The organism is Frigoribacterium sp. PhB116, assembly GCF_004364285.1.
Classification (GTDB): Bacteria; Actinomycetota; Actinomycetes; order Actinomycetales; family Microbacteriaceae; genus Frigoribacterium.
Genome location: NZ_SOBE01000003.1, coordinates 1 through 57,671 on the forward strand (window position 1 = coordinate 1; position 57,671 = coordinate 57,671).

Annotated in this window: 38 protein-coding genes; 11 read left to right on the top strand and 27 right to left on the bottom strand. The window is 74.9% G+C overall.

Features of this window, described 5'->3' with window-relative positions:
- Positions 1 to 259: 259 nt before the first annotated feature.
- The 5 genes from EDF20_RS11400 to EDF20_RS11420 form a co-directional block, all read right to left on the bottom strand.
- Positions 260 to 1,279, bottom strand: coding sequence for a putative sulfate exporter family transporter (locus EDF20_RS11400; protein WP_133738753.1), 1,020 nt, complete (start codon positions 1,277 to 1,279; stop codon positions 260 to 262).
- Positions 1,280 to 1,288: 9 nt separating this feature from the next.
- Positions 1,289 to 2,059 (bottom strand): fumarylacetoacetate hydrolase family protein, encoded by a 771-nt coding sequence (locus EDF20_RS11405; protein WP_123548570.1) that lies wholly within the window; start codon positions 2,057 to 2,059, stop codon positions 1,289 to 1,291.
- On the bottom strand, positions 2,056 to 3,213 hold the full coding sequence (locus EDF20_RS11410) for a branched-chain amino acid aminotransferase (RefSeq protein ID WP_133738754.1): 1,158 nt from the start codon (positions 3,211 to 3,213) through the stop codon (positions 2,056 to 2,058). Before EDF20_RS11410 ends, EDF20_RS11405 begins: the two co-directional genes overlap by 4 nt.
- Positions 3,210 to 4,292, bottom strand: a complete 1,083-nt coding sequence (locus tag EDF20_RS11415; protein WP_133738755.1) for a 3-isopropylmalate dehydrogenase — start codon at positions 4,290 to 4,292, stop codon at positions 3,210 to 3,212. Before EDF20_RS11415 ends, EDF20_RS11410 begins: the two co-directional genes overlap by 4 nt.
- A 120-nt stretch (positions 4,293 to 4,412) precedes the next feature.
- Entirely contained in the window at positions 4,413 to 5,978 is a 1,566-nt protein-coding gene (locus EDF20_RS11420) for an MFS transporter (RefSeq protein ID WP_133738756.1), read from the bottom strand.
- Positions 5,979 to 6,066: 88 nt separating this feature from the next.
- Between EDF20_RS11420 and EDF20_RS11425 the strand changes: the two genes are divergently transcribed.
- Positions 6,067 to 6,651, top strand: coding sequence for a TetR/AcrR family transcriptional regulator (locus EDF20_RS11425; RefSeq protein ID WP_133738757.1), 585 nt, complete (start codon positions 6,067 to 6,069; stop codon positions 6,649 to 6,651).
- Positions 6,652 to 6,685: 34 nt separating this feature from the next.
- Here the strand turns inward: EDF20_RS11425 and EDF20_RS11430 are convergent, their stop codons facing one another.
- The 4 genes from EDF20_RS11430 to EDF20_RS11445 form a co-directional block, all read right to left on the bottom strand.
- Entirely contained in the window at positions 6,686 to 7,780 is a 1,095-nt protein-coding gene (locus tag EDF20_RS11430) for a beta-propeller fold lactonase family protein (RefSeq protein WP_133738758.1), read from the bottom strand.
- On the bottom strand, positions 7,777 to 8,142 hold the full coding sequence (locus EDF20_RS11435) for a chorismate mutase (protein ID WP_133738759.1): 366 nt from the start codon (positions 8,140 to 8,142) through the stop codon (positions 7,777 to 7,779). The genes EDF20_RS11430 and EDF20_RS11435 overlap by 4 nt, the downstream gene beginning before the upstream one ends.
- Positions 8,143 to 8,308: 166 nt before the next feature.
- Complete coding sequence (locus EDF20_RS11440; protein WP_123548563.1) at positions 8,309 to 8,728, bottom strand: organic hydroperoxide resistance protein; 420 nt, start codon at positions 8,726 to 8,728, stop codon at positions 8,309 to 8,311.
- Positions 8,729 to 8,753: 25 nt separating this feature from the next.
- Positions 8,754 to 9,386 carry a GNAT family protein gene (locus EDF20_RS11445; RefSeq protein WP_133738760.1) on the bottom strand — a complete coding sequence of 211 codons (633 nt, stop codon included), beginning with the start codon at positions 9,384 to 9,386 and terminating at the stop codon, positions 8,754 to 8,756.
- A 36-nt stretch (positions 9,387 to 9,422) separates the two neighbouring features.
- Here EDF20_RS11445 and EDF20_RS11450 point away from each other — a divergent pair, with 36 nt between their 5' ends.
- Positions 9,423 to 10,031: a maleylpyruvate isomerase family mycothiol-dependent enzyme gene (locus EDF20_RS11450; protein ID WP_158614699.1), complete on the top strand. Its 609-nt coding sequence runs from the start codon at positions 9,423 to 9,425 to the stop codon at positions 10,029 to 10,031.
- Between the two features lie 174 nt (positions 10,032 to 10,205).
- Here the strand turns inward: EDF20_RS11450 and EDF20_RS11455 are convergent, their stop codons facing one another.
- Positions 10,206 to 11,492: an adenylosuccinate synthase gene (locus EDF20_RS11455; RefSeq protein WP_133738762.1), complete on the bottom strand. Its 1,287-nt coding sequence runs from the start codon at positions 11,490 to 11,492 to the stop codon at positions 10,206 to 10,208.
- Positions 11,493 to 11,638: 146 nt separating this feature from the next.
- On the opposite strand from EDF20_RS11455, the gene EDF20_RS11460 reads away from it, so the two are divergent.
- A complete protein-coding gene (locus tag EDF20_RS11460) occupies positions 11,639 to 13,111 on the top strand; it encodes an FGGY family carbohydrate kinase (protein ID WP_133738763.1) in 1,473 nt (490 codons plus the stop codon).
- A 216-nt stretch (positions 13,112 to 13,327) separates the two neighbouring features.
- Complete coding sequence (locus EDF20_RS11465) at positions 13,328 to 14,044, top strand: metal-dependent transcriptional regulator (protein ID WP_123548559.1); 717 nt, start codon at positions 13,328 to 13,330, stop codon at positions 14,042 to 14,044.
- 26 nt (positions 14,045 to 14,070) lie between these two features.
- Here EDF20_RS11465 and EDF20_RS11470 read toward each other — a convergent pair whose 3' ends face one another.
- The 6 genes from EDF20_RS11470 to EDF20_RS11495 all read right to left on the bottom strand — a co-directional run bounded on the left by EDF20_RS11470 (position 14,071) and on the right by EDF20_RS11495 (position 20,473).
- Positions 14,071 to 15,192 carry an ROK family transcriptional regulator gene (locus EDF20_RS11470; protein ID WP_243833468.1) on the bottom strand — a complete coding sequence of 374 codons (1,122 nt, stop codon included), beginning with the start codon at positions 15,190 to 15,192 and terminating at the stop codon, positions 14,071 to 14,073.
- A gap of 201 nt (positions 15,193 to 15,393) precedes the next feature.
- Positions 15,394 to 16,479, bottom strand: coding sequence for a Gfo/Idh/MocA family oxidoreductase (locus EDF20_RS11475; RefSeq protein WP_133738904.1), 1,086 nt, complete (start codon positions 16,477 to 16,479; stop codon positions 15,394 to 15,396).
- A 95-nt stretch (positions 16,480 to 16,574) separates the two neighbouring features.
- Entirely contained in the window at positions 16,575 to 17,267 is a 693-nt protein-coding gene (locus EDF20_RS11480) for a ThuA domain-containing protein (RefSeq protein ID WP_133738764.1), read from the bottom strand.
- Positions 17,264 to 18,454: a Gfo/Idh/MocA family oxidoreductase gene (locus tag EDF20_RS11485; protein WP_133738765.1), complete on the bottom strand. Its 1,191-nt coding sequence runs from the start codon at positions 18,452 to 18,454 to the stop codon at positions 17,264 to 17,266. The genes EDF20_RS11480 and EDF20_RS11485 overlap by 4 nt, the downstream gene beginning before the upstream one ends.
- Entirely contained in the window at positions 18,451 to 19,224 is a 774-nt protein-coding gene (locus tag EDF20_RS11490) for a ThuA domain-containing protein (protein ID WP_123548557.1), read from the bottom strand. Before EDF20_RS11490 ends, EDF20_RS11485 begins: the two co-directional genes overlap by 4 nt.
- Positions 19,225 to 19,288: 64 nt before the next feature.
- Positions 19,289 to 20,473, bottom strand: coding sequence for a Gfo/Idh/MocA family oxidoreductase (locus EDF20_RS11495; protein WP_243833469.1), 1,185 nt, complete (start codon positions 20,471 to 20,473; stop codon positions 19,289 to 19,291).
- Between the two features lie 212 nt (positions 20,474 to 20,685).
- Here EDF20_RS11495 and xylA point away from each other — a divergent pair, with 212 nt between their 5' ends.
- Entirely contained in the window at positions 20,686 to 21,879 is a 1,194-nt protein-coding gene (gene xylA, locus EDF20_RS11500) for a xylose isomerase (protein ID WP_133738766.1), read from the top strand.
- Positions 21,880 to 21,971: 92 nt separating this feature from the next.
- Here the strand turns inward: xylA and EDF20_RS11505 are convergent, their stop codons facing one another.
- On the bottom strand, positions 21,972 to 22,913 hold the full coding sequence (locus EDF20_RS11505) for a transposase (protein ID WP_133738767.1): 942 nt from the start codon (positions 22,911 to 22,913) through the stop codon (positions 21,972 to 21,974).
- Positions 22,914 to 22,997: 84 nt separating this feature from the next.
- Between EDF20_RS11505 and EDF20_RS11510 the strand changes: the two genes are divergently transcribed.
- Genes EDF20_RS11510 through EDF20_RS11520 form a run of 3 tightly spaced genes read left to right on the top strand, consistent with a single transcriptional unit; the run spans position 22,998 to position 26,418 of the window.
- Positions 22,998 to 23,657 (top strand): TetR/AcrR family transcriptional regulator, encoded by a 660-nt coding sequence (locus EDF20_RS11510; protein WP_233569187.1) that lies wholly within the window; start codon positions 22,998 to 23,000, stop codon positions 23,655 to 23,657.
- Positions 23,654 to 24,328 carry a hypothetical protein gene (locus EDF20_RS11515; RefSeq protein ID WP_133738768.1) on the top strand — a complete coding sequence of 225 codons (675 nt, stop codon included), beginning with the start codon at positions 23,654 to 23,656 and terminating at the stop codon, positions 24,326 to 24,328. Before EDF20_RS11510 ends, EDF20_RS11515 begins: the two co-directional genes overlap by 4 nt.
- A gap of 2 nt (positions 24,329 to 24,330) precedes the next feature.
- On the top strand, positions 24,331 to 26,418 hold the full coding sequence (locus EDF20_RS11520) for a YhgE/Pip domain-containing protein (RefSeq protein ID WP_133738769.1): 2,088 nt from the start codon (positions 24,331 to 24,333) through the stop codon (positions 26,416 to 26,418).
- Positions 26,419 to 26,568: 150 nt separating this feature from the next.
- On the opposite strand, the gene EDF20_RS11525 is transcribed toward EDF20_RS11520, so the two are convergent.
- From EDF20_RS11525 to EDF20_RS11540, 4 genes are read right to left on the bottom strand one after another with little or no spacing between them, the layout of a single operon-like run.
- Positions 26,569 to 26,994 (bottom strand): DUF3151 domain-containing protein, encoded by a 426-nt coding sequence (locus EDF20_RS11525; protein ID WP_123548550.1) that lies wholly within the window; start codon positions 26,992 to 26,994, stop codon positions 26,569 to 26,571.
- Positions 26,995 to 27,013: 19 nt separating this feature from the next.
- Positions 27,014 to 29,740 (bottom strand): LuxR C-terminal-related transcriptional regulator, encoded by a 2,727-nt coding sequence (locus EDF20_RS11530; protein WP_166644812.1) that lies wholly within the window; start codon positions 29,738 to 29,740, stop codon positions 27,014 to 27,016.
- A complete protein-coding gene (locus EDF20_RS11535; RefSeq protein ID WP_233569186.1) occupies positions 29,737 to 30,234 on the bottom strand; it encodes an FxLYD domain-containing protein in 498 nt (165 codons plus the stop codon). The genes EDF20_RS11530 and EDF20_RS11535 overlap by 4 nt, the downstream gene beginning before the upstream one ends.
- Positions 30,231 to 45,620 (bottom strand): DUF11 domain-containing protein, encoded by a 15,390-nt coding sequence (locus EDF20_RS11540; protein ID WP_133738771.1) that lies wholly within the window; start codon positions 45,618 to 45,620, stop codon positions 30,231 to 30,233. Before EDF20_RS11540 ends, EDF20_RS11535 begins: the two co-directional genes overlap by 4 nt.
- Positions 45,621 to 45,963: 343 nt before the next feature.
- Between EDF20_RS11540 and EDF20_RS11545 the strand changes: the two genes are divergently transcribed.
- The 3 genes from EDF20_RS11545 (at position 45,964) to EDF20_RS11555 (ending at position 49,311) form a co-directional block, all read left to right on the top strand.
- Positions 45,964 to 47,169, top strand: coding sequence for a glycosyltransferase (locus EDF20_RS11545; RefSeq protein ID WP_208292635.1), 1,206 nt, complete (start codon positions 45,964 to 45,966; stop codon positions 47,167 to 47,169).
- 79 nt (positions 47,170 to 47,248) lie between these two features.
- Positions 47,249 to 48,733: a polysaccharide biosynthesis tyrosine autokinase gene (locus tag EDF20_RS11550; RefSeq protein ID WP_133738772.1), complete on the top strand. Its 1,485-nt coding sequence runs from the start codon at positions 47,249 to 47,251 to the stop codon at positions 48,731 to 48,733.
- A complete protein-coding gene (locus EDF20_RS11555; protein WP_133738773.1) occupies positions 48,730 to 49,311 on the top strand; it encodes a low molecular weight phosphatase family protein in 582 nt (193 codons plus the stop codon). Before EDF20_RS11550 ends, EDF20_RS11555 begins: the two co-directional genes overlap by 4 nt.
- Before the next feature lie 70 nt (positions 49,312 to 49,381).
- On the opposite strand, the gene EDF20_RS11560 is transcribed toward EDF20_RS11555, so the two are convergent.
- The 6 genes from EDF20_RS11560 to EDF20_RS11585 form a co-directional block, all read right to left on the bottom strand.
- A complete protein-coding gene (locus tag EDF20_RS11560) occupies positions 49,382 to 50,542 on the bottom strand; it encodes a glycosyltransferase (protein ID WP_133738774.1) in 1,161 nt (386 codons plus the stop codon).
- Complete coding sequence (locus EDF20_RS11565) at positions 50,539 to 51,861, bottom strand: hypothetical protein (protein ID WP_133738775.1); 1,323 nt, start codon at positions 51,859 to 51,861, stop codon at positions 50,539 to 50,541. The genes EDF20_RS11560 and EDF20_RS11565 overlap by 4 nt, the downstream gene beginning before the upstream one ends.
- Positions 51,858 to 53,123 carry a hypothetical protein gene (locus EDF20_RS11570; RefSeq protein ID WP_123548543.1) on the bottom strand — a complete coding sequence of 422 codons (1,266 nt, stop codon included), beginning with the start codon at positions 53,121 to 53,123 and terminating at the stop codon, positions 51,858 to 51,860. Before EDF20_RS11570 ends, EDF20_RS11565 begins: the two co-directional genes overlap by 4 nt.
- A complete protein-coding gene (locus EDF20_RS11575) occupies positions 53,120 to 54,199 on the bottom strand; it encodes a glycosyltransferase (RefSeq protein ID WP_133738776.1) in 1,080 nt (359 codons plus the stop codon). The genes EDF20_RS11570 and EDF20_RS11575 overlap by 4 nt, the downstream gene beginning before the upstream one ends.
- The gene (locus tag EDF20_RS11580) at positions 54,196 to 55,299 is read right to left on the bottom strand and encodes a glycosyltransferase (RefSeq protein ID WP_133738777.1); all 1,104 of its coding nucleotides are present in this window, start codon (positions 55,297 to 55,299) and stop codon (positions 54,196 to 54,198) included. Before EDF20_RS11580 ends, EDF20_RS11575 begins: the two co-directional genes overlap by 4 nt.
- 119 nt (positions 55,300 to 55,418) lie before the next feature.
- The gene (locus EDF20_RS11585; protein WP_133738778.1) at positions 55,419 to 57,596 is read right to left on the bottom strand and encodes an acyltransferase family protein; all 2,178 of its coding nucleotides are present in this window, start codon (positions 57,594 to 57,596) and stop codon (positions 55,419 to 55,421) included.
- Positions 57,597 to 57,671: the final 75 nt, after the last annotated feature.

The window sequence follows — 57,671 nt, forward strand, 5'->3', positions numbered from 1 at the left end:
CGCTCCGCCGCACCTCCGTGGTGACAAGAGGAAACATTACAGGCACACCAGGCACATCGTCCAAACCCTGCCGCATCCCGGGCGTGTCGCAACGTTGATCCCCGGAAAATCAAGGGTCGAGGCCGCGTTCGGCCGTCTGGGCCCGGCACAGGGCGTCCCAGGCCGTGGTGAGGATCGCGATCGACCGCCCGGATCGACCCGATCGCTCGGCCGCGCCGAGAGACGAGGGGACTGGGACGAGGGGCGAGGGGCGAGGTCGTCAGCCGAGCGGCAACGCGAGGACGACGAGCAGCGAGACCCCGGCGACGAAGACCCAGGAGCCGAGCCCGACGAGGACGGCGCGACCACCGGTGCGGGCGAGACGCTCGAGCCGGACGCTCGACCCGAGCCCGACGAGTGCCAGGCCGAGCAGGACGGTCTGGACGGTGTCGGCTCCGGTGACTACCGCCTCCGGCAGGTCGACCAGGGTGCGCAGCACGACCGCGGCGAGGAAGCCGACCACGAACAGGGGCACCAGGGGCGGCCGGGTGCCGGCGTCGCCTCCCCCGCGGCGGACCACCGCAGACGTGATCGCGACCACGGGGGCGAGCATCACCACCCGTGTGAGCTTGACCACCACGGCGATCGCGAGTGCCGAGGCACCGGCGGTCTGGGCGGTCGCGACCACCTGGCCCACGTCGTGGACGCTGGCGCCGGTCCATGCGCCGAACTGCACCGGCGTCAGTCCGAGCGCCGACCCGAGCGCGGGGAGGACGGCGATCGCCGCGGTGCCGCACAGGGTGACGAGGGCCACGGGGGTAGCGGCGTCCTTGCCGCGGTCGCGGGTCACCGCCGACATCGCGCCGATCGCCGACGCCCCGCAGATCGAGAAGCCGGCCGCGAGCAGGAGGGGCTGGTCGCCGGGGAGTCTCGCCCACCTCCCGAGCTGCCAGGTCACCAGGAACGTCGCGACCAGGATCCCGACGACGCTGAGCACCGTCGCCCAGCCGAGCCCGGCCACGTCGACCAGGCTGAGCTTGAGCCCGAGCAGCACGACCCCGATGCGGAGCAGCCGCTTGGCCGAGAGCGTCAGCCCGGGTGCGAGCACCCCGTCGAGCGTCGGCCGGAACGCGGGGACCTGGCCGAGGACGATGCCGAGGACGACGCAGCCGGTGAGGATCGGGACCGCCGGCAGCACCAGGTGCACGAGCCAGGCGACCCCGAGCACCGCGGCCGCGAGACCGATCCCGGGGAGGACCCGTCGCCGCGGAGGCGCGGCGGACGGTGCCGGGGTCGTCACCGACGGCGCCTAGACGCGGTTCTTGGCGGGGTTGATCAGCGAGCCGATGCCCGAGATCGCGACCTCGACGGTCTCGCCCGCGGTGAACGGGCCGATCCCGGCGGGAGTGCCGGTGAGGATCACGTCGCCGGGCAGGAGCGTGAACACGTCGGTCACGTACTCGATCAGCTCGGGGATCTTGTGGATCATCTGCATCGTCGACTCGCGCTGCTTGACCTCGCCGTCGACGCGGGTCTCGATGGTCGCGTCGCTCCAGTCGAACTCGTTCTCGATGTACGGGCCGAGCGGCAGGAACGTGTCGTAGCCCTTCGCCCGCGTCCACTGGCCGTCGGCCGACTGGACGTCGCGGGCGGTGACGTCGTTCGCGATCGTGTAGCCGAAGACCACGTCCTGGTAGTCCTCGGCCTTGACGCGCTTGGCGATCGAGCCGATCACGATGGCGAGCTCGCCCTCGAAGTCGACCTGACCGATGTCCGGCGGCAGCTGGATCGAGTCGCCGAAGCCGATGACCGTCGTGTTCGGCTTCAGGAACAGCAGGGGCGCCTCCGGCGGGGTCTGCCCCAGCTCGTCGGCGTGGTCGTGGTAGTTCAGGCCGACGCCCACGACCTTCGAGCGCGGGATCACCGGCGCGAGCAGCTTGGCCGAGCGGAGCGAGACGCGCTCGCCCGTGGTCTCGTAGCCGCTGTACATCGGGTCGCCCGCGAGCACGATCAGCTCGCGCTCGTCGACGATGCCGTAGCGAGGGTCTTCTCCGGGGGTCGCGAACCGTGCGATCTTCATGCGTCGAGCCTCGTCATCCATCCGTGGACGTCGTCGCGACGCCCGTACTGGATGTCGGTGAGCTCTTCGCGCAGCGACATCGTGAGGGGTCCGCCCTCGGCGGCGGGCGAGCCGACGTGGAAGCCCTCGCCCTTGAGCTCGGCGATCGGGACGACCACGGCGGCGGTGCCGCAGGCGAAGACCTCGACGATGTCGCCGTTCTCGACCCCGTCACGCCACTCGTCGAGCGACACCCGGCGGCGCTCGACGCGGTGGCCGCGCGCCTCGGCGAGCTCGAGGATCGAGTCGCGGGTGATGCCCTCGAGGATCGAGTCGCTGTCGGGGGTGACCAGGGTGCCGTCCGCGTAGACGAGCACGACGTTCATGCCGCCGAGCTCTTCGATGTAGGTGCTCTCGGACGAGTCGAGGAACAGCACCTGCTGGCAGCCGTTCTCGTAGGCCTCCTGCTGCGGCAGCAGCGACGAGGCGTAGTTGCCGCCCGTCTTGGCGGCCCCCGTGCCGCCCTTGCCCGCGCGGGCGTAGTTCGTGGTGAGCCAGATCGAGACCGGGGCCACGCCTCCGGTGAAGTAGGCGCCGGCCGGGCTAGCGATGACGTGGTAGTCGACCTGCTGGGCCGCCCGCACGCCGAGGAAGCTCTCGCTCGCGATCATGAACGGCCGCAGGTAGAGGCTCGTCTCGGGCGCGCTCGGCACCCACGAGCTGTCGACCTGCACCAGCTGCTTGACGCTCTCGACGAAGTCGTCGGTCGAGAGCTCGGGCAGCGCGAGACGCCGGGCCGAACGCTGGAGGCGCCTGCCGTTGGCGTCGGGGCGGAAGGACCAGATCGATCCGTCCGCGTGGCGGTAGGCCTTCATGCCCTCGAAGATCTCTTGTGCGTAGTGCAGCACCGACGCCGCCGGGTCGAGCTGGAGCGGCCCGTACGGGTGCACGCGGGCGGCGTGCCAGCCCTCGTCGAGGGTCCAGCGGATCGAGACCATGTGGTCGGTGAAGTGCTTGCCGAAGCCCGGGTCGCTGAGGATCACCTCGCGCTCGGCGCTGTCGCGGACCGACTCGGACGGGGTCAGCTCGAAGCTGAGGCCGAACTCGGCGGTCGTCGCGGTGTCGTCGACGGTCGTGGTGGTGTCGGCCGTCGTGGTGTCGTCGGTCTGGCTCATGATGCGGCCTCCTGGCTGGTGAGGGCGGCGACGCGGTCGGCGATCGCCGTGCCGATCTCGGACGTGCTGCGGCGGGTGCCCGCGGACTGCTGACGGGCGGCGATGTCGGCCTCGACGGCCTCGCGGACCCGCGCCGCCGCCTCCTCCAGGCCCAGGTGGTCGAGCAGGAGCGCGACGGACAGGACCGCGGCGGTCGGGTCGGCCCGCTGCTGGCCGGCGATGTCGGGCGCCGAGCCGTGCACGGGCTCGAACATGCTCGGGAACGCCCCGCTCGGGTTGAGGTTGCCCGAGGCCGCGAGCCCGATGCCGCCGCTGATCGCGCCGGCGAGGTCGGTGAGGATGTCGCCGAACAGGTTGTCCGTGACGATCACGTCGAAGCGTGCCGGGTCGACGACCAGGTGGATGGTCGCCGCGTCGACGTGCTGGTAGTCGACCTCGACGTCGGGGTACTCGGCCGCGACCGCGTCGACGAGGCGCTGCCAGAGACCGCCCGCGAAGACGAGCACGTTGGTCTTGTGCACGAGGGTCAGGCGGCCACGACGGCTGCGCGCCTTCTCGAAGGCGAAGCGGACGACGCGCTCGACGCCGTGCGCGGTGTTGACGCTCACCTCGTTGGCGATCTCGTGCGGCGTGCCGGCACGGAGCACGCCGCCGTTGCCCACGTACGGCCCCTCGGTGCCCTCGCGGACGACCACGAAGTCGACCTCGCCCGGGTCCGACAGCGGCGACGGGACACCTGGGTACACGGTCGTCGGGCGCACGTTGACGTAGTGGTCGAACGCGAACCGCAGCTTCAGCAGCAGGCCGCGCTCGATGATGCCGCCCTTGAGGCGGGGGTCGCGCGGGTCGCCGCCGACCGCGCCGAGCAGGATCGCGTCGTGCGAGGCCAGCGCCGCGAGGTCGTCGTCGGTGAGGATGTCGCCCGTCTCGAGGTAGCGCGCCGCGCCGAGCGAGAACGTCGTCACGTCGAAGGAGGCGTCGGAGCCTGCCGCGACCTCGAGCACCTTGAGCGCCTCGGCGACGACCTCGGGGCCGATGCCGTCGCCGGGGACGGCGGCGAGGCGGACGGTGCGCGACATGGGACTCCTGGGGTCGGCGAAGCGGGTGACCCTTCACTGTACCTGCGCGGGGAGGGGCGCCGCGCCGCCGGCAGGGGGTCGCGGGCGGTCGCCAGGGACGCGCGTCGCGCCTCCTGCGGGTCAGTCGTGCGCGGAGGCCCGGCGGAGGGCCACGAGGGCGACCACGACGGCGAGCACCATCACGCCGGCCCCGACCGCCGCGGTCGCGACGAGCCCGGTGTCGAAGGCGTGCGTCGCGGCGTCGAGGAGCGCCGTGGCGAGCGAGGGCTCGAGGGGCTCGGCCGCGGCCACGGCGCCGCCGAGGGTCTCGCGGGCGGCCGCCGCGGCGTCGGCGGGCACCGTGCCGGGCACCACGAGCGCACCGCGGTAGATCGCCGTGAGCATGCTGCCGAGCACGGCCGTGCCCAGCACCGCCCCGACCTCGTAGGCGGTCTCGGAGACCGCGGAGGCGGCTCCTGCGCGGTCGGCCGGGACCGCGGCGATGATCAGGTCGTTCGAGATCGTCTCGGCCGCTCCCACCCCGAGGCCGACCAGGGCGAAGCTGACGACGAAGACCCACACCGGGGCGTCGGCGCCGGACAGCCACACGGCTCCGTAGGCGACGGCCGCGGCGCCCAGGCCGACCGCGACGATGCTGCGCGGCGCGACCCGGCGGACGAGCGGCACGACCGCCAGCCCGGACAGCACCATGACGACGAGGCCGGGCAACAGGGTGAGCGCCGCGTGCAGCGGGCGGAGGCCCACGACGAGCTGCAGGTGCTGCGTCGTGAAGAAGAGGAAGCCCACCAGGGAGGTGATGGCCAGCAGGTTCACGACGATCGAGCCCGCGAACACCGGGTTCGTGAACAGACGCACGTCGAGCAGCGGACGCGGACGCCGCAGCTGTCGACGGACGAACAGCCAGCCCGCCGTGACGCCGACGACCGCGAGCACTAGCACGTCGAGGCCCGGGCCGTGCGTCGCGAGCTGCTTGATCGCGGCGACGACCGGCGCCATCGCGAGCAGGGAGAGCAGGACGGAGACCAGGTCGAACGGACCGGGCGCCGGGTCACGGCTCTCGACGACGAGGATCGGCGCCGCGACGAGGAGGGGCAGCAGCACCGGCACGGCGATGAGGAAGATCGAGCCCCAGGCGAAGTGCTCGAGCAGGACTCCCCCGACGATCGGGCCGAGCGCGGAGCCGGCCGCGAAGCCGCTCGCCCAGATCGCGATGGCCAGGCGGCGCTGGTCACGGTCGGTGAAGGTGCTGCGGAGCAGCGAAAGCGTCGCCGGCATGATCATCGCGCCGAAGAAGCCGAGCACGGCGCGGGCGGCGATCAGCGCCTCGGCGGTGGGGGCGAAGGCGGCGACGACCGAGACCGCGGCGAACCCGCTGGCCCCGATCAGGAGGAGGCGCCTGCGTCCGAAGCGGTCGCCGAGCGAGCCCATCGCGACGAGCAGGCCGGCGAGGACGAGGGAGTAGACGTCGACGATCCAGAGCTGCGCGGCCGCCGAGGGCTGCAGCGCGGTCGAGATCTCGGGGAGCGCGAAGCTGAGCACCGTGTTGTCGACGGAGACGAGGAGGACCGGGAGCATCAGGACGACGAGCGCGGCCCACTGGCGGGCGCCGGCCCGGGCGGGCACGGGGGCGCGGGTCGTAGCAGGGGTCGTCGGGGCGGGGGTGCGGCGGTCGTCGCGGGCGCTCATGGGGCTCTCGATGGTCGTGGTGGGCGTTCGGGGCGGGCTGTACCGTCCGGACGGTACAGCTTGACCGTCCAGACGGTACAGTAACAGGATGAGCCCGCGTCCGTCAGCCCGAGAGAAGATGCTCGACTCCTTCGAGCACCTCGTCGTCGAGACCGGCGAACGGAGCGCCACCTTCGACGCGGTGGCCGCAGCCGCCGACGTGTCGAAGGGCGGGCTGCTCTACCACTTCCCCACGCGCGAAGCGCTGGTCGACGGGCTCGTCACCCGCCTCGAGGCGCTGCTCGACGACGACGTCGCCCGCATGACCTCGGCTGCCGACGGCGTCGTCGACTACTTCATCCGCACCTCCTCGCGGTCGGCCATCCCCGAGGACGACCCGCTCGACCGGTGCATCACCGCCGTCGCCGGCCTCGGCGCGAGCGGACGCTGGCCGCAGGCCGTCTCCGCGCTGACGGCCATGCAGGACCGCTGGTACCGGGTCGTGCTCGACGAGGTCGGCGACCCCGCCGTCGCCAGCCTCGTGTGCCTCGTCTCGGACGGGCTCTACTTCACGCCCGCGCAGTTCGAGGAGGCGTCGGTCGCGTCGGGCGCACCGGGTGCCTCGGACGCGTCACGTCGCGGGCGAGCGTCGGTCGACGAGGTCGTCGCGCTGCTGCGCAGCCTCGCGCGCTGACCGGAGCTCTCGCGGGTCGGGCGGGTCAGGCGAGTCAGGCGAGGAGGATGCAGGCGGGGCTGCCGAGGGTGAAGACGTCGAGGGGCTCGCCGGGGACGCCCGTCTCGGGGTCGAGCGGCAGCACGGCGACCGTGTCCGAGCCCTGGTTCGCCACGTACATCACGCCGGGCGTGATCGCGAAGTGCCGCGGCCAGGTGCCGCCGCAGGGAGCCTCGCCGACGAGCTCGAGGCGGCCGTCGTCGCCGGGGGCGAGGACACTGATGCTGTCGCGACCGCGGGTGGCCACGTAGACGCGGCCGCCGTCCACGTCGAGGTGCGAGGGGAAGACCCCGGACGCCGAGGACGAGCCCTCGAAGACCTCGACCGAGTGGTCGACGACCAGCTTCTCGCCGACGCGCCGGAGCACGTGCAGGCGGGCGTCGAGCTCGCCGGCGACGACGAGGCGGTCACCCAGCCACGCGACGTGGCGCGGGCCGGCCCCGGCGGGCAGCAGGTGCACGCCGACGATCTCGGGCACGAGGGCGACAGGGTCGACGGCGACCTCGACCAGGCGGTCGGTCCCGAGGTCGCTGACCAGCAGCGTGCCCCACGGGGTGGTCGAGGCCTGGTGGGCGTGCGGGCGCTCCTGGCGCTCCTGCACCGGGCCGTGCCCGACGGGCAGCGCGACGGTGTGCGCGACCCGGCCCGTGAGCGACGGGTCGCTCGAGAGGACGGACATCGTCCCCCCGACGTAGTTCGTGACGACCAGCGCACCGGACGCGGGGTCGAACAGCACGTGGCAGGGCGCGGCCCCGCCCGAGGCGGCGCTCGACGCGGCCACGAGGCGACCGGCGGAGACGGTGTACGACAGGACCCGCCCCTCCGTCGTCTCGGACACGGCGTGCAGAGCGCCCTCGGTCGCGACCAGGAAGGAGGGGTCGTCGGCCTCCACGGTCTGCACCGACTGCCACGGCTGACCCGGCGCGGTGCGCTCGAGCACCGTGATGCCCACGCCGGAGCCGCCGCTCGAGGCGGTGTACGAGCCGACGTAGAGGCGCTGGGGCGAGCCCGCCTCGACGGCGGGGAACTCGGCCGCGGGCGCGGGGTCGTGCCCGGCTGACCCGTCGTGCCCGGCTGCCGCGTCGGTCACGCCGGGCCCTCGGACGAGGACCCGGCGGCATCGTTCGCGATGCGCTGGTGGTGCTGGATGACCTCGCCGACGATGAACCCCAGGAACTTCTCGGCGAAGGCCGGGTCGAGGTGCGACTCTTCGGCGAGCTGGCGGAGGCGCTGGATCTGCACGCGCTCGCGCTCGGGATCGCTCGCCGGCATGCCCGCCGCTGCCTTGAGGTGCCCCACCGACTGCGTGAACTTGAAGCGCTCGGCGAGCAGGTGCACGAGCGCCGCGTCGATGTTGTCGATGCTCTGACGGATGCTCGAGAGCTCGTCGATCGCCTCGCGGTCGTCGGTCGTGAGGGGGCTGTCCGCGCCGAGGGGACTGTCGAGTGCCATGTCCCGACCCTATCGGGGCGCCGCGACGGCAGGCCGGGACGATCGACGACGTTCCGTGTCGCAGGGCGGAGCGAGCAGACGAGGAGGCGCGTCCCGCGATCGCGGGACGCGCCTCCTTCGCTGCTGCTGCGCTGTCGTGCTGCTGCGCTGCTGTGCTGCTGCTGCGTCAGTCGACGAGGGTCAGCGTGACCTCGACGTTGCCGCGCGTGGCGTTCGAGTACGGGCACACGTGGTGCGCGGCGTCGGCGAGCTCCTGGCGGCGGTCGGCCGGCACGTTCGGCGTGTAGATGTCGAGCTCGACGGCGAGGCCGAAGCCGCCGTCGCCGTTGCCGCCGATGCCGACGCTCGCGCTGACCGAGCTGTCGCTCGTGTCGACGTCGAGCTTCTTGGCGATGCTGTGCATCGCGCTGAGGAAGCAGGCCGCGTAGCCCGCGGCGAAGAGCTGCTCGGGGTTGGTGCCCTCGCCGGAGCCGCCGAGCTCCTTGGGCGGACGGGTGTCGAAGTCGAGGCGGTCGTCCTCGCTGCGGACGTGGCCGTCACGGCCCCCGCCGGTGGCGTGGGCGATGGCGGTGTAAGCGATCTCCAAAGTCATGAGAGCAACAGTCGACCCCTCATCTGGACGGTTGCTGAACAGTCTCCAGACGCCGCATGAGACCATCCCGGACGCCCGGCCACTCGTCGGCGAGGACGGAGTAGACGGCCGTGTCGCGCCACGAGCCGTCGGCCCGCGGCTGCGTGCGGCGGTGGACGCCCTCGAAGGTCGCGCCGAGCCGGGTGATCGCCGCCCGCGACCGCTCGTTCAGGGCGTCGGCCTGGATCTGGACACGCCCGAGACCGTGCTCGAAGAGCGACCCCAGCACGAGCAGCTTCGTCTCGACGTTGACGCCGGTGCCCCACACCTCGGGGGCGTAGGCGGTCCAGCCGACGTGGGCGCTCTCGCAGCGGAGGTCGACGAGGCCGACGGTGGTGGTGCCGACGAGCTCGCCGGGCCCCTCGCCCGCCGGGACCGTGCGGCGGACGCCCCAGACGAGCCCCTCGTCCCAGGGCAGGTAGCCCAGGATGAAGTCGGCCCATCCCTCGTAGTCGTCGCGGTAGGCCGCCGCGCCGCCGCCCCAGCCCCCGGCGAAGACCTCGGGCCTGCCGACGGCGCGGTGGAGCTCGGGCAGGTCGTCGTGACGGAGCGGGACGACCGTGACGAGACGGCCGACGAGGGGGACGAAGGGCACCGGTCCGAGCGTGGTCATGCGTCGATCCTGGCAGCGGCGGAGCAAGATGTCAGCGTGACCACACCCCGCACCTTCGGCCAGTCGGCCGAGTCGTTCGTCGACCTCCTCTCGCGAGTCCGCCCCGAGCAGTGGGACGCGCCCGGCCTCGGGCGCTGGACCGTCCGCGACCTGGCGGGCCACACCTCCCGGGCGGTGCTCACGGTGTCGACCTACCTCGGCCTGGACGAGCCGAGCGACGTGACCATCCCGTCGGCCGAGGCCTGGTACTCGGCGTACGCCTCGCAGTTCACCGACGCGGACGGCGTGCACGCCCGCGGAGTCGAGGCCGGCCGGTGGCTCGGCGACGACCCGGCCGCCCGGGTCGCCGAGGCGCTCGTCGAGTCGCGCGGCGCCCTCGACCGGGCCCCCTCGAACCGGATCGTGTCGCTCGGCGGCATGGGGATCCCGCTCGGCGAGTACCTGCGGACCCGCGTGTTCGAGCTCGTCGTGCACACGATCGACCTGTCGCGGGCGACCGGGCTGGCCCACACGCTGCCGACGGCCGCGGTCGCCGACACCGCGGCGCTCGCGGCGCGCACCGCGACGATGCAGGGGCACGGCGAGGAGGTGCTGCTCGCGCTGACGGGACGCGGCCGCCTCGGGGAAGGGTTCAGCGTCGTCTGAGGCGGGCGGCGCCTCCTGGGCTGCCTCCGGTCGAGTCACGGACTCGACTCCGTGACTCAGGAACTCGGGCGTGCGGGTTCCTGAGACGTGCACAGGTCAGGAGCCCGAGTCCTGAGTCGTGCGAACTCAGGTCCCCTGTTCCTGAATGAGGAGAGCCAGCCCGGGACGGGCGGGTCAGGCGAGGAGGTCGTGGCGGACGACGACGGCCTCGCGGCCGGGGCCGACCCCGATCGCCGAGATGCGGGCGCCGCTCATGGCCTCGACGGCGAGGACGTAGTCCTGTGCGGCCTTCGGGAGGTCGCCGAACTCGCGGGCCCCGGTGATGTCCTCGGTCCAGCCGGGGAACTCCTCGTAGATCGGCACGGCGTGGTGGAAGTCGCTCTGCGACACCGGCACCTCGTCGTGACGCACCCCGTCGACGTCGTACGCGACGCAGACCGGGATCGTCTCGAGGCCCGTGAGCACGTCGAGCTTCGTGAGCACGAAGTCGGTCACGCCGTTGATGCGCGCCGAGTAGCGGGCGATCGGGGCGTCGTACCAGCCGCAGCGACGCGGCCGGCCCGTGGTCGTGCCGAACTCGAAGCCGTTGGCGCGGAGGAACTCGCCGGAGGCGTCGAACAGCTCGGTCGGGAACGGGCCTGCCCCGACACGGGTCGTGTACGCCTTGACGATGCCGATGACGCGCTGGATGCGACCGGGACCGATGCCGGAGCCGGTGGAGGCGCCTCCTGCGGTCGCGGACGACGACGTGACGAACGGGTACGTGCCGTGGTCGACGTCGAGCATGGTCGCCTGGCCGGCCTCGAAGAGGACGGTCTTGTCGGCCTCGAGCGCCTGGTGGATCTCGAGCGCCGTGTCGGCCACCATCGGCTTCAGCCGCTCGGCGTACGAGAGCAGCGACTCGACGATCTCGTCGGCCTCGATCGCGCGTCGGTTGTAGATCTTCACGAGCAGGTGGTTCTTCTGGTCGAGGGCCGCCTCGACCTTCTGGCGCAGGATGCCCTCGTCGAAGATGTCCTGCACGCGGATGCCGACGCGGTTGATCTTGTCGGCGTAGGTCGGGCCGATGCCGCGACCGGTCGTGCCGATCTGGCGCTTGCCGAGGAACCGCTCGGTCACCTTGTCGAGGGTGCGGTGGTAGTGCGTGATGACGTGCGCGTTGGCGCTGACCTTGAGCTTCGAGACGTCGACGCCGCGGGCGATCAGCGCGTCGAGCTCGTCGAAGAGCACCTCGATGTCGATGACGACGCCGTTGCCGATGACCGGCGTGACGCCGGGCGACAGGATGCCCGAGGGCAGCAGGTGCAGGGCGTACTTCTGGTCGCCGATGACGACCGTGTGGCCCGCGTTGTTGCCGCCGTTGAACTTGACGACGTAGTCGATGCGGCTGCCGAGCAGGTCGGTGGCCTTGCCCTTGCCTTCGTCGCCCCACTGGGCTCCGATGATGACTACTGCGGGCATGGTCGTCTCCTCGCGGTCGGCGATCGCACCTGGGTGAGGCACGCGTGCACCGTGTCAGGTGCACTTGAGTCTACCGACGAGGAGGCGCGCCACGCCCGTCCCGCACCGCTCTAGGAATTCGTTGCGCGATACGACAAACTACGGCCATGAGTCTCGTCGCCGGGGTCGACTCCTCGACCCAGAGTTGCAAGGTCGTGATCCGCGACACCGTCACCGGAGAGCTGGTGCGCCAGGGCACCGCCCGGCACCCGGAGGGCACCGAGGTGCCGCCCGACGCCTGGTGGGACGCCCTCGTGGAGGCGATCGACGCGGCCGGCGGTCTCGACGACGTCGCCGCGATCTCGGTCGCCGGGCAGCAGCACGGGATGGTCGTGCTCGACTCCGACGGCGCGGTCGTGCGCGACGCCCTGCTCTGGAACGACACCCGCAGCGCCGGGGCGGCTCGCGAGCTGACCGCCGAGCTCGGGGCGGAGGAGTGGGCGCGACGGACGGGCTCGGTGCCCGTCGCCTCCTTCACGGCCACCAAGCTGCGCTGGCTGCGCGACGCCGAGCCCGAGGCCGCGGCACGCGTCGCGGCGGTCGCGCTGCCGCACGACTGGCTGACCTGGCGTCTGCTCGGGTACGGGACCCGCGCCTCCTCTCCCCTGGGACCCGACCTCGACGAGCTGGTCACCGACCGCAGCGACGCCAGCGGCACCTCGTACTGGAGCCCCGGCGACGAGGCGTACGACCTCGAGATCTTCGAGCGGGCGCTCGGCCGCCCGGGCCGCGTCGCCGGCGGCGACGGGGACGACGCCTCGGCCGTCGTGCTGCCGCGCGTGCTGGGGCCCTCGGAGGCGGCAGGCACCACGGTCGCGCACGGTCCCGTCCCTGAGGGGATCGTCGTCGGGGCGGGTGCCGGCGACAACGCCGGGGCCGCCCTCGGGCTCGACGCCGGGGTCGGCGACCTCGTCATCAGCATCGGCACCAGCGGGACGGCCTTCGCCGTGACGGACGCCCCCACCGCCGACGGCAGCGGCACGGTCGCCGGCTTCGCCGACGCCGCCGGCGGGTTCCTGCCGCTCGTCGCCACCCTCAACGCGGCCCGCGTGCTGTCGTCGGTCGGCACGCTGCTCGGCGTCGACCACGACGAGTTCGCGCGGCTGACGCTCGCCGCGGAGCCAGGAGCGGGCGGCGTCTCGCTCGTGCCGTACTTCGAGGGCGAGCGGACCCCGGACCTGCCCGACGCGACGGCCACGCTCTCGGGGCTGACGCTCGCCTCGACCACCCGCGAGAACCTCGCCCGTGCCGCCGTCGAGGGGATGCTGTCGGCCCTCGCCGACGGCGCCGCCGCCGTGCGCGACCAGGGGGTGGAGGTGCGGCGCGTGCTGCTGATCGGCGGCGCCGCGCTGAACCCGGCCGTGCAGGCCGTCGCGGCCCAGGTGCTCGACGTGCCGGTCACGGTGCCCGCACCGGGCGAGTACGTCGCGGACGGTGCGGCACGGCAGGCGGCGTGGGCCCTCTCGGGGACGCGACCGGGGTGGGCGTTGTCGACCCGCGCCTCCTCGGAGCCGGACCTCGTGCCCGCGATCGGCGAGCGCTACCGGGCGGCGCAGGCGCTCGGGTCGCTGCCGCGCTGAGCGCTGCGAGCTGCGAGCTGCGAGCTGCGAGCTGCGAGCTGCGAGCTGCGAGCTGAAGACTGCGATCGGCCGAGGGCGGGTCGGCGTGGTCGAGGGCGGGTCAGCGGCGACCCGCCCTCGAGCGCACTGACCCGCCCTCGACGAACGGCATGCGCAAGGGAGGGTGCCGCAGGGGCACGAGTGGGGGCGCAGGAGGCGGGACCTAGGATCGGGGGCATGCCACCGGAACCGGGACCCACCCGCTCGACGATGACCGAGGACTACCTCAAGGTCATCTGGAAGGCCGAGGAATGGGCGGCCCCGGGCTCCCCCGGCATCACGACCAACGAGATCGCGGCGACGCTCGGGGTGGGCGCGTCGACGGTGTCGGGCAACCTCCGCAAGCTCGAGCGCGACGGGTTCATCGACTACACGCCGTACCGCAGCATCGCGCTGAGCGAGCTCGGCCGCCACGTCGCCGTCGGCATGGTGCGCCGCCACCGCCTCATCGAGACGTACCTCGTCGAGCGGCTCGGCTACGCGTGGGACGAGGTGCACGACGAGGCCGAGGTGCTCGAGCACGCCGTCAGCGACCGTCTGCTCGAGGCGTTCGACGTCGAGCTGGGCCGCCCCACAGCCGACCCGCACGGCGACCCGATCCCCCAGGCCGACGGCACCGTCGTGCGGCCCGTCGCCCACACCCTGCAGGAGTTCGTCGAGGGCGAGTGCGGCCACGTCGTCCGCGTCTCGGACGACGAGCCCGAGCTGCTGCGCTACCTGGGCTCGCTGCAGCTGCGGGTGGGCGCGCACGTCCGGGTCGCCGAGCGCCGCGACTACGCGGGGTCGCTGCGGGTCGAGCTCGACGACGGCACGGTCGACCTCGCCGGGCCCGCCGCGGTCGCCGTGTGGGCGACGCGCGACGAGCACGGGCACGCGGCGGCCGCCACGGCCTGACACCGGGCCTGGAGGCGCGGGTCGGGTCAGGAGGCGCGGACCGGGTCGGCGAGGAGGTCGGCGAACGCCAGCTCGGCGGCTCCGATCATCAGCCGGTCGGCGCCGAGCGCGGCCCGCCGCAGCTGCACGCCGTCACGCGGCCCGGGCAGCGCCTGAGCGGTGACGCGGTCGAGCAGCCGGTCGGGCGCGGCGGCCTGCAGCGACCCGAGGAACCCGCCGAGCACGATCACCGACGGGTTGAAGGCGTTGAGCACGTTGCGGAGCGCCACCGCCACGTAGTCCACCTGGCGCTCGACCTCGCGGCGCACGTCGACGTCGCCCTCGGCGAGCGCCGTCGCCAGCGCGGCGTCGAGCTCGTCCGCCTGGGCGCGGGACAGGCCGGTGACGGCCAGCAGCTCGGCCTGGCCGACCTCGGTCTCGAGGCAGCCGACGGCGCCGCAGTGGCAGAGCCGCCCGGCCGACTCGACGAGCGTGTGGCCGATCTCGCCCGCGAAGCCGTCGCGGCCGCGGAGCGGGCGGCCGTCGACGACCACTCCCCCGCCGACGCCGCTCGCGCCGCCGTTGAGGAACACGAGGTCGCTGGCCCCCGCGCCGGCGCCGAAGAGGCCCTCGGCCACGACCGCGGTGCTCGCGTCGTTGGCGGCCCGGGCGGGCAGTCCCGTGGCGTCGGACAGGAGGCGCGCGAACGGCTCGTCGACCCAGCCGAGGTGCGGCGCGAGACGGACGAGGCCCCCGTCCGCGTGCACGAGGCCCGGCACGGCGGCGCCGACGCCGACGACCCGGGCGGCGGGCACCTCGTCGGCGAGCTCCCGGACGAGGCGGGCCGCGATCTCCGCCGCCTCGGCCGCGGTCGGGACGCCGTCCGTCTCGTGGCGGACCCGGCGCTGCACGACCCCGTCGAGCCCGACCCGGCCGACGGTGACGGCGTCGATCTCGGGGTTCACCGCGAAGGCGACGACGTCGGGCGAGGCGGTGACCACCGGGCTGGGGCGGCCGACGCGGTTGGCCGCGACGGGCTCCGACTCGACGACGAGGCCGCGCTCGACGAGCTCGCCCACGAGGGCGGCGATGGTCGAGCGGTTCAGGCCCGTCAGGCGCGTCAGCTCGCTGCGCGAGGTCGGGCCGTCGCCGTGCACGATGCCGAGCACGGCGGAGAGGTTCGAGCCGCGAGGGCGATCGAGGAGGGGACGGGCGCGACCGGCGGGAGGGGCGCCTCCTGCAGTGTCTCGCTCTGCTGCGGCGTCGCCCGGAGTCGCCGGCAGCGTCGCCGACTCGCTCCGGGCCTCACTCGTCTGGTCCTGCACCGTGGCCTCCCTGGTCCACGAGGCTATCGCCCGTGCGGGCGGCGCTCACGCCAGGTGCGGCTCGGCGCCGAGCGGCACCAGCGGGGGCACGTCCGGGCGGGTGACCAGCGTCACGACCGTGCCGGACGCGCTCGACGCGGCCACCGCCTCCGTGATCTCGAGCACGTGCAGGGCGACGTCGCCGGAGGCGCGGTGCGGCTCCCCGGCCGCGACCGCCCGGGCGAGGTCGGCCAGGCCGTACCCGCGACCGGAGTCGGCGTAGCCCGCCGTCGCCGGGACCTCGCGCCAGGTGCGGTCGTCGACGGTGAGCAACTCGACGGGGTCGCCGAACATGTTCGCGTCGGGGACGGCGATCGTGCCGAGCGTGCCGAAGAACTCGGTGATCGGCGACCGGGAGCCCCACACCTCGAAGCTCACCGTCACGGTGGACGCCGCTCCCGAGGCGTGCCGCAGCAGCGCGCTCGCGTGCGTGTCGACGTCGACCTCGAGCTGCTCGCCCGCTCGGGGGCCGGTGCCGATCGTGCGACGCCGAGCCGAGCGGGAGACGAGACCGGACACCGAGACGACCGGCCCGAGCAGGTGCACGAGCGTCGTCAGGTAGTAGGGGCCCATGTCGAAGAGCGGACCGCCTCCCGCCCGGTAGTAGAAGTCGGGCGCGGGGTGCCAGGCCTCGTGCCCGGACGCGGTCCACGAGACGGCGGCGCCGACGGGGTCGCCGACCGCTCCCGAGGCGACGAGCTGGGCCGCGGTCTGCACCCCCGTGCCGAGCACCGTGTCCGGCGCCGAGCCGACCCGCACGCCCGCCGCGCGGGCCGCCTCGAGCACCGCGGTGCCGTCGGCGACCGTGAGGGCGAGCGGCTTCTCGCCGTAGACGTGCTTGCCGGCGGCGATCGCCCGCAGCGCGATCTCCGCGTGCGCGGCCGGGATCGTGAGGTTCAGCACCACGTCGACCCGGTCGTCGGCGAGCAGCTCGTCGACGGTCAGGGCGCGGACGCCGAGACGCTCCGCCACGGAGGCGGCCCTCGCCCGGTCGAGGTCGGCCACGGCCTCGAGGGCGAGGCCGGGCAGACGCTCGAACGAGGCGAAGTACTGCTCGCTGATGACCCCGACGCCGACCACGCCGACGCGCATCGGCGCCGTGGCCGTGCCGCCGGCCGTGCTCTCGCCGACCGTGCTCGTGCCGGTCGTGCCGCTGCCGGCCGCGCCCGCGCCCGTGCCCGCGCCGCTCATCGCGAGGCCCACAGCAGGCCGCGCTCGACGAGCGTGCGGACGGTCGGGTGGTCGAGCACGGCCTGCGAGTGCCCCGGGGTGACCACGGCGATGCGGCCGAGGCCCCACTGGCGGGTCCAGACGGCGGGGGAGGTCACCGGGCGCGTCCAGGCGTCGCCGACCCGCGCCTCCTGCGTGGTCGTCGCGAGCACGTCGAGGTAGTCGTCGTGCAGCAGCCAGTACTGCTCGCTCTCGACCTCGAAGTCGTCGAGGCCCTCGGTGACGGGATGCGTCGCCGCCGCCTCGGTGAAGCGGACCAGGTGCCGCACGAAGCCGTCGGTCTCGTCGCCGACCCGGTCGGGCGCGGCCTTGCCGGGGTGCGCCGCGAACTGGCCGCCGATCAGGTGCAGGTAGTCGGCGTCGCCGCGGAACGAGTCGGCGATGCCGCCGTGCCAGCCGGCCAGGCCGGTGCCCGCCTCGACGGCAGCGCGGAGCCCCGCGGTCTGCGGCCCCTCGATCGTCGACATCGTGACGTTCTGCAGCACGAGGTCGGCGCCGCGCATCACGTCGGCGTCGGCGTAGACCGCCGGCCCGTCGTGCAGGCTGACCTCGAAGCCGGACCGCTCGAGGAACGGCACGAACGAGTCGGTCGTGCCGATCGGGTCGTGCCCCTCCCAGCCGCCGCGGACGACGAGCGCGCGGCGGGTCACGAGGTCGCCCCTGCCGTGGTCGCCGCGGGGGTCGTCGGGTCGGCCGCCGACGTCGGGACCGCCTGCAGCGCGGCGCGCACCGAGGTCCACGACTCGAGGCGGGCCCGGACGTCGTCGCGCGCCTCCCGCTCGATCGCCGTCGCGAGCGCCCGCTCGAGCAGGTCGTCGATCACGACCCGCTGCCCGCTGCGCGTCGACTCGATCGCCGCCTCGACCATCGCGAGGCTCATCACGTTCTCGTGCACCTCGCCGTGCGGCACGGCACCGGTGCGCAGGGCGCCGACGAACGCGGCGAGCGAGCCCTCGATCCCGTCGCCGACGGTCGCCAGCCGCGACAGCCGGGGCGACGAGGAGGCGCCCGTCTCGTCCGCGAGGGCGAGCACGGGAGCCTCGTCGCCGTCCCAGAGCGCGGTGCCGGCCGAGCCGCCGACGCGCCACGAGCCGTTCCAGGAGGTCTCGGCGCCGGGGCTGCACCAGCTGCCCGAGTAGGCGTAGCGCACCCCGCCCTCGAACTCGAAGACGGCGTTCGCGGCCGCGTCGCCGCGGTACCAGCTCCACGACGGGCTGAACGACTCGCACCAGACCGACAGGGGGTCGGCGTCGAGCAGCCAGCGCACCGAGTCGAACGGGTGCACGGCCATGTCGAGCAGCAGGACGTCGTCCATCTGCTCGCGGAAGCCGCCGAAGTGCGGCGCCTTGAAGAACTCGGTCGTGACGACGCCGACCTCCCCGAGCTCGGCGACCTGCTGCTTGAGGGCGACCAGGTGGTCGTCGTACCGACGCGACTGGCTGACCATGAAGAGCTCGCCCGTCACCTCGGCGGCGGCCGCGAGCGAGAGCCCCTCGGCGACGTCGAGCGCGACCGGCTTCTCGCCGAGGACGGGCAGGCCGGCGAACAGCGACTGCGTCGTCACGGGGTGGTGCGCCACCGGCACCGTCACGTCGACCACCGCGTCGGCCGCGAGGTCGGCGATCAGCGCGCCGAGGTCGGTCGAGACGGGCAGCGACGCGTCTCCGTGGTGCTCGGCACCTGCCCGGGCGGCGTCGAGGTCGAGGTCGACGATGCCGACCAGCTCGACGTCGGCGCTGTCGGCGAGCGCGCGGAGCCAGGCCCGCCCCATGCCTCCTGCACCGACCTGGACGACTCGCAGGGCGCCTCCTCGGCTGTCGACCGTGCGGAACGTCATCGCTCGAGGGCCCCTTCGTAGTCGGCCCCCCGGAAGTACTGGCCGGTCTCGTAGCGCAGCAGGGTCGGCGTCTCGCGCTCGCGCTCGGGGCGTGCCCACTCGACGCCGTTCGCGATCACGCGGCGGACGTCGCGGTGGTGGTAGACGGGGAAGTCCTGGTCGCCGGGGCTGAAGAAGAACACCTTGCCGAAGCCACGCCGGTAGGTCATGCCGCTGCGGAACACCTCGCCGCCGGTGAAGCCGGAGATGAAGACCAGCTCGTCGGGGGTCGGCACGTCGAAGTACTCGCCGTACATCTCCTGCTCGGGGATGACGATCGGGTTCGGCACGCCGCGCGTGATCGGGTGCTGCGGGTTGACGGTCCAGACGAGCTCCTGGTCGTGCTCGCTGCGCCAGCGGAGCGTGCAGGTCGTGCCCATCAGCTTCGTGAAGATCTTCGACCAGTGACCGGAGTGCAGCACGATCAGGCCCATGCCGGCGAGCACGTGGCGGTGCACCCGCTCGACGACCTCGTCGCTCACCTCGTCGTGCGCCGCGTGGCCCCACCAGGTCAGGACGTCCGTCTGCTCGAGCGCCTCCTCGCTGAGGCCGTGCTCGGGCATGTCCATCGTCGCGATCGTGATCTGCGCGTCGGGCAGGTTCTCGCCGACGCCCTCGGCGATCGCTCCGTGCATGCCCGTGGGGTAGCGCTCGGCGACGTGCTGCTCGATCTGCTCGTGGCGGTTCTCGCCCCAGACGGTCACGCGGAGGGGGGTGGTGGGGGTGCTCATGGGCCTTCTCTCGGCAGGGTCGTGTCGGGTCGTGTCGGGTCGGGTCGGGTCGGGACGGGTCGGGTCAGGGCGCGGTCGCGAGCCAGCGGCTGCCGTCGGCGGCGCTGCGCTCGACGGCGTCGAGCACCCGCTGCACCTGGAGGCCCTCGGCGAAGGAGGGGGTCGGCTGCTCCCCCGCCGCGAGCGCGGCGACGAGGTCGCGGGCCTGGTGGCTGAAGGCGTGCTCGTAGCCGAGGCCGTGGCCGGTCGGCCACCACGAGCCCGTGTACGGGTGCTCCGGCTCTGTGACGAGCACGCGCCGGAAGCCGAGCTGGTCGACCGGGGCGCCGGCGTCGTAGACCTCGAGCTCGTTCATGCGCTCGAGGTCGAAGGCGATCGCGCCGCCCGTGCCGCTGAACTCGAGCCGCAGCGCGTTCTTGCGGCCGGTCGCGACGCGGGTGGCCTCGAAGGTCGCGAGGGCGCCTCCCGCGATCTTCGCGGTGAAGAGGGCCGCGTCGTCGACCGTGACCTGCCCGCGCTCGGAGGAGGCGGTGCCGCCGAGGCCGCGGACCTCGCCGAGCAGCGGGCGCTCGGTCGTGAAGGTGTGCAGCAGGCCGCTGACGTCGGTCAGCGCCCGGCCCGTGACGAACTGCACGGCGTCGACGAGGTGCGCACCGATGTCGCCGAGCGAGCCGGAGCCCGCGACGCTCTTGTCGAGGCGCCAGGTCATCGGGCCCTCGGGGTCGACGAGCCAGTCCTGCAGGTACAGGGCCCGGACCTGACGCAGCTCGCCGATCGCGCCCCGCGCCACGAGGTCGCGGGCGAAGGTGATCGCGGGCACCCGCCGGTAGCTGAAGCCGACCATCGCGAGGACGCCTCGTGCGGCGGCCCGCTCGGCGGCGTCAGCCATCTGCTCGGCCTCGGCGACGGTGTTGGCGAGCGGCTTCTCGCAGAGCACGTGCTTGCCTGCCTCGAGCGCGGCCACCGCGATCTCGACGTGCGTCGAGCCGGGCGAGCAGATGTCGACGAGCTGGACGTCGTCGCTCTCGACCACGCGCCTCCAGTCGGACTCGCCTCGCTGCCAGCCCCATCGCGCCGCGGCGGCACGGGTCGCGTCGGCGTCGCGGCCGACGATCGCCGTCATCCGCGGGACCAGCGGGAGGTCGAAGAACGCGGGCGCCGTGCGCCAGGCCTGCGAGTGGGCGGCGCCCATGAAGCCGTGGCCGATCATCGCGACGCCGAGGTCGCGGCGGGACTCGTCGGGGGACATCTGACTCCTTCGTCACGCGTCACCACGTTCGTTGTGGCCAACAACAAAGTACGGGCGATGGCGGGGGCACGCAACCTGCCCGCACCTCCTCGGGGGATGTCCCGTCGACTCACGGACGTCGGGAGGAACGACGACGACGCTCTTGTGATCACGGGCACGAGCGCATATGTTGGAGACGACAACAAACGCTCTCGACGACGAGGACCCCGGACATGACGACCACTCCCACCCGCGACGACAAGTTCTCCTTCGGACTCTGGACGATCGGCTACACCGGCGCCGACCCGTTCGGCGGACCGACCCGCCCCGACCTCGACGTGGTCGAGGCCGTCGAGAACCTCGACCGCCTCGGCGCCTACGGCATGACGTTCCACGACGACGACCTCTTCGCGTTCGGCTCGACCGACGCCGAGCGCCAGAAGCAGATCGACCGCCTCAAGGGCGCGCTCGACGCGACCGGCATCGTCGTGCCGATGGTGACGACCAACCTCTTCAGCGCGCCCGTCTTCAAGGACGGCGGCTTCACCTCCAACGACCGCGGCGTCCGCCGCTTCGCGCTCCGCAAGGTGCTCCGCAACATCGACCTGGCTGCCGAGCTCGGCGCGAAGACCTTCGTCATGTGGGGCGGCCGCGAGGGCGCCGAGTACGACTCCGCGAAGGACGTGCAGGCGGCGCTGTCGCGCTACAAGGAGGGCGTCGACATGCTCTCGCAGTACGTGCTCGACAAGGGCTACGACCTGCGCTTCGCGATCGAGCCCAAGCCCAACGAGCCCCGCGGCGACATCCTGCTGCCGACCCTCGGCCACGCGATCGCGTTCATCGAGACGCTCGAGCACCCCGAGATGGCGGGCGTGAACCCCGAGGTCGGCCACGAGCAGATGGCGGGCCTCAACTTCACGGCCGGCATCGCCCAGGCGCTCTACCAGGGCAAGCTGTTCCACATCGACCTCAACGGCCAGCGCGGCATCAAGTACGACCAGGACCTCGTCTTCGGCCACGGCGACCTGCAGAACGCGTTCTCGCTCGTCGACCTGCTCGAGCACGGCTCGCCCCAGGGCGGCCCGACCTACGACGGCCCGCGCCACTTCGACTACAAGCCGTCGCGCACCGAGGACATCTCGGGCGTGTGGGACTCCGCCGCCGCCAACATGCGCATGTACCTGCTGCTGAAGGAGCGCGCGCAGGCGTTCCGTGCCGACCCCGACGTGCAGGAGGCGCTGGCCGCCTCCCAGGTCGCGGAGCTGTCGACGCCGACGCTCGGCGAGGGCGAGGGCTACGAGCAGCTGCTCGCCGACCGTGCCTCGTACGAGGACTACGACGCGGGCCAGCACTTCGGCGGCCACGGGTACGGGTTCGTCCGCCTGCAGCAGCTCGCGCTCGAGCACCTGATGGGCGCTCGGAACTAGGCAGCTCGCGTCTCGCACCCCGTTGTGGACGATGCACCTCGTGACGACGGGGTGCATCGTCCACACCGGGGTGTTTCGCTGCGCCGGCAGGGTCAGCCGAGGGCGGCTCGGGCACGGTCGGCGGCCTGGCGCGCAGCGGCCGCGTCGGCGTCGGCACGGCGGCGCTCGCGGGTGAGGAACTTCTCGCGGTCGTCGAGCTCGGCGCTGCGACGCTCGGCGGCGGCGAACTCGTCCCGGAGGCGGCGCAGCTGATCGAGGACGTCGTCACGGTCGTGAGCCAGCCGGGTCGCGCGTTCGTCGACCTCGGCGAGCGCCGCCTCCGCGTCGTCGGCCTCGTGCTCGGCGTCCGCGGCCGCCTGCTCGGCTGCTCGTCGGGCGGCCTCGGCAGCCGCCTGCCGAGCGGCCTCCCGGTCGCGTGTCCGTGATCCGCCGCCGGAGGCCGATCCCGTCGCTCCCCCGCCCTCGTCGTCGTGGTCGTCACCGGCGGGGGCAGCGGCGGCGCTCAGCCGCGTCGGGGCGACGCCCTCGGGGGCACGGCCGGCGACGGCGTCGGTGAGGTCCGCCTCCTCGAGGCCGTCGGCGGCGAGCGCCCGCACCAGCCGTCCGCTGCGCACGGCGGCCGCAGCGGCCGCGTCGGCCACGGCGGCACGGAGGGTCTGGTCCACCTCGGCGAGCGCCGGGGCCGAGAGCGGACGGCCCGCGTCGGACGCGAGGAGGCGGGCGCGGGCGACGAGGCCGGCCAGCGCCTCCTTCCGCTCACGGGTCAGGGCGGAGAGCGCGGAGCGGTCGCCGTCGGTCTGGGCGGTGCGGAACCGGTCGCCGAGGGCCGCGAGGGCGACGAGGTCGTCCGGGGCGTCGCGGGCGAGGAGGTCGACGGCCCAGGCGGACGCGGAGGCGCGGCGCAGCAGGCGCACGGAGGTCGCGAGGGCCGCGTCGCCGTCGGACTTCGCGTCGGCAGCCAGGGCGTCGCGGGCGGCGGTGAACTGCTGCGGCGGCAGGGCGTAGAGCTGCCGCGCCGCCTCCTCGAGGGTCATCGCCCGACCCTACCGACGCCTCCTCGTCCCTCTCCCACCCTCACGATCTTGCACACTGGTGTGCAAGATCGTATGATCGGGGACGTGCACTCCCCAGCTTCCCCCTCCTCCCCCACCCGGGCGCCGCGACGCGACGCCGCCGCGAACCGCGAGGCCCTGATGGCGGCCGCCGTGCGCCTCCTCAACGTCGACCCGGCCGTCCCGCTCGAGGCGATCGCCGCCGAGGCGGGGCTGTCCCGACGCAGCGTCTACGGGCACTTCGCGACCCGCGACGACCTCGTGCGCGAGGTGACCCTGCGCGGTGCGGCGCGGATCGGAGCGGCGGCGGTGCCGGCTCCCTCGGACGACCCGGTCGTGCAGCTCGCCGAGCTCGGCGCGCGCCTGTGGGCCGAGGTCGAGCACGTCCGCGTCATGGCGCAGCTCACCGTGCGCGGGCCGCTGATGCGCGACGTGGGCACGGCGCTCGCGCCGCTGCGCGCGTTCCTGCTCGAGACCGTCCGCCGCGGCGTCGCCGACGGCCGGATGCGCGACGACGTCGACGTCGAGACCCTCGCGCACCTCGTCGAGGGGTCGGCGCTGGCCGTGCTCGACGAAGCGACCGTGCGCGACCTCGACCGCGCCGAGGGCCACCGGCTCGTGATGCTCGCCGTGCTCGGCATGGTCGGGCTCGGATGGCAGGAGGCGGGCGAGCTCGTCCGCACCACGCCGGCCCTCGCGCTGCGCACCCCGGAGGACCGCTCGTGAGGCTCGAGCTCGACCACGTCGCCGTCGGCGAGGGGCCCGGGGCGCCGCTGCCCGAGCTGACCGCCGTCGCCGACCGCGGCCTGCCCGGGTTCGTCACCGTCGAGACGGTCGACGCCCCCGTGCTCGCGTCGCTGATCGCCGGCGGGCGCATGGCCCCGACCAGCGGGCAGGTGACCCTGGACGGGAGCGACGACGCGGCCGCGATCCGCGCCTCCTTCGCCCTGGTCGACACCCCGTCGGTGGCCGAGCCCTTCGGCTCGCTCACCGTCGCGCAGGTCGCCCGGGAGGAGCTCGCGCTCGCCGGCCTCCGCAGCGACCGCGCCTCGACCACCCTGCTGCTCGACGAGATCGGCCTCGCCGAGCACCGCCGCACCCGCCTCCAGGCGCTGCCGACGGAGCTGCGCGTGCGCCTGCTCTGCGAGCTCGCCGTGCTGCGCGAGGGCGTGCGGGGTCTCGTGCTCACCTCGCCCGAGCGGCACGGCGGCGACGTCGCCGCGTGGCTCGCCGTCGTGCACGACCTCGTCGCCCGCGGCGTCACCGTGCTGACGATCACCGGGGCCGCGGCGCTGGCCGCCGTCGAGGCGCTGCCGGTGCCCGACTTCGCGGACCTCGACACCACCGACACCACACCCGACGACAGCGCGGTCGCCCCCACCCGAGAGGACCGCTGACCGTGAAGATCATCGCCATCGTCCGAGCCGAGCTGCAGCGGCTGACCTCCACCGGGCTCGCGCGCCTCGCCCTCGTCGCCCTGATGACGGTGCCGCTGCTCTACGGCGGCCTCTACCTGTGGGCGAACCAGGACCCGTACGCGAACCTCGACCAGGTGCCCGCGGCGCTCGTCAACGAGGACCAGGGCTCCGTCGTGGACGGCACCGCGACGAACTACGGCGACCAGGTGACCGACGAGGTCGTCGACGGCGGCGACTTCGACTGGCACACCGTCTCGTCGGCCGAGGCCGCGGCCGGGCTGCGCGACGGCACCTACGACTTCACCTTCACGATCCCGCGCGACTTCAGCGCCGACCTGACCTCGGCCAGCTCGGACGACCCGCAGCGCGCGCAGATCGTCCTCGCGACGAACGACACGAACAGCTACCTGGCGACGACGATCGCGGGGCAGGCAGGAAAGACCATCCGCGCGTCGGTGGCCGAGAAGGTCGGCAAGGAGGCGGCGTCCACCTTGCTCGTCGGCCTCGCCGACATCCGGACGAACCTCGGCAGCGCGGTCGACGGGGCGTCGCAGCTCGTCAGCGGCGCGGACTCCGCCGTGTCGGGCGCCGACCAGCTCGTGGCCGGGACGGCCGACGCGTCGTCGGGAGCGGACCAGCTCTCGACGGGCGCGACCACCGCGGCGACGGGCGCGCGGTCGCTGGCGAGCGGCACCTCCCAGCTGGCGACCGGCGCGGCGACCCTCTCGACCGGGCTCGACGAGCTGCGCGACCAGACCACCGGCCTGCCCGCCAGCACGCAGCAGCTCGCGGACGGCGCGGCCCAGGTCGCCGACGGCGACCGGCAGCTCGCGACCGCCGTCGGCGACGCGGCGACGGCCAGCCAGGCCGCCGCCGACGCCGCCCCCGAGACGCAGGCCGCGATCGGGCGTCAGCTCGTCGCCCTCTTCGTCTCGCAGGGCCAGACGCAGGAGGAGGCGGTCGCCTCGGCGACCGAGGTCGCCTCGTACTTCGCCCCCGTCACCGACGGGCTGGCCGACGCGAACACGCAGGTGCAGCAGCTGAACGGCCAGGTCGGGGCGCTCTCGACCGGCGCCGACCAGGTCTCCGCCGGCGCGGCGGCGCTCGCCTCGGCGACCCCGGCCCTGACGAGCGGCATCTCCGACGCGGCCGCCGGGGCCGACACGCTGGCGACGGGAGCGCAGAGCGCCGCCTCGGGCGCCTCCTCGTTGTCGTCGGGCCTCGGCACGCTCGAGACGGGGGCGGCCTCGCTGTCGACCGGGCTCGGCACCCTCAGCACCGGCACGGTCAGCCTGCGCGACGGGCTCGGGACGCTCGACGACGGCGCCGTGCAGCTGCGCGACGGGCTGCAGAGCGGCCTCGGCGAGATCCCCGCCAGCACCGAGCAGAGCCGCGACGACCAGGCCTCCGCGATCAGCGACCCCGTCGGGGTCGACGACCAGCCGCTCACGAGCGCCGGCACCTACGGCGCGGGGCTCGCCCCGTTCTTCATCAGCCTCGCGGCGTGGATCGGGATCTACGCGCTGTTCCTGATCGTGAAGCCCGTGTCGAAGCGCGCCGTCACCGCTGTGGCGGCGCCCGCGCGGGTCGTCGCGGCCGGCTGGCTGACGCCCGCGCTGCTCGGCGTGCTGCAGATGGTCGCCCTGTTCGCGATCGTGCGCGGGGCGCTCGGCTTCGAGGTCGCCCACACCTGGGGCATGCTCGGGATGATGGGCCTGGCGAGCGTCACCTTCGCGGCGATCATCATGATGCTCAACGTGCTGCTCGGCAGCGTCGGGCAGTTCCTGGGGCTGGTGCTCATGGTCGTGCAGCTGGTCACCGCCGGCGGGACGTTCCCGTGGCAGACGCTGCCCGGACCGCTCGCCGCGCTGCACTTCGTGCTGCCGATGAGCTACGCGACCGACGGGCTGCGCCAGCTGATGTACGGCGGCAGCACGGCGACGGCGTGGACCGACGCCGGCGTGCTCGCCCTCTGGATGCTCGGCGCGCTGCTGGTGTCGCTGGTCGCGACGGCCCGGATGACGCGGCAGCGGACGCTGCGCGACCTGCGGCCGTCGCTGATCGGCTGAGCCTCAGGGCTGAGTTCCGTCTCCTCGTTCAGGAACTCGAGTCCTGAGTCTGCAGAGATCAGGACCGCGAGTCCTGAAAGGTGCACAGATCAGGAAGCACCAACGGCCTGGTCCTGAAACGTGACGGCGCAGGAGGCGCGGCGGGCGCCGTCAGCGCCGGCCCGCCTCCTCGGCCTCGATCGACGGGGCAGCCGCGGGGTCGGCGTCCGCCAGGAACGTGCCGAGCCGCTCGACCTCGGCGGTCTCGCCGATCGCGGCGGCTCCGCGGCGGAGGGCGAAGAGCGAGCGCAGCACCCCGCGGTTCGGCTCGTGCGACCACGGGACGGGGCCCTGTCCGCGCCAGCCGGCTCCGCGCAGCGCGTCGAGGCCGCGGTGGTAACCGACCCGCGCGTACGCGTACGCCTCGAGGTCGGCGCCCCGGGCAGAGGCCTCGTCGCTGAGCAGGGCCCACGCGAGCGACGACGTCGGGTGGGCGACGACGACCTCGGCGAGCGACAGCGTCTCGAGGTCGGCCGTGACGGCAGGGTCGGCGGGCAGGAGGGTCTCGGGCACGCCGAGGAGGTTCGTGGAGGACATGGGTCCATCCTCTCCCGGCTCAGCCGCCGATGAGGCCGCGCTGCGTGGCGGCCTCCACGGCCTCGCGGCGGCCGGAGACGCCGAGCTTTCGGTACACGCTCCGCAGCTGCGTCTTGACCGTGTTCACGGAGACGTGCAGCTCGGCGGCGACGGAGGGCAGGCTGCGCTCCGTGGCGAGCGAGCGCAGCACGACCGCCTCGCGCTCCGAGAGCGAGCTGCCGATGGCGTCGGCGGGCAGGTCGCCGGCGAGCGAGCGGCCGGGGCCGAGCATGTCCTCGGCGCGGGGATCGCCCGACGCGGTCGCCGCGGCGACGAGCTGCTCGAGGTCGTCGCGGGGCACGGTCAGCAGCACGGTGCGGAGGCCGGTGTGGGCCAACGCGTCGAGCACCGCCGTGAAGGTCGCGAGCGCCGCGGCCGCCCGGTCGAGCCGCAGCTCGGCGACCGCCCTCAGCAGCAGCAGCTGCGACCGGACCCGCTGGTCGGGGACGCCGGCGAGCAGCGCGCCCGAGACGGTGTCGGCGGCACGTCGGGCGTCGGCGCGCAGCAGGTGCGCGGCCCCGCGGCGCAGGACGACCGTGGGGTCGTCGGCCGGCAGCTGCTCCAGCTCCGCCTCGGCCCGGCTCACGCGCCCGACCGCGAGCATCAGGCGCACCCGCGTCGTCGCGAGCAGGTCGCCCGACGCTCCGGCGGTCGGCGAGCGGACGCTCCAGCGCGCCGCCTGGGCGTCGAGGTCGACGAGGTGGCCGGCGACGGCGGTCTGGCCGAGCGAGATCATGGCGGACGCCCGCACGGCGAGGACGATCGGCCAGTGCTCGGACGAGGCCATCAGCGGCTCGACGTCGGGCACGAGCTGCAGGGCCTCGTGCGGCCGGAAGTCCTCGAGCGCGAGCACGGCCCTCGCGAGCCCCACCGGGCCGGCCGTCTCGTCGCCCACCTGGGCGAGCAGGGCGCGGCCGGTGGCGACCTCGCCGATCCACAGGTGCACGAACGCGCTGGCGGCGAGCGACGACGCCCGCTGGGCCGCGTGCTCCGGTCCCGACGCCGCGCCCGACGCCGCGGCGAACGAGCGCAGCGCCTCCTCGGGCGAGCCGTCGAGCAGGGCGGTCACGCCGAGCTGCTGGTGCACGAAGGAGGCGACGGGCGCCATCTCCTCCCGCTCGGCCGGCGACAGGGCCGCGAGCACGACCTCGGCCCGTGCGGCGGCGGCGCGGGCGCGGGCGACGTCGCCGAGCATCCGGCGTGCCTGGGCCTCGACGGCGAGGAGGAACGCCTGGTCGGGCGCGGGGACGGAGCCGACGCGCTCGCCGACGGCCGAGACGACGGCCTCGAGGGCCTGCGCGACACGGGCGTGGTGCATGCTCACCGTCGAGAAGGCGAGGGCGGTCATCGCGAGCACGACGGGGTGCCGGGCCGTGCGCCGGCTCGGCAGCGTCCCGAGCACGCCCACCAGCTCGGCCGCGTGCCGCAGGGTGAACGAGGGCCACGACCGCTGCAGCACGCGCGAGAGGAGGGGCATGTCGAGCAGCGCCGCCGCGGCCCTGGCTGCGATCATCGGCTGCTCCGCCTCGAGCGCCCACTCGACGGCCTCCTGGCGCAGCGTGCGGGCGTCGTCGGGCCGCCGGGCGTCCAGCTCGCTCCGCAGCGCCTCGCGCACCGCCGCGTAGTAGGCGAACTCGCCGTGCGCGCCCGTGCTCTCGGTGCGCCAGGCCCCGAGGCCGTCCTCCGCTGCACGGTCGAGCGCGGCCGCGGCGTCGGCGTCGGGCAGGTCGGCGAGGCGCGCCGCGAGCGCCGTGGGCAGGGAGTCGACGACGGAGGTGCGGAGCGCGAACTCCGTGGCGGGCCCGCCACGGAGGTGACGGGCCAGCGAGGCACGGACGTGGTCGAGCGCGCACGCGGCCAGCGCCTCCTCGAACGACCGGCCGCCGCGGTCGACGAGCAGGGTCCGGTCGGCCTCGACACGGTCGGCGACGGCGCGCGCGGACGCCACGACGGCCCCGGCGTGGCCGCCCACGGCGGCGTGCAGCGCGACGACGCGCGAGGCGTCCACGGGACGCCGCAGCACGCCGGTCACGACGACGGCGGCCTCCGCAGGCGTGAGGGCCAGGGCGTCGGGCCCGACCACGACGGTGTCGAGGGCGGCGGCGACGTCGCCCCGCTCGAGCCAGCTGCGGGACCGGGTCGCCACGACCGCCCTGACCCGTCCACCCGAGCCGACGACCGCCTCCAGGTCGGCCCGGGCCGCCGGGTCGTCGAGCAGGTCGAGGTCGTCGAGCACGAGCACGAGGGGCTGGTCGGGGGCGGCGGCGGCCGCGACGAGGGCGGACCGTGAGGGGGCCGGGGCGAGGTCGTCGCCGAGGAGGCGCGCGAGGGCCGACGAGGACCGTCCCGAGGCCCGCAGCGCGAGGCCCACGGCGGCCCAGAAGGCGCGCCGCCGGTCAGCGGCCGGCACGCCGTCGAGCGCCGCGTCGAGGCCGAGCCACAGCACGCGCTCGTCGTCGCGGCGGTGGCGGCGAGCCCAGTCGGCCAGCAGCACCGTCTTGCCGCAGCCCGCCGGCCCGCGGAGCACCACGACGGGCGACCCCGATGCCTCGTCGAGGGCCCTCAGCAGCCGGGGCCGGCTGACCGTCGCGCCCGGCAGCCGCGGCACGCCCGTCGGCGACGCGCCGACCGGCACCGACGCGGCAGGTGCCGACCCGGCGGACGCCGCCGTCGCCGCGCTCGCGGGCACGCCGCTGACGGTGGTCACGCGGCGAAGCGCTCCACGCGCAGCACGCAGCTCAGGTCGGCGGAGTCGACGGCGAGCTGCGCCTCCCACTCGGCGGTCTCGCCCGCGGCGACCGAGTCGAGGTCGACCTGGGTCAAGCCGAGGGTCGCCTGGTCGCCGTCGAGCAGCGACACGTAGATCCGGTAGTGCTGGGCCGCGTCCGTGGGGTTCGCGGCCGTGCCGGTGACCGTGTACGCGCCTCCGTCGAGCTCGCAGGCGGTCTGCTGCACGTCCTGCAGGGCTCCCACGAAGTCGGGCGCCGTGCCCGGGTCGTCCTGGATGTCGGTGACGGCGGGCGCCGCGGCGGCCGTGCTCGAGGGCGTGGGCGACGGGCTGGCGTCGCCGTCGCCTCCCCCGGTGCAGCCGGCGAGGGCGACGACGAGCGCGGCGCCCCCGAGCACGGCCACGGCCGAGCGGGTCAGCGCGGAGCGGGAGCCGGCGGCGGAGGCGCGGAGCAGGGCGGGTCGGGTGGTCATGAGTGTCCTCTCGGGCGAGCGGTCGTCGTGCGCACGTCCCGGTCGCGACGCCGGCCCGTGAGGGCCAGGCCGAGGCCGGCGACCAGCAGCACCAGGGCGAGGAGCGCCGGGGCGGCCACCTCGTCGCCGGTGAAGGCCAGCACGCGGTCGTGGGTCGGGACGACGACGGTGTCGTCGTCGCGGGTCGGGTCGGGGGTCGGGTCGGGGCTCGTCACGGGCGGCACCGTGCCGTCGGGGCCGGTGCCCGTGCCGATCGCGGTCGCCGTGTTGGACACCTCACCGGCTGCCACGTCGGCGGCGGTGACGGTGTACGCGGCGGTCGCGACGACGCGCTGTCCGGGTGCGAGCACGCCGGGCTCGCCGGGCCACGACTCGTACCGTACGTCGCCGAGGCCGGGCATCTCGTCCTCCACGCCGACGCCGACCAGCGTCACCGTGCCGGTGTTGACGACGACGAAGCGGTAGTCGAGCTGCTCGCCGAGGCGTCCGGCGCTGCCGGGCGCGTAGCTGACGGTCTTGGTCAGCTCGACGCCCGAGCGCGGGACCACCGTGACGACGGTCGTGTCCTCGTCGGCGCGCAGGGCGCCTCCCGCGGTCGTCCCGAGGACGGAGGCGGTGTTGCGGACGAGGCCCGCGTCGACGTCGGCCTGGGTCAGCACGTAGTCGGCCGTGGCCGTCACGCCCTGCGCCGGGGCGAGCACGCCCTCGGCGCCGGGCCACGGTCCGAACACGACCTCGCCGAGGCCGGGCAGCTCGTCGGTCAGCGCGAGGCCCGAGAGGGTCTCGTCGCCGGTGTTGACGACCTCGAACCCGAAGCGGACGAGCCCGCCGGCGGCGCCCTCGCCGACGAGGGCGCCGGTCTTGCGCAGCGAGACGCTGGACGAGCCGGGCAGCACGACCCCCGCCTCGTCGACGTCGTCGACCGTCGCGCCGCCGGGCGCCTCGCCCGTGGCGGTCACCTCGGAGGTGACGATCCCCGCGTCGACGTCGCGCTGCGTGAGCACGTACGTGGCGCTCGCGGTCACGCTCTGCCCGGGCTCGAGCACGCCGGGCTCGCCCGGCCAGGTGCCGAACACGATCTGCGAGAGGCCGGGCTGCGCGTCGGACAGCGTCACGCCGCGCAGGGTCACCGAGCCCGCGTTCCGCACGACGTAGCCGAGCTGCAGCACGTCGCCGGCCCTGCCGGTCGCCCCGTCGGCCATGACCTGCGTCTTGGCGACGGTGAGGCCGGCGACGGCGGGCGCGGTGCGCACGGTCGCCTGCGCGGCAGCCCCGACGGCCTCGCCGGTCGGCCGGGTCGAGGAGGCGGTGGCCGTGTTGGTCACGGCGCCCGCGTCGACGTCGGCCTGGGTCACCGTCGACGTGGCGACGGCCGTCACGGACTCCCCCGGGGCGAGCCTGCCCTCGACGGTCGGCCAGGGGCCGAGCACGAGGGGGCTGAGGCCGGGCAGCGGGTCGGCGACCTGCACGCCCGAGAGCGTGACGCCGCCCTCGTTGCGCAGGGTGATCGTCCAGTCGACGACGTCGCCCGCGAGGCCGGAGCCGCGCAGGGCGCCGGTCTTGGCCATGACCAGGGCGGCGTCCGCGACGAGCGGGGTGCGGCCGTCGGCCGAGGCCGAGACGTCGGCCGGGCCGCCGGGGCTGCCGGGGCCGCCCGGGCCGCGCACGGGCGTGCCGGTCGCGGTGACGGTCGACGCGATCGCGCCGGCGTCGACGTCGGCCTGGGTCAGCACGTAGCCGGCGGTGGCCGTGACGCTCTGGCCGGGGGCCAACGCGCCGACCGCGCCCGGCCAGGGGCCGACCACGAGGTCGCCGAGACCGGCCTGGCCGTCGGCGAGCCGCACGTCGGTCAGGGTGACCGAGCCGGTGTTCCTGACGGTGAACGTGAAGGGCACGGTGTCGCCGGCGACGCCGGCGGTGCCCTCGGGCAGCGCCTGCGTCTTGGTCACGGCGAGGCGCGGCGCGACGTCGGCGGTCGCGATCGTCGCCGCGTCGCTCGCCACGGCCGCGGCGCCGGTCGGCGGGACGCCGGAGGCGGAGGCCGCGTTCACGACCGAGCCCGCGTCGACGTCGGCCTGGGTCACCGCGTACCGGGCCGTGGCGACGACGGACTCGCCGGGGGCCAGCACGCCGGCCGCGTCGGGCCAGCCGTCGGCCGTCCCGCCGGTGTACGTGACCACGGAGAGCCCGGGCAGCGGGTCGCTCACCACGACGTCGGTCAGCGTGACCGTGCCGGTGTTCGTCACGAGGACTCGGTACTCGACCACGTCGCCGACGCGGCCGGAGCCGCCGTCCGCCCACCGCGCCTCCTTGTCGACCGCGAGGGCCGGCGAGGAGGGCAGCACGAGCGGGACGGCGTCGGTCGCCGAGACCGGGGTGGCCGCGGCGTCGTCGCCCACCGCGGTCGCCGTCGCGCGGGTGACGAGCACCCCGGCGTCGACCTCGGCCTGCGTGAGCACGTGCCGGGCGGTGAACGTCGCGGAGGCGCCGGGCGCGAGGACGCGGGCGAAGTCGCCCTGGCCGGTCCACGAGACGAACGAGATGTCGCTGAGGTCCGGCTGCTCGTCGGCGACCGCGACGTCGCGGACGGTGACGTCGCCGGTCGAGGTGACGACCCAGGTGTGGACGACCTCGTCGCCGGCGCGTCCGGTCGCGCCGGGCGCGAGGGCGACCTGCTCGACGAGCCCGAGGCGGGGCCCGTCGGCCGTCAGCGGCACGGCCGTGCGCGCGTCGGCGAGCACGGCTGCTCCCGACGGCGCGGTGCCCGAGACGGTCGCGGCGTTGACGACGCTGCCGCGGTCGACGTCGGCCTGCACGACCGCATAGGTCGCGGTGCCGGTGACGACCTGGCGCGGCGCGAGCACGCCGACCTCGCCCGGCCAGGGGCCGAGCTCGACGGCGGAGACGCCGTTCAGGCGGTCGTCGACCGCGACGCCCGACACCGTGACGGCGCCGGTGTTCGTGATCGTGAAGGCGAACGAGACGCCGTCGCCGACGCGGCCGGTCGTGCCCGAGGGCCCGGCGGTCAGCGCGCCCGTCTTCGTGAGCGCGAGCGAGGCCGTGCCGTCGAGGCGCACCTCCTGCACCTCGGAGGCGCGGACGGCGGGGCCGCTCGGCGGCGTACCCACGACGCTGCCGCGCGAGGCGACGACGCCGCGGTCGACGTCGGCCTGCGTGAGCACGTAGCTCGCCGTCGCCGTGACCGTCCGGCCGGGCGCGAGGGTGCCGGCCGCCGCGGGCCAGCCGCCGTACGAGACGACGGAGGCGCGGGCCTGGTCGTCCGACACGACGACGCCCGAGAGGGTCGCGTCCCCCGTGTTCGTGACGAGGTACTCGTAGCGGACGACGTCGCCGGCCACCCCGGCGGCCCCGGGCTCCAGGGTCGCCGTCTTGACGATCTGGACTGCGGGTGCGGTCACGGCCGTCGCCAGGGCGGCGCCGTCGCGGACGACGAGGGGGTCGCCGGCGCCGGCCGGCGGAGCGGCACGGAGCGTCGCGACGTTCACCAGCGCGCCGGAGTCGACGTCGGCCTGCGTCACGACCCGGTCGACCGTCGTGGTGACGCGCTGGCCCGGGGCGAGCGTGCCGGGGGTGCCCGGCCAGGTCGCCGGCGCGACGACGCCGGAGGGGTCCGCCTCCGTGGCGGTCATCGGGTCGGTCACGACGACGTCGGAGAGCGTCACCGTGCCGGTGTTCGCGACCGCGATCGTGAAGCGGGCGACGTCGCCGACGCGACCGGCGCCTCCGGCGACCCACGACGCCGTCTTGTCGACCGAGGCCGAGGCGGTCCGCGCGAGCTCGACGCCGGCGGCGGCGTCGGACGCGACGACCGAGCCGTCGGGCGTCGTGCCCGTGGTGCGGGCCGACGAGCTCACGGCGCCGGCGTCGACGTCGGCCTGGGTCAGCACGTACCTCGCGGTGGCGGTGACGCTCTCGCCGGGCAGCAGGCGGTTCGTCGGGCTCGGCCAGGGGCCGAAGACGACCGGGGAGGCACCGGTCAGGGCGTCCGCCAGGGTCACGCCGGTGAGGGTGGCCGTCCCGGTGTTCGTCACGACGTACGAGAACTCGACCGTGTCGCCGGCGACGCCCGCGGCACCCGTCGCGAGGGCGGCGGTCTTCTCGACGCCGATCGCGGCGGCCGTGGGGGCGGTGGACGCCGTGGCCGCGCTGCTCGCGGTCAGCGGTGCGCCGGTCGGCGGGCTGGCGAGCACCCGCGCCGAGTTCACGACCGAGCCGCTGTCGGCGTCGGCCTGGGTGACCCGGTAGGTCGCCGTGCCGGTGACGGTCTCGCCCGGCGCGAGGCGCCCGGCGGTCCCGCTCGGCCAGGTCGCGACGGCCACGGGCGAGAGCCCGACGAGGGCGTCGTCGAACACGACGCCGTCGAGGGTGACGGTGCCGGTGTTCGTCGCGGTGAAGGTGTACCGGAGCGCGTCGCCGGGCGCCGTGCCCGTGGCCGGCGCGACGGTCTTCGCGAACGCCAGCGCGGGCTGCGGCGGCACGACGACGGTCTTCTCGTCGCTCGCGGTCACGGTCTGCGCAGGCGCCGACGAGCGGCCGGAGGTCGTCGCGACGGACGACACCGAGCCGCGGTCGACGTCGGCCTGGGTCAGCACGTAGAAGGCGGTCGCCTGCACGGACTCGCCGGGCGCCAGGGTGCCGGCGGTGCCGCCCGGCCAGGTGCCCGTGGTGATCGTGCCGAGGCCCTGCTGGCCGTCGGCGAGGACGACGCCGGTGAGCGTCGTGTTGCCCTGGTTCGTGACGGTGAACGAGTACTCGACCCGGTCGCCGGCGCGACCGGTCGCGCCCTCGGCGAGCTGCGCCTCCTTCGTCAGGCCCACGACCGGGCCCTGCGGCGCCGCCTGCACGGTGGCCGACGCGGGTCGGCGGACGACGGTGCCGTCGGGCGCGGTGGCGAAGGCCGTGGCCGTGTTCGTGATCGCGCCGCCGGCGTCGAGGTCGCTCTGGCGGATCGTGTACGAGGCGCGTCCCATGACCCGCTCGCCCGGGGCGAGCACGCCCACGGCGCCCGGCCAGCGGTCGAACGTCACGTCGCTGAGGCCCGGCATCTCGTCGACGATGTCGAGCAGACTGAGCGTGACCGTGCCGGTGTTGCGCACCTGGAACGTGTAGTCGACGCCCTGGCCCACCTGGCCGGTCGTGCCGGCGGCGAGGCGCCCTGCCTTGGTGAACGACATGGTCGAGACCTGGTCGACCGTGACTCCGGCCGTGGCGTCGGCGCGCACGGGCGTGCCGCCGGGGCCGGTGCCGGTCACGTGGGAGGCGCTGGTCACGCCCCCGGCGTCGACGTCGGCCTGGGTGAGCGTGTACGTCGTCGTCGCGGTGACGCTCTGGCCGGGCGCGAGGCGACCGGCGGTGCCGCCGGGCCAGGCGCCGAAGACGGGAGCGGGGGCGCCGACCTGGTCGTCGGCGAGCTGGACGCCCGTGACGGTCTGGTTGCCGGGGTTGGTGACGACCCAGCTGAGCTGGACGGCGTCGCCGGCGACGCCGCGCGCCCCCGGCGCGAGCGCCTCGGTCTTGGTCAGCGCGAGGGCAGGTCGTCCGGAGCTGGTCGCGAGCGTCGCGGCGTCCGACGCGCGCACGGTCTCGCCGCGTGCCGGCTGGGCCGAGACCGTGGCGCGGTTCGCGACCGAGCCGGCGTCGAGGTCCTGCTGCGTGAGGACGTAGGAGGCGGCGCCCGCCGCGGTCTCCCCCGGCGCGAGCACGCCCACGACGGCCGGCCACTGCCAGGCGATCGTGCCGAGGCCCGGCAGCGGGTCGGCCACGTCGACGCCCGAGAGCGTCACGGCGCCGGTGTTGCCGACGGTGAACGAGTAGCTGGCGACGTCGCCGACCGCACCCGCGCCTCCTGCGGCGTACGTCACCGACTTGTCGAGCGACACGGCGGCGGGCGCGGTCAGCGGCGTCGACGCGGAGGTGCGCGCGGCGACCGCGTCGCCCTGCGGCGAGGTGCCGGAGGCGACGGCCGGCGACGAGAGACCTCCGGCGTCGACGTCGGCCTGGGTCAACACGTGGGTGGCCGTCGCGGTGACGCTCTGCCCGGGGGCGAGCGTCCCCGCCGAGGTCGGCCAGGAGCCGACGACGAGGTCGGAGAGCCCGGCCTGCGCGTCGGACAGCACGACGTCGGTCAGCGTCGACGTGCCCGTGTTCGTCACGGTGAACGAGTACGTCACGACGTCGCCGGCCACGCCCGCGGCGCCGACGGGCAGCACCTGGGTCTTGGCGACCGAGAGCGCGGGCGTCGTCGGGGCGAGCGCGAGGGTGTGCACGCCGGTGCCCGTGACGGGCTCGCCCGAGGGCGGGGTCGCGGTGGCGAGCGCCTGGTTGACGACCGCTCCGGCGTCGGCGTCGCCCTGCGTGACCGTGTACGACGCGGTGGCGCGCACCTGCTCGCCGGGGCCGACCTGGCCCACCGGGCCGGGCCACTCGCCGAAGCGGACGTCGCCGACGCCGGCGAGGGCGTCGCGCACCGTCAGCAAGTTCAGGGTCACGTTGCCGCGGTTGACGACGACGAACTCGTAGTCGATGCGGTCGCCGACCACGCCGCGTGCGCCGTCGGCGAGCGTGCCGGTCTTGGTGACCGCGACGTCGGGCCGCTCGACGACCTCGGTGCGCGCGTCGGCGGTGCCGGCGACGCGGGCGCCGCTCGGCGGGGTGCCGCGCGTGGTGGCCGTGCTCGACACGCCGCCCGCGTCGACCTCGGCCTGGCTGAGCACGTGGGTCGCGGTCGCGGTGACCGACCGGCCGGGGGCGAGGGTGCCCGCCGTGCCGCCCGGCCAGGGGCCGAACACGGCGTCGGTGACGCGCGCCTGGCCGTCGCGCACGGTGACGCCGGTGAGCGTGACGCCTCCGGTGTTCGTGACGACGTACGAGTACTGGACGGTGTCGCCGGCGACGCCGGTGGCGTCGGGCGCGAGAGCCTGCGTCTTGACGATGCCGATCGACGGCGCGGCCGAGGTCGCGACGACGGAGGCGGAGGCCCTCGCCGTCGGGGCGGCGCCCGAGCCCGCGGGAGGCGTGCCGCCCGCCGAGGCGGTGTTGACCGCCGCGCCGGAGTCGACGTCGGCCTGCGTGACCACGCGGTCGGTCGTCGCGGCGATCGACTCGCCGGGCAGCAGCGTGCCCTCCGCGGTCGGCCACGTGCCGTACTGCAGCGGCGTCGCGTCGGCCAGCGCCTCGACGATCGCGACGCCGGTCAGCGTCGTCGTGCCGGTGTTGCGCGCCGTCAGCGTGTAGCGCAGGGTGTCGCCGAGCTGGACGGACGGGACGGCCGAGCCGTCGGTCGCGGATGCCCGCTTGTCGAGGACGAGCGCGTTGTCGCGGGTGCTCACGACCGAGCCGTCGGCCTGGTCGGTGACGACCCGCGGGGTGCCCGGGCCGCCGGGCGTGCCCGACGCGCCGGGCGCCGTGCCGCGGGCGACCGCCGAGGAGGCGATGCCCCCGGCGTCGACGTCGGCCTGCGTCAGCCGGTAGGTCGCGGTGGCGGTGATCGACTGGCCGGGCGTCAGGGTGCGGTCCGCGTTCGGCCACGGGCCGAAGACGATCTCGGAGATCCCGGGCTGGGCGTCGGTCAGCTGCACGTCGCTGAGGGTCGTGTCTCCCGCGTTGGTCAGCGTGTACGCGAAGCGCACCTCGTCCCCGGCGACGCCACGGGCGCCTCCGTCGAGCTGCTCGGCCTTGTCGAGCGTGACCGAGGGCGACTGGGCGGCGGTGTCGAGGGTGAACGAGCGGGTCGAGGTGATCGGGTCGCCGGCGGGCGGGTTCGCGATGGCCGTGGCGGTGTTCTCGACCCGGCCGCGGTCGACGTCGGCCTGGGACACCCGATACGACGCGGTGCCCTGGGCCGAGCTGCCGGGCGCGAGCGAGCGGCCCTCGCCGAGACCCGTGTACGTGACGGCACCGATGCCGGGCAGCGGGTCGCTGACCTCGATCAGGTACAGGGTCACGTTGCCCGTGTTGACGACGTCGAAGGCGTAGTCGACGCGGTCGCCGAGGCGACCGGCCGCGCCGCCGGCGAAGGCGCCGGTCTTCTCGAACGAGTAGCCGGGCGCGGCGGCGACGAGCAGGCTGCGCACGTCGGCGGCCTCGACGCGGTCGCCCGCGGCGTCGACCGAGCGTGCCGTCACGGAGGCGGCGCTCCGGACGCGTCCGGCGTCGACGTCGGCCTGGGTCAGCGTGTACGAGGCCGTGAAGCGCACCGTCTGCCCGGGCGCGATGCGGCTGTCGCCCGTCCACGGGCCGCCGTCGGCGAGGGCGACGTCGCCGAGGCGGGCCTGGTCGTCGCTCACGACGACGTCGGTCAGGGTCGAGGCGCCCGTGTTCGTCACGTCGAAGGTGAACGAGACGCGGTCGCCGGCACGGTGCACCGCGGCGTCGGGGTCGGCGAACAGCTCGGTCTTGACGAGGCCGACCTGCGCGGCGGCGTCGAGCTGGATCGAGGCGCTCGCGACGCCGGTGGGCGTCGTGCCGTCGGGGGCCGACGCGGAGGCGGTGGCCCGGTTGACGAGCAGGCCGTCGTTCGCGTCGACGTCGGCCTGCGTCACCACGTGGCGCCCGGTGCCCTTGACGGACTCCCCCGGCAGCAGCGTGCCGGCGGCCGCGGGCCACGGCCCGAGCTGCACGGTCACGCCTGCCATGTCGTCGGCCACGCCCACGCCGGTCAGCGTCGTGTTGCCCGTGTTCGTGACGAGGAACGAGTACACGACCGTCTCGCCGACGTCGGTCTGCTGGCCGTTGGTCGTCGAGGCGTCGAACGCGGCCGTCTTGGCCAGCGCGAGCGCGGGCGCCCGGGTGACGGGCGCCTCCGCTTCGGCGGTCGCCTGGACGGGCCGGCCGTCGGACGCCGTGCCCGAGGCGGTCGCGGCCGAGCCGATGCGGCCCGCGTCGACGTCGGCCTGCGTCAGGCGGTAGGCGCCCGTCGCCGTGGCGCTCTCGCCCGGGCGCAGCGTCACGGTCGTCGAGGTGCCCGAGCCCCAGGTCACCGCCGAGAGGCGGGCCTGCTCGTCGAGGATCGAGATGCCCGAGACGGTCACGTTGCCGGTGTTGGTGACGACGTAGGTGAAGACGGCGCCGTCGTTCGCCGTCGTGGGGCCCGAGGCCGGCGGCGTGACGGTCTCGGTCTTGGTCAGCTCGAGGCGGGGCGCGCTCGTGGCGGTGGCCACGGTCGCGGCCGCGGTGGCCGTGACGGTCCCGCCGCCGGCCCCGGTCGCCGTCGCGCGTGCCGTGTTGACGACGGCTCCCGCGTCGACGTCGCCCTGCGTCAGCACCGAGGAGGCCGTGGCCGTCGCCCGCTCGCCGGGCGCGAGCACGCCGTCGGCGCCCGGCCAGGAGACGACGGGCGTCGTGATGCCGGGCAGGGCGTCGGTGATCGCCGCGCCGGACAGCGTCACCGTGCCGGTGTTGACCAGCACGAAGCGCCACTCGACCGTGTCGCCGACCGCACCGGCGCCTCCTGCGGTCACCGCCCCGGTCTTCGTCAGCTGGACGCCCGGCGCCTGCCGGGTCGTGACCTGTCCGTCGGCGTCGGCGCGCACCACGGCGCCGCGCGGAGCGGTGCCCGTGGCGGTCGCGTTCGAGCCGACCCGCCCGGCGTCGACGTCGGCCTGCACGAGGGTGAAGCTCGAGCTCGCCGTCACCGACTGGCCGGGGGCCAGGGTGCCGGCGGTGCCGCCCGGCCAGGCGCCGTAGACGACGGCCGTGGCGCGGGGCTGCTCGTCGGCCACGCCGACGCCGGTGAGGGTCGTCGTGCCCGTGTTCGTGATCGTGTAGCCGAGGTCGACCGTGTCGCCGACGTCGCCGGCCGCCGTGCCGCGGAGGGCCTCGGTCTTGACGAGCCCGATCGCCTGGCTGCCCACGGCCGTGGGGACGGTCTCGGCGTCGGACGCCGTGACGGTCGTGCCGGGAGCGCCGCCGTCTGCGGCGCCGGCCGGTCCGGTCGCGGAGGCGGTGGCCGTGTTCGCGACGCTGCCCGCGTCGACGTCGGCCTGGGTCAGCACGTAGGTCGCCGTGGCGCGCACGGTCTGGCCGGGGGCGAGCTGGCCGCTCACCGCGCCGGGCCAGGTGCCGTACGAGATGGCCGAGAGGCCGGGCAGGCGGTCCTCGACGGTGACGCCCGAGACGGTCTGCGAGCCCGTGTTCATCACGTCGAAGCGGTAGGTGACGCGGCTGCCGACCGCGCCCGAGCCGGCCACGACGGCCGTCTTGTCGAGGGCGATCGCCGGGGCGGAGCCGATCGGCTGCACGGCCGTCGCCTCGGCCGACGTCTGGACGCCCTGCGGCGTCGCGCCGCGCACGGAGGCGCGGTTGGCCACGCTGCCGGCGTCGGCGTCGGCCTGGGTCACGACGTAGCGGGCCGTGGCGGTGACGGTCTCCCCCGGGGCGAGGCGGCCGGCGGCGCCCGGCCACGTGTAGGCCAGGGTGCCGAGACCGGCCAGCGGGTCGGCGATGCCGACGCCGGTCAGGGTGACGGTGCCGCGGTTCGTGGCCGAGAAGCGGTAAACGAGCGCGTCGCCGGCGCGGCCGGCCGAGCCGCCCGCGACGGGCGCGACCTGCTTGGTCAGCGCGAGGGCGGGCGACGAGGTGATCGGCACGGTCGCGGCGCCGGAGGCGGTGGTCGCCGCCCCGCCGGGGGCCGTGCCGCGGGCCGTCGCCGTGTTGACGACCGCGCCGGCGTCGACGTCGGCCTGCGTCACGGCGGCCGAGGCGCGGGCGACGAGGGCCTGCCCGGGCGCCAGCTGACCGGGGGTGCCCGGCCAGGTCAGCACGGGCTCGCTGAGGCCGGCGAGCGAGTCGCTCAGCACCACGGAGCCCAGCGTGACCGTGCCCGTGTTCGTCACGCGGATCGTGAAGTCGGCGACGTCGCCGGCGGCGCGGGTCGACCCGGCGCGCAGGGCGCCGCTCTTCGCGACGGCGAGCCCGGCGGTCTGCGGCACCGCGGTCGTGGCCGTCGCGCCCTGGGTCACGAGAGCGTTCTGGGGGGTCCGGCCGGAGGCGGTGGCCGTGTTCACGACGCTGCCCCGGTCGGCGTCCGCCTGCGTCAGGCGGTAGCTGGCCGTGGCCGTGACGGCCTGGCCGGGCGCGAGGGTGCCCGCGGTGCCGCTGGCCCAGGTGCCGTACGAGACGGCCGAGAGACCGGCCAGCGGATCGGTCACGGCGACGCCGCGCAGCGTCACGGCGCCGGTGTTGACGACGCGGAACGAGTAGGTGACGACGTCGCCGGCGGCGCCCGTCGCGCCGGATGCGAGGGTGCCGGTCTTCGTCAGGCCGAGCGAGCCGGGCGCGCTGATCGGAGCCGTGGCGGAGCCCTGGCCCTGGACGGTGCCGAGCGCCGGGGTCCGGCCGGAGGCGGTGGCCGTGTTCACGACGGAGCCCGCGTCGGCGTCCGCCTGCGTCACGGCGTACGTCGCGGTCGCCGTCACGCGCTGGCCCGGCGCGAGCGTGCCGGGGGTGCCGCTCGGCCACGTGCCGTACGACACGGCGGAGAGCCCGGGCAGGGGGTCGGCGACCGCCACCGAGGTGAGGGTCTGCGTGCCCGAGTTCGTCGCGGTGAACGTATAGGTGAGCACGTCGCCCGCGCGGGCCGCGGTGCCCGCGACCGACTTCGTCAGCGCGATCGCGGGGGCCGGGGCGACGGTGACGAGGGCGGACCCGCTCGCGCGCACCGCGCCTCCTGCGGGCGGGGTGCCGGAGGCGGTGGCCGTGTTCGCGACGCTGCCCCGGTCGACGTCGGCCTGGGTCAGCGCGTAGCGCGCGGTCGCCGTCACCTGCTGGCCCGGCGCGAGCGTGCCCGCGGTGCCCGGCCAGGTGCCGTACGTGACGGCCGAGAGCCCGGGCAGCGGGTCGGTCAGGGCGACGCCGGTGAGGCTGACGTTGCCCGAGTTGCGCACGGTGAACGTGTAGTCGACGCGGTCGCCGGCGCGGCCCTGGGCGTCGGCCGCGAGCAGGCCCGACTTGGCGACGGAGATCGCGGGCGACGAGGCGACCGGCACGGTCGCGGCCGCGTTCGAGCTGGCCCGCTGGCCGTTCGCCGGGGTGCCGGTCGCGGTCGCCGTGTTGACGACGGAGCCCGCGTCGACGTCGGCCTGGGTGAGCGCGTAGCTGGCCGTCGCCGAGACCTGCTGGCCCGGTGCGAGACGGCCGGGGGTGCCGCTCGGCCAGGTGCCGAAGGCCACGCGGTCGGCCACCAGCGGGTCGGTGACCGCGACGCCGTCGAGGGTCGAGGCGCCCGTGTTGCGCACCGTGAACGACCAGGTGACGACGTCGCCGACACGGCCGGTCGCGCCCGGGGCGAGCGTGCCCGACTTGGTCAGCGAGACGGTGCTCGCCGCGGCCACGTCGACCGAGGCGGTGGCGGTCTGGCGCACCGCGGCTCCGGACGGCGGGTTGCCCTGCACGGTGGCCGTGTTCTGCACCCGGGCGGCGTCGACGTCGGCCTGGGTCAGCGTGTACGGCGCGGTCGCCGTGACGGCCTGCCCGGGGGCGAGGGTGCCGGCGGTGCCGCTCGGCCAGGTGCCGTACGTGATCGGGCCGACGCCGGCGACGGCGTCGGTGATCGTCACGCCGCGCAGGGTGACGGAGCCGGTGTTGGCGGCGCTGAAGCTCCAGGTGACGACGTCGCCGGCACGGCCGGAGGCACCGGCGGCGAGTGCGCCGGTCTTCGTCAGCGAGACGGACGAGCCGGTCGAGAGCGGCAGCGTCGCCGCGGCCGCCGACGAGACGGCCGCGCCGCTCGGGGGCGTGCCGGTGCCGGTGGCGCGGTTCACGACCGAGCCGGAGTCGACGTCGCTCTGCCGCACCGTGTAGGTCGCGGTCGCGGTGACCTGCTGGCCGGGGCGCAGGGTGCCGGAGGTGCCGCTCGGCCAGGTGCCGTAGCTGAAGGCCGAGAGACCGGTCAGCGGGTCGCTCGCGGCGACTCCCGTGAGCGTCTGGTTGCCCGTGTTCGACAACGTGACGGTGTACGTGACGACGTCGCCGGCGACTCCGGCGGCGCCTGCGGGCAGCGCGGCGCGCTTGGTGGTGGCGAGGGCGGGCGCGGCGGCGACGGCGACGCTGGTCGAGGCCGTGTTCGACGTGACGGCGGCGCCGCTCGGCGACGCCGCGCGGGCGGTGGCCGTGTTCGGCACGGTGCCGCGGTCGACGTCGGCCTGGGGCAGCGTGTACGGGGCGGTGGCCGTGACCTGCTGCCCGGGGGCGAGGCGGCCGGCCGTGCCGCTCGGCCAGGTGCCGTAGGCGATCGTGCCGACGCCCGCGACGCCGTCGGTGATCGTCGCGCCGGTGACGGTCTGGTTGCCGCTGTTGCGCAGCGTGAAGGAGAAGGTAACGACGTCGCCGGCACGGCCGGTGCTGCCGGCGGGGAGGGCGCCGGTCTTCGTGAGGGCGAGGGCCGGGTTCGCCGGCACGGCGGTGCGGGCGGTCGCGGAGGCGGTGGGCTGGGGGCCGCCGTCGGCGTCGGTGCCGACGACCTGGGCCGTGTTCGAGATCGAGGCGGAGTCGACGACCGCCTGCGTGAGGGCGAAGGTCGCGGTGGCGGTGACCGACTGCCCCTCGCCGAGGGTGCCGGCGGTGCCGCTGGGCCAGGCGCCGTAGGTGAGGCCGGAGAGGCCCGGGAGGCTCGTGTCCGTGATGCTGACGCCCGTGAGGGTGCCGCCGCCGGTGTTGCGGGCGGTGAAGGTGTAGGTGACGACGTCGCCCACGGCCCCGGTCGAGCCGGAGGGGAGCGCGCCCGTCTTCGTGAGCGCGATCGCGCTGAGGTGCACGGTCGTCGTGCCGGTGCTGGTGACGCTGACCGCGCTGTTGCCGGCGGCGGTGCCGGTCGCGGTGGCCGAGCTGACCTGGTTCGCCTGCGTGGGCGGCGGGCCGGTGCAGTTGAAGGTGACCACGGCACCGACCGCCAGGGTCCCGACGGTCCTCCGGCACTCCGGGTTGTCCGGATCGGCCACGACCACGTTCGTCAGCGCCACGGAGCCCGTGTTCGACACGGTGATCTGGAACCGCGTGTTCTCGGTGGCGACCCGGTACTGGTCGCCGATCGTGCCGTCGAGGCTCTTGACCACCGTCAGGGAGGCGGTGGGCACGCTGAGCACGGCGCTGCGCAGCAGGTACGAGTCGCCGCTGGTGCCGATCTGCAGGTTGATCGAGGTGTCGCCCGCCTGGACGCCGGGAAGGGTCGTGGTCGCGGCGTCGACGCTCGCGTTCGTGAAGACCGGCGTGGCCGCCGACCCGGTCTGCGTGTAGCGCGTCGAGCCGTCGGCGCGGCTGATGCCGACGTTGTCCAGGGCCCCTGCGGCGTTGGGGATCTCGGCGTACGCCCCGGCCTGGCGGTTGTAGCGCATGTAGTCGCCGGTGATGCCCCGGTCGCCCTCGAACAGCGTGTAGCCGAAGCGGGCGGCGCCGAGCGACGAGAAGCCCGAGAACGCGACGGTGAGGTCGGGGTCGGAGGCGCCCTCGCGCACGTGGCCCTCGTAGTAGATGACGCTGTGCGGCTCGGAGGCGGTGTTGCCGGGGACGTAGCTGCCGTAGTCGTAGACGACCGTCAGCGACCAGCCGGCGTAGCAGCCCGCCCCGACGGGGGCCCAGATGTCGCCGGCCGAGACGGCGAGCGCGCTGCCGGTGGCGGCGCCCGCGAAGGCGGCCGTCACGTCGGCGCCGGCGCTGTAGTAGAGCGCCGTGCCGGGGGCCGTGGCGGCGGTGTCCTCGAGCACGCCGGTCGCGGGGACGCTGCGCACGGCGGCCGAGCCGACCTTGAGCTTGGCCGCCTGCGTGCGGTAGCCCGACGAGCTGTCGGGACGGGTCGCCAGCGGCGACTGGCCGCTGACCACCTGGTTCTGCGTCAGGGCGCCGCAGCGCAGCGCGTCGGCTCCGGTGCGCCCCGCGAAGACGCCCGTGTTCGCGCTCCAGCTGAGGAAGGCCTTCGCGACGGTGGCGCCGGAGGGGATGGTGACGGAGGCGGAGCTCGAGTTGGTCGTGAAGCCCGAGACGGTGTTCGAGGCCTGCATCGAGAAGTAGTCGTTGACGTTGTTCGTGGCGGTCGTGGTGCCCGCGTGCAGGTTCGCGCAGGTGCCGGCGCCCGAGACGACGGCCGTGCCGCAGGCGAGCACCCCGTTGCCCACCTGCAGGAAGTCGCCGTTGACCGTGTCCCGCCAGGACGGGGCGGTGCCGCCGGCTGTACCCCACTGGACGACGGCTGCCTCGGCACGTTCGGCGGGGTCGACGAGCGAGAGGCCGGTCACGGGCACGATCACGGCGAGGACGACGGCGACGACGCGCATCGGCAGCGGCCAGGCGCTGCCGCCCGCGCGGTGGCGCGGTCGACGGCGGACGTGGCGGGCGGAGCGGTCACGGCGCGTCGGGGCGTCGGGGGTTGCGGGCACGGCTGATCCTCATTTGTCGGTTCGGCGACCGCGCGCGGCGATCATCGGCCCTCCGGCTCGTGATCGGAGCGGATGCCGAGGCGGGGCTGCCGTCCCAGTAGGCGACCCGGTCCCAGTCTGGGCGACACGTGTACCCCGAACGGCGCGTGTCGGTCAATTCACCCCCACCTTCACCCCGCCCGGTCCCCCGAAGGGCGGACCGAGGACGGCGGCGGACCCGCATGCGGGGGACACGACCCTGGTGAAATTGGAACATCACTGCCATACTCGACATATCACGCGGCCGTCGCCGCTGATCGGGCCGCTCGTGACGGCACGCCGCGTCGATCTCCCCGAGGACCCGATGACCTCCTCTGCCGCTCCTGCCTCCACCTCCGCCTCCGCCCCCGCTCCGGCTTCGGCTTCCCCCTCGCCGGCGAGATCGACCCGGTCGATCTGCCCCCGCTCGTCCACCGCCGTGCTGGCCTACCCGATGCACGGACAGCGCAAGCTGCTCGGCGAGGGGTACCGCACCCGTGACGGCCACCTGATCGAGTGGCTCGGCTCACGCCTCGCCGAGCAGGGCGGCGTGACGGTCGTCTCCCGACCCGAGCCTCCCCTCCCGCGCCGGTCGGCACGCGGCACCGTCGCCGCCGGCACCCGGTCGGTCGAGCCCCGCGCCTGGCGGGTCCCCCACCTCCGTGACCGCCGTCGGTGGTGGCCCGACTCCGTCGCCTCCTACCCTGTGGTCCCCGGCTTTCTCGACTCGACGCCGGCCCTCGTCTGGAACCCCTTCGTCGCGACCGCCCCGACCCGGGCCGATCCGTTCGGCGGGCGACGACGCGTCGTGCTCGACCTGCTCGACGACTGGACCCAGCACTACGCGTTCCGGTCGGTCCGCACCCAGGTGCGCGAGGCCTACGCCGCCGCCTTCGCCCGCGCCGACGTGGTCACGGCGAACGGGGCGGGCACCGCCGAGCTCGCCCGGCGATTCGGCCGGGACGACGTCGTCCTGCTGCCGAACGGGTGCGACCCCGAGCGCTACGACCCGTCGTCCGCGGCCGAGGGCCGGACGACCGTGGGCTACGTGGGCAAGATCGGACGACGGCTCGACCTCGAGGGCATCCTCGCCACCGTGCGTCGGCACCCGACGGCGCACTTCGTCTTCGCCGGGCCCGTCCTCGACGCCGAGTACCGGGCTCCCCTCCAGGGCGCCGCGAACGTCACGCTGCTCGGCGACGTCCACTACGACGACGTACCCGCGCTCCTCCGCACCTTCGACGTCGGCTGGGTCCCCCACCACGTCGGCGAGCGAGAGGTCGGCGGCGACGTCATCAAGACGTACGAGTACCGAGCCGCCGGCCTGCCGGTGCTGAGCACCCCGGTCTGCGGCGCCAGCTCCCGAGGCCTCGACGGGGTCGTCGTCGCTCCCCTCGCCGAGCACGCCGACCGGCTCGCCGCCCTCGTCGGCGACGGCCCCCGGGTGCCGCGGCTGCGGCCGTCCATCCCGGCCGAGGCGACCTGGCAGCACAAGGCCGACGTCGTGCTCTCGGCGCTCGGCCTGCGCTGAGCCGCGCCGCCTCCCTCCCCCCACCTCCTCACCGACCACCACCGGCGTCCCGACGCCGACGACGCAGGGAACCCGACCCATGGAACTCAAGGACTTCATCGCCACCATCCGCAGCTCGTGGCTGCTCGTGGTCGCCGTCACCGCCGTCGCGCTCATGACGGCCGCCGCCGTGACGCTCATGACGCCCAAGACGTTCACGTCGAGCACGCAGCTCTTCGTCTCGGTCGCGCCCCTCGGCACGTCCAGCGCCGGCGACCTCGTGCAGGGCAGCAGCGCCGCCCAGGCGAAGGTCAGGTCGTACGTCGACGTCGTCACGAGCGGCCGGGTGCTCGCCCCCGTGATCGCCGAGCTCGGCCTCGACGAGACGCCCGCGGCGCTGGCCGCCCGCGTGTCGGCCTCCAGCCCGCCCAACACGGCCCTCATCGACCTCTCCGCGAGCGACACCGACCCGGCGGCGGCGGCCGCCCTGACGAGCGCCGTCGCGGCGAGCTTCGAGTCGGTCGTCGAGACGGAGCTCGAGGCGCCCGACGGAGGCGTCCCCCTCGTCACCATCGAGAGGCTGGACACACCCGTCGCGGCCTCCCGCCCCTCGTCGCCGTCGCCGGTGCTCGCGCTCTCCGTGGGCGGCGTCCTCGGCCTCCTCGCCGGCGTCGCGGCGAGCCTCCTGCGCCGCACCCTCGACGTCCGCGTCCGCGGCAAGTCCGACGTCGAGTCCCTCACCGACGCGCCCGTGCTCGGCACCATCGGCCAGCACGACGAGTCCCCGACCGCACCCCTCATCGTGCAGAACGAGCCGCGCAGCCCCCTCGCCGAGGCCTACCGCGCGCTGCGGACCAACCTGCAGTTCACCTCGTTCGACCGTGCCGAGCGCTCGTTCCTCGTCACCTCCGCCATGCCGTCCGAGGGCAAGTCGACCACGGCGGCCAACCTGGCGATCTGCCTCGCCGAGACCGGGGCCTCGGTCCTGCTGGTCGACGCCGACCTCCGGCGTCCGCGCGTCGCCGAGCTGATGGGCATCGAGGGCGCCGTAGGGCTCACCGACCTGCTCGTCGGGCGGGCCGAGGTCGACGACGTGCTCCAGCCCTGGGGCTCGCAGCGCCTCTCGGTCCTGCCCTCCGGCCCGGTGCCCCCGAACCCGAGCGAGCTGCTCGGCTCCACGGCGATGCGGAGCCTCGTCCAGCACGCCACCGCGATGTTCGACTTCGTCGTCATCGACTCGCCGCCCCTTCTCCCCGTCACCGACGCCGCGGTCGTGAGCCGGCTCGTCAGCGGCGTGATCCTCTCCGCCTCGGCCCGGCGGTCGACGAGGCCGCAGCTCCGGCAGGCCCTGCTCGCCGTCAGCGAGATCGGCAGCCGGACCCTCGGCGTCGTCCTGACGATGGCTCCCCTCCGCGGACGGGACGCCTACGGCTACGGCCACTACGGCGCCTACTACGGCCACGGCACGGGTCCGACGCCCGGGACGGCCGGCACAGCGCCCGTGACGCCCGCCCCGGCCCCGACTCCCCCCGCCACCACCACCACCCGCGCCGCCGCGCTCTCCCCGTCCGGGGCGCCGGCATGACCGACTTCGTCGTCCTCGCCGTCTGCACGGGCAACATCTGCAGGTCGCCCGTGGCGGCAGCGCTCCTCGACCAGGCACTCGGCCACGTCCGCTGCTCCAGCGCCGGCACGCGGGCAGTGGCGGGCGCACCCGTGCCGCCACCGATGCTCGAGCAGGCGTCGCTGCTCGGCCTCGACCTGGCCGAGCACCGGGCGGCCGACCTCACGGCCGAGACCGTCCGGGCGAGCAGCCTCGTGCTCGGCCTGGCCCGCGAGCACCGGGGTGCCGCAGCCCGGGCGGTCCCCAGGGCCGCGCGCTGGGCCTTCACCCTCGTCGAGTTCGCCCGGCTCTCCCGGGCGGTCGACCAGGACGACCTCGCCCGTGCGGTCGAGTCCCTGCCCGGCGCGGTCGACCGCATGACGGCTGCGACCGCACTCGTGGCGTCGCGTCGCGGATCGGGCGCGCTGGTCGTCGCCGGCGACGACGACGTCGTCGACCCGTTCGGCCACGGCACGTCCACCTACGCCCGCGCGACGCGTCAGATCACGGCCGCGACCGAGTCCGTCGCCGACTACTTCTCCCGAGCGCTCGCGGTCTGACGAGCCCCCCACCGGCACGGACGAGCCCGCACGTGCCCGCGAGCTCGCCGGGCTCCGCTGCGCCGCGGCGTCAGCGCGACCGGCGCCTTCCCCGCCTGCCCCCGAGCGAGCGGAGCTCGTCCTCGTAGGCCTGGCAGATGGCTGGCCAGCTGTAGTGCTCACGGGCTCGCGACCGGGCCGCGTCGCCCATCGTCCTGGCCGCCTCCTCGTCGTCGAGGACCGCCCTGAGACCGGCGGCGATGCTGGCGGGGTCGGGCTCGACGAACGTCCCCGTGTCGGCGAGGACCTCGCGGTTGTAGACCGTGTCGCGCGCGACGACCGGGGTGCCGCACATCATGGCCTGGACCAGCGCGGGGTTCGTGCCGCCGACGCTGTGGCCGTGGAAGTACGCACCCGCGTGCTGCCACAGCGAGAACAACCGGGCGTCGTCGCTGAGGTGCCCGAGCCACTGCATCCGGGGGTGCTCGTCGGCCAGCCGGCGGGCTGCCTCGTCGAGCTCCCCGCCGTAGCCGCTCGAGCCGACGACGACGACGTCGTGGGTCCCCGCGAGCTCCGCCGCGGCGGCGAGGAACTCGGCCACCGTGTTCTCGGGCACGAACCGAGCCACCATGAGGACGTAACGGCCGGACTCCAGCCCCGGCTCGACGGGGAGGTCGTCGACCTCGCTGCCGCCGTAGGGGATGAACACGCCGTCCACGCCCCACATCTCGCTCCAGCGCCGACGGATCTCCTGTGCGTCGCAGACGAGGACGGTGCCCCACCGGGCGGTCATCACGGCACCCGCCCGGAACACGGCACGTGCGGCCCGGCCCCACTTCTCGCGCTCCCACTCGATCCCGTCGACGTTGACGACGACGGGGATGCCCCGGAGGCGGAGGAGCGGGATCCAGAAGCCGTTGGCCACGTTCATGACGAGAGCGACGTCCGGCCGACGACGCACGGCGTCGACGACGGCCGTGAACCCGTACGACAGGGTGCTGAGCGACTTGGACTCCACGCCGCGGGTGAGCCGGCTGACGACCCGTCCGTCACGAGCGGGGTCGGCGGGGGCGGTCGAGCCGGGGCGGCCGTAGACGGTCACGCCCCAGCCCCGCTCGGCGAGCCACGGCGCCAGGTGGCGCACCGCGGTCTCGAAGCCGCCGTAGTAGCTGGGGTAGCCGCGGGTGCCGATGACGGCCACGTCGAGGGGGCGATCGGCGCCTCGGTCGGCGCCGGAGGGGGATCGGGTCATCGTGACGGACTTCCTGCTCGGGTGGGCCCGACGTGGACGAAGTCCTGCCGGGTCGCGACGTGCGCAGCGCGGGCCGGGGTGCCGGGGGCGACGTCAGGTCGTGGTGCCCATGCTGCCGCCCCGAATGCTAGCGCCGCCATCGAGAACCAGACGAACCAGTCGAAGGAGAACAGCACGACCGCCATCACCAGGAGCACAGCCCGGCCCACGCGCGCGGCCCGCGCGAAGCCGACGACGAGGGCCGCGACCAGCGCGAGGACGCCCACGACGCCGAAGGCCGCGAGGGTCGAGACGAGCTGGTTGTCGATCACCGTGAAGCCGCCCTGCGGCAGCAGCCCCCTCGCGTAGAGCTCCGGCTCGCTGCCGAAGCCCGAGCCGAGCAGCGCCTCGAGCGGGGGCCGGCCGAGGAGCCCCGGCACGCTCGCCAGCGCCCCGACGCGGTTCTCCCAGGAGCCGGAGTTGATCAGGGTGACGAAGCCGTCGGCGATCTCCCCTTCCAGGAGCCACACGACGACGACGGACGCCACGGCCGACGTGATCACGTTGAGGAGCCGCCTGCTCTGGGCCGACGTGACGAGCAGGTGCGTGAGGGCCGCGACGAGCGCCGCGACGACGCTGCGACTGCCGGAGAGCAACACGCCCACCACGAGGAGGGACGTGAGGGCGAGCACGACCGGCGACGGCAGGAGCCGCGGGTGGGCCAGCAGGACGACGAGGCACACGGCCAAGAACACGGCGTAGGGGATGGGGTGTCCGAGCGTGCCCTCGACGCGGGTGAGGTCTCCGGGGAGGATCCTGTTCGGGCCCGCGAAGACGCTGCCGTCGGCGCGCACCTTGTAGCCCCAGGGCACCGGGCGGTGCAGCACGGTCAGCTCCACGATGCCGAGCAGGGCCTGGCCGACCCCGAGGACGACGAGTCCCCGGACGAGCAGGAGGAGGTCGCGGGCGGACGCCGTGGCGATCGTCCATGAGACGAGCAGGCCGACGGCGGCGAGCTCGGCCATCAGGACGATCGTGGACGGCGCCCGGAGGAGCACCAGCACGACGAGCACGACGAACAGCGCGCCGGTGGCGACGGTGGCCCGCGGCGGCGGGACGAACCAGGAGCGCGGGGACGCCGCGGCGCCCGCGAGCAGGACCACGACGCCGACGACCGCGGCCGTGCGGACGGATTCGGGCGCGGACGGCGAGGAGGCGGAGACGAGCACGGCGACCGCGGCCACGAGGGCGACCCCGCGACGCAGGTCGGACGGCAGCAGCAGGCCGCCCACGAGGGCCACGAGGAGCACGGTCGCCCCCGCCGCGGCAGCGACCATCACGACGACGCCCCGGTGAGGGAGGCACGCGTCGCGAGCACGGGACCGGCTCGACCACCCGCGCCGACCAGCAGCCCCAGCTGCACGACGAGTCCGACGCCCTCGGCGAGCACGAGAGCCGCCACGGCACCGGTCGCCCCGGCGGCGGCACCCGCCGCCAGGACGCCGGGGACGCCCACGAGCGCGGCGGCGATCGCGGCCGTGGTGGTGTGGCCGTGACGCCCCGCGCTCACCAGGGCGAGGCCGGCGCCCCGCGAGGAGCAGATGACGGTGACGAGCGCACCGCCCCACACGGCGAGGTCGCGTCCCACGTCGACCGCGCCCGCGAAGAGCCAGCCGGAGACCGACGGCATCGCGACCGCGAACACCGTCCCCGCGACGACGCCGAGCCCGGTGTTCACCCCGAGCGAGACGGCGCTCCGGCGCCGTGCGAGCTCGGCGTCGGGCGTGCCGACCCAGGTCTGGAGGCGGTCGGGGACGGCGGACAGCACCTGGAGCCCCATGCGGAGCGGGCGGTCGGTCGCGGCGAAGGCCGCCACCGAGGCGGGTGCCGTCACCCCGAGGAGCGCCACGGGGAGGGACTTGTACGTCGTCGTCACCGCGCGTCCCAGCACGAGCACCGCCTGCTCGCGGACGACCAGGGGGACCTCGGCGAACGCCTGTCGGGACGGGAACCGGGCGGCGTCGTCGACGAGGGGGGTGAGCACGGCGGTGGCGACGACGGCCAGCACGAGGCAGGACCCGTAGGCCTCGAGGGGCGCGCCGACCACCAGCGCCGCCGCGGCGGCGAGGGCGAGGACGACGCGAGGGAGCGCCTCCGTCAGCACCACGCGACCCGGACGCCCGAGCCCGACGAAGTACCAGGTGGGGCTCAGCGCGCCGAGGGCCACGCCGACCGCGACCAGGACGGCGGCGAGCACGTGCCGGTCGACCAGCAAGGCCGTGACCACGACGACCACGGGGAGCAGCACCGCCGTCGCGATGAGCTTGCTGGCCAGGGCCCGGGCGAAGACGGCGGCCCGGGCCTCGGGGTCGCGCGCGATCCGCACGGGCCCGACGATGCTCCAGCCGAGCTCAGCCACGACGGCCGCGGCGACGCCGACCGACATGCCCACGGCGACGGCCGACCACCCGGACGCCCCGAACCGCGAGGTCACCGCGGGGATGACCGCGAGGGGCGCCGCGGCGCTGACGGCAGGCACGAGGACGTGGAGCAGGAGGCGAACCACCTGGGACCCGGTGACCCGGCCGGCCACGCGCGTCACGCCCTCCCCCCGCTCGCGAGGACGAACCGGGAGAGGGGACGGTACGACCGGGCGACGAGCGCCTCGAGGCGGTCGTGCACCCCGGGCGAACCGGCGAGGGCCCGGGTCGGTTCGACGGCGACGAGAGCGTCGGCGAGCGCCCCCGCCCGACCCGGCTCGACCTGGACGAGCTGGTCGCCGACCGCCTCGGCGACGTCGTCCAGGGCCGACGAACGCTGGGTCACGACGACCCGGCCGCACGCCAGGCCCTGCCAGACCTTGTTCGCGACCACGGACCGTGCCTTGGGCGACGGGCCGAAGACACCGAGCACGACGTCCGCCCACGCGAGTTGCTCGAGGAGGCCGGACTCGGGGACCGGGTCGACGAAGTCGACGATCTGCCCGAGACCCAGGTCGCGGACGCGCTGCTCCGCCCTGGCCCGTGACGGGCCGTCGCCGACGAAGACCACCTGCAGCTCGCGCCGCGCCGCGGCGAGCGAGAGCGCCTCGACCATCAGGTCGACGCCGTGCAGGGCGATGTACCCGCCGTAGTAGAGCACCCGGAGCCCCGCTCCGGCCGGGGCCGCCGGCTGCCACGTGGCCCACGACGGCGCCCCCACGGCGACGGCCGCGACCTCGCGGGCCCGTGGGTGTCGACGCCGCACCTCGTCGGCGCGGGGATCCGTGTCGATCAGGTAGAGGTCGCTCGCGCGGACGGCGAGCCGGTCGTGCAGGTCGAGACGGCGAGCCCGGAGCGACCGCGCGGGGACGTCGCCCCTGTCGACGACCACGGTCTCGTGCAGGCCGATGAAGCCGTCGACCACGACACGCGCACGGCGGAGCCCGGCTACCACGTGCACGAGCGGCGCGTGGGTGGTGCGGAACTCTGCCAGGACGACGACGTCGGCCCCGCGGGACGCTCGCCAGAGCCCCCGGACGTCGGCGAGGGCCCGACGCGCCCGGGAGCCGGCCCGGCTGCGCGGCACGGTCGCGAGCTCCACGCCAGGGAGGGAGGCGAGGTGCTCGCGCACGCGTCGCCCGCGGGGGTAGTCGAGGTCGTGGGCTCCGTAGTGGACCACCCGCACCGGCGCGCTCACGCAGCCCCCTGCCCGACGCGGCCGAGGTGCCCGAGACGGGCCAGGACGGCGTCGACCGAGCGCCCGATCGTGAGCGCCGACGCGTTGGCGTGCACGTGGTCGCTGAGCCGCCGCCTCAGGTCGGCGTCGGAGACCAGGTCACGGACCGCCGTCGCCCAGGGCCGCGGGTCGTCGACGGGGAGGACGAACCGTCGACGGAGCTCGTCGTCGGTGACGAGCAGCGGCGCGGCCCCGTAGGCGTCGCCGAGCACGACGGGCACCCCGGCGAGCGCGGCCTCGACGGCGCTGCGCCCGAAGGCCTCGCGGGAGGCGGTGCCCACGAAGACCGCCGCGTCGGTCCACAGGGCGGCCGGGTCGGCCCAGCCGCGGACGGAGAGCCCGGCGGGCGCCTCACGGCGCAGCTCGGCCTCGAGCGGACCGTGGCCGTACATCGCCCCGGGGACGCCGGTGGCGGCGACGAGGTCGGCGAAGGCGCGGGGCCTCTTGTCGACGTCGAGGCGGGCAGCCCAGACGAGCCGCCCCGACGCCTCGCCACGGCTGAGGCGCGGCGCGGCGGGGACGCCCGCCGGGACGAGCTCGGGTCGCCTGGCCGCCGCGACCGCGTCGGCGAGGACCGGCGTGGTCGCCCAGACGTCGGCGGCTGCACGGAGCGCGCGCGTCTCGACGAGCCGGAGCACGTGACGACGGAGCAGGGTCTGCTCGCCCTGCGCCGGCCACGGGAGCCCCCTGACCCAGGCGACCCAGGCGGGGCCGAGCGGGGAACGGAGACGTGCCGCGGCGACGTCGCTCTGCGTCACGAGGGTGACGACCACGTCGGCCTCACGCACCTCGGGCGAGTCGAGAAGCAGCTGGGCGACCTCGTCGACGACGCCGAGCCCGTGCTGCAGCACCTCGACCTCGCGCACGCCCGCCGCCGGCGAGCTGACGCCCGCCGCGGCGGCGCGCAGGCCGACGACCGCGGACCAGTCGAGGCCGCGGGACCGGGCCTCGGCGACGAGGTCGAGCGTCGACCGGTACACGCCGCTGCGGGCCATGAGGGGTGCGGCGACGAAGCAGACCCGGAGGCGGGAGGCGAGGGCGGGACTCGAAGGGGGCAACATGTGCAGCTCGTTCCACTCGGGTGCGGGACCCCGGACAGGGCACGGGCGTTCTGAGTATATGTGTGATATTTCTCTGAGTCAACGACCTGCTCCAGGTGGCGGTCGATCACATGAGCCCGTCAGGGCCGGGCGAGTTCGTCACGCAGGAGAAGACCGAGTGAACGCGACATCGCCTCCGTGAGGTGCTGCGCATCGGCCCGGATGAGGACTTCCCCCGCCACGACGGGGCACTCGCCGTCGGCCGCGCAGAACCACGACAGGACATCGATGAAGTCGACGTCGACCCCTCGTCCGCGGGCGTCTTCCACCCCCGCGCGTTCTGCCGTGCGTGCATCGAGGCTGAGTCGTTCCGGCGCGGCCACGCACCCCTGTGCGCCGGTGGGCCGCGCGGCGCAGACCACGGGAGAGGGGCCGCGTGGCGGCGCCCCGATCACGACGACCCTCGCACCGCCCAGCGCGAGCTCCGAGACAGCCGTCTCGGTCCCCCGACGCCACTCGGCGATCGCTTCGGCACCGGTGGCGCCGCTCGTCAACCGCCCCAGCCCGGAGACGCTGCCCGAGGTCACGACGAGATCCGCCCCGGCCTCGGCCGCGAACTCTCGGAGGTCGGCGCGGCTGTCGGCGCACTTCTCGACGAAGGACGAGCCGGCGTTGCCGTCGTGGAAACGGGCGTCGGTGACAGAACAGCTCCCGAAGGCCAGCGCCCGGATCCGCCAGCCACCGCCCAGCGCAGCCTCGAGCGCAGGCAACCAGGAGAGAGCGATCGAGTCGCCCACGAGCACGGCCGTCCGCGGCGCCGCGCCGTCACCGAGATCGCAGGGCTCAGCGACGGCGGCAGCGGTGCCGACGGGGTACCGGCACTCATCCGAGGCCAGCTGGGGCACCATCGACGCACTCAGGGCCTCGTCGAGCGCACCCGGAGAGCTTCGCTCCGGGTGGAGGACCGACTCGGACAGCGCCTCCGAGAGGGAGGCGGCCGCCCACGGCACGCCCGAGGCCCCGGCCGGCCCTGGTCCGCCCTCGGGCGCGGACCCCACGGCGGCGACCGCGACCCCTGGGTCGATCAGCGCGGCAGGACCCTCGAGCTGAGCCGCGGACATGCCCACGACGACGAGGGTGACCGTCCCGGCCACACCGGCTCGTCGAACGAGGTCGCGACCCCTGTCGGCCCCGTCCGCCGGCGCCTCCCAGCCGCGCAGCCACGCTCCGAGACGTGCCGGCTCCTCGACGAAGCGGAACGTGAGGACGCTCAGCACGAGCGTCACGACCAGCCCTCCCGCGACGGCGGGCGGGCCCCGGAGCCCGAGGGACTCGGCGAACACGATCACGGGGAAGTGCCACAGGTAGATCGAGTAGGAGCGGCGGCCCACCCATCGCGCCGGACTCGAGACCAACACGGTCTCGACGCCCCCGAGCCGACCCGAGCCGCCCACCACGATCGCGCAGGCGCCGAGCACGGGGAGCAGGGCCCAGGGCCACGGGAAGGACGAACTCGGATCGATGACGACCAGGCTCAGGACGAGCACCCCCTGGCCCGCCAGCACGACGGCGCGGCGAAGGGGCAGGCACATGCGCTGCGCGACGGGCCGGGCGAAGGCGCAGAGAGCACCTGCCGCGAGCTCCCAGAGGCGGGCGACGGAGTCGAAGTAGGCCGCCCTGGGCGAGGCCTCGCCGCGCCAGACCGCGTAGCCGACGGAGAGGACGACGACAGCGCACGCCACGCCCACGAGGACGTCCCGGCGCGCACGACGGCTGCTCAGCCGAGCAGCGATCGACGTCGCGACGAGCATCAGGACAGGCCAGATCAGGTAGAACTGCTCCTCGACGGCCAGCGACCAGAAGTGCTGGAGCGGGCTCGCCGGCGAGTCGGCTCCGAGGTAGTCGGCTCCGACCGCGATGAGGTGCCAGTTCTGGACGAACGAGAGGGACGCGACAGCGTCGAGGACCGTGCCTGCGAACCGCGGGGTGAACCAGAGGGCTGCTGCCGCGACGAGCGTCGCCAGGATGACGACCACGGCGGCGGGCAGGACCCGCCGGGCTCGACGGGCGTAGAAGGCCGTCAGCGAGATCGTGCCGGACCGGTCCAGCTCACGCAGCAGGACCGCGGTGATGACGAAGCCCGATATGACGAAGAAGACGTCGACTCCGACGAATCCGCCCGGGGGGAGACCGGTGAGATGACCGACCACCACCACCACCACAGCCACGGCCCGCAGGCCTTCGACATCGGGCCTGAAGGTCGGGGACCCCTGGGGGTGCCCCGCAGCGATCGTGGTCGGTGACGGTACGCGACTCATCTCAGCTCCTCTCGTGTCACCTGCGGAGAGGAAGACGGTTCAACATATCACATCTGTTCAAAATCTAATCTGATA

Coding starts and splice junctions, on each gene's coding strand:
- EDF20_RS11420 (WP_133738756.1), bottom strand. CDS start 5,978: ATGAGCGCCCGCGACGACCGCCGCACCCCCGCCCCGACGACCCCTGCT.
- EDF20_RS11580 (WP_133738777.1), bottom strand. CDS start 55,299: ATGTTGCCCCCTTCGAGTCCCGCCCTCGCCTCCCGCCTCCGGGTCTGC.
- EDF20_RS11485 (WP_133738765.1), bottom strand. CDS start 18,454: ATGACGTTCCGCACGGTCGACAGCCGAGGAGGCGCCCTGCGAGTCGTC.
- EDF20_RS11560 (WP_133738774.1), bottom strand. CDS start 50,542: ATGACCCGATCCCCCTCCGGCGCCGACCGAGGCGCCGATCGCCCCCTC.
- EDF20_RS11585 (WP_133738778.1), bottom strand. CDS start 57,596: ATGAGTCGCGTACCGTCACCGACCACGATCGCTGCGGGGCACCCCCAG.
- EDF20_RS11495 (WP_243833469.1), bottom strand. CDS start 20,473: ATGTCCCCCGACGAGTCCCGCCGCGACCTCGGCGTCGCGATGATCGGC.
- EDF20_RS11415 (WP_133738755.1), bottom strand. CDS start 4,292: ATGTCGCGCACCGTCCGCCTCGCCGCCGTCCCCGGCGACGGCATCGGC.
- EDF20_RS11445 (WP_133738760.1), bottom strand. CDS start 9,386: ATGACCACGCTCGGACCGGTGCCCTTCGTCCCCCTCGTCGGCCGTCTC.
- EDF20_RS11555 (WP_133738773.1), top strand. CDS start 48,730: ATGACCGACTTCGTCGTCCTCGCCGTCTGCACGGGCAACATCTGCAGG.
- EDF20_RS11425 (WP_133738757.1), top strand. CDS start 6,067: ATGAGCCCGCGTCCGTCAGCCCGAGAGAAGATGCTCGACTCCTTCGAG.
- EDF20_RS11525 (WP_123548550.1), bottom strand. CDS start 26,994: ATGTCCTCCACGAACCTCCTCGGCGTGCCCGAGACCCTCCTGCCCGCC.
- EDF20_RS11460 (WP_133738763.1), top strand. CDS start 11,639: ATGAGTCTCGTCGCCGGGGTCGACTCCTCGACCCAGAGTTGCAAGGTC.
- EDF20_RS11545 (WP_208292635.1), top strand. CDS start 45,964: ATGACCTCCTCTGCCGCTCCTGCCTCCACCTCCGCCTCCGCCCCCGCT.
- EDF20_RS11490 (WP_123548557.1), bottom strand. CDS start 19,224: ATGAGCACCCCCACCACCCCCCTCCGCGTGACCGTCTGGGGCGAGAAC.
- xylA (WP_133738766.1), top strand. CDS start 20,686: ATGACGACCACTCCCACCCGCGACGACAAGTTCTCCTTCGGACTCTGG.
- EDF20_RS11505 (WP_133738767.1), bottom strand. CDS start 22,913: ATGACCCTCGAGGAGGCGGCGCGGCAGCTCTACGCCCTGCCGCCGCAG.
- EDF20_RS11435 (WP_133738759.1), bottom strand. CDS start 8,142: ATGGCACTCGACAGTCCCCTCGGCGCGGACAGCCCCCTCACGACCGAC.
- EDF20_RS11475 (WP_133738904.1), bottom strand. CDS start 16,479: ATGCGCGTCGGCGTGGTCGGCGTCGGGGTCATCAGCGAGCAGTACTTC.
- EDF20_RS11410 (WP_133738754.1), bottom strand. CDS start 3,213: ATGAGCCAGACCGACGACACCACGACGGCCGACACCACCACGACCGTC.
- EDF20_RS11535 (WP_233569186.1), bottom strand. CDS start 30,234: ATGACCACCCGACCCGCCCTGCTCCGCGCCTCCGCCGCCGGCTCCCGC.
- EDF20_RS11465 (WP_123548559.1), top strand. CDS start 13,328: ATGCCACCGGAACCGGGACCCACCCGCTCGACGATGACCGAGGACTAC.
- EDF20_RS11405 (WP_123548570.1), bottom strand. CDS start 2,059: ATGAAGATCGCACGGTTCGCGACCCCCGGAGAAGACCCTCGCTACGGC.
- EDF20_RS11455 (WP_133738762.1), bottom strand. CDS start 11,492: ATGCCCGCAGTAGTCATCATCGGAGCCCAGTGGGGCGACGAAGGCAAG.
- EDF20_RS11550 (WP_133738772.1), top strand. CDS start 47,249: ATGGAACTCAAGGACTTCATCGCCACCATCCGCAGCTCGTGGCTGCTC.